This window comes from Bacteroides caecigallinarum (genome assembly GCF_016902295.1).
GTDB lineage: Bacteria > Bacteroidota > Bacteroidia > Bacteroidales > Bacteroidaceae > Phocaeicola > Phocaeicola caecigallinarum_A.
On the sequence record NZ_JACJLQ010000005.1, the window covers coordinates 57,672 to 114,891 of the forward strand.

Consider the following 57,220-nt stretch of genomic DNA (forward strand, 5'->3'; position numbering starts at 1 on the left):
TAAGTTCTTCAGTTTTTAAGTTAGTTGATAACAGTCCAACAATTAACAACTCATAAACTCAAAAACTCATAAACTCATAAACTTAAAATACATATGGGAAAACGACTTACGGAAAACCTTTCATCACTATATATCGGTGCGGCAAACAATCTGAAGCCCAAACATGCAAAGAGGAAGATTGTGGCATACGTGGAGAGCTATGACGACATATCGTTCTGGCGTGCCCTGCTCTCAGAGTATGAAAACGACAAGGTTTATTTCGAAGTCATGCTTCCATCACAAAGTTCGCTTGCCAAAGGAAAGAAAACCGTCCTTATGAACCAGCTTGGAAAACAGTTGGGCGAAAACATGATAGCCTGTGTGGACAGCGACTATGACTACCTCCTGCAAGGCCGAACAAACACCTCGCGCTACATGATAGAATGTCCGTACGTACTGCAGACGTATGCCTACGCCATAGAGAACTACCACTGCTATGCCGAAGGTCTGCACGATGTATGCGTTACAGCCACACTTAACGACCATAAGCTGATAGACTTCCCTGCTTTCATGAAGGCATACTCCAATATAGCCTGGCCGCTTTTTATATGGTCAGTATGGTTCTACAGAAGACACATCCTCGCAGAATTCTCGCTACTTGATTTCTGTTCGTATGTCAAGCTGGACCAGGTAAGCACACGTTATCCCGAACGAAGCCTTGAGCACATGGCAAAGAAAGTGGAGAAAAAGCTTCATGACCTCGAGCGCAGACATCCCGAAGCCAAGCGCGAGATTGAGGAACTGAAAAGAGAACTCCCCACACTCGGAGTAACTTCCGACAATACATATATGTTCATACAAGGGCATCACATAATGGACAATGTGGTTCTCCGTCTGCTCATACCGGTATGTACCGTTCTCCGCCGAGAAAGAGAACAGCAGATTCATGACCTCGCCCTCCACAGCCTTCAGCTCCATAACGAACTGACCAACTACCAGCGTTCTCAGATTGGTGTGGAAGTGGTGATACACAAAAATCTCAATTACAAGAATTCACCGCTCTATGCCAAGATTCGCGCTGATGTGGAAAAGCTTTTGAAAAGAATTTGAAAAATCAGTCAGTGAACGGACAAGTCTTTTAAATAGGGGAAATGTGAAATTTAAGGCTTAAAACACAACGGAAAATGTGAAATTTTCCACCTAAAACAATCAGTATAATGTGAAAACAGTTATATTTACAGATAATGTGCGACAAGAAGTTTGTACGAAAAAAATACAATAAATCTTTAATTGTATCAGCTCACCCCAAAATACTGCGTCCGCAACCAATAAGCATATATCGGATCTTGGAATGAATACTTGCCGCCCTGATTATCCAATATATCATTTCTTACGAGAGCTACCTTTGAGCGGGCAATAGAAGTAGGAGAAGATATCCTGTAGCGATGCATCACCTCCGTAGAACTGATATTGGTTTCACCGGCAAGCAAAGCATTCAGATAATTAAGTTGCTGGACTGTAAGGGTTTCCGTAATTGTCACAAACAGAAGACTTAGCTGCTCAACCAAAGCTGAATGTGACTCCTGCACTATACCAACGGTGCATATATCCTTTGTCCTCAACCAAGACAATTGGGCTAACTGCTGTGCATAATACGGATGATTGTCTGTCAGCTCGGCTATCAGATGACTTGCTTCATCGGTTATACTCTTTCCGGTGTCTGTGAAACGGGTTTTGAAAAAGTCCACAAGATATGGAGTGGCTATCTTGTTCAGAAAAATAAGATTACCAAACTTGTAGAATGGTTTGGAAGAGTCAGTAAAGACTTCCAACATCATGTGGCGCTTGCTTCCATAAAGACAATATGCTACATGCTGGTGCAACTGCCAGTGGGATCGTAATTTCTTCTGAAAATAATCAGAATCAGTAAAATCGGCTATGTTCTGAAATTCATCAATACAGATAACTATCTTCAACCCCTTCGCCACAGCAATCTTCTCTGCCAGGTCAAGCACTTCGTCTGGAGTACGTTTAACCTGTTCCCAATCAAAATCAATAGTTACTTCACTCATCGGGTCTGAAGCTATCGAGATTTTGGGAACCAACCGTGAAAAGAATTTCCTGGCATCTGATATTGCTTCCTCCCATCTGCCAGAAGTGGCTGAAATAACTTTCTGAGCCAATAATGAATAAAAGTGTTCCTCGCTGCGTACATTAAAGAGGTCGATATGACAAACACGTAAATTATGTTCACGCTCCATAGCCCGTTCGGCCGCTTTATTCACAAGAGAACTTTTACCCCAACGGCGTGGAGATATTATGATTGTATTTATCAACGACGTAAAGTTATCCACAAGATATGCGGTTTCTTGTTCCCGGTCTGTAAAATTCTTTTCTGTGGCAATTTTTCCAAAGACAAACGGAGTTTCCATATTATGAGTTTTTATTGTTTATCACCTACAAAGATATTACAAAAAATGTAATAACAAAAAGAGTTATACAAAAACTGTAATAACACTTTCTGTAACATACACCAAAATTCCTATTAATATTTAATGAAGCGGACGTCAATAAATTCTGAAATTTGCGTACAAAGTTGCCGTTACACGTACGTGTAACGGGCGGAACACGAACGTGTAACGAGCGGAACACGTAGGTGTTACGCGCGTGACACGAACGTGTTACGGTTTATATATCTAAGAATTTCTACAATTATCCTTTTATCCGAGATAATATCTTTGGAAACTGCCATGCAAATAAAGCTGTACAGCACACAGCAGCTGTGGCATCCGAAATTGCTTCGGCAGCAAATATCCCTTCCACTCCCCAAAAATGAGGCAATATCAGTGCCAGAGGAATAAGCAGAATAACCTTTCTCAACAAGGCTATGAAGATTGAAATCTTAGCCTGTCCCAAAGCTACAAACATGTTCTGACATGCACGCTGGAGTCCAAATATAGACATTCCGGCAAGGAACAGAGGCATGACTTGCGAAACAGTCTCTATCAAAGCATCATCATCTGTAAATACGGAAGCAACAACATGAGGGAATAATACTATCAGAAGTATCAACAGAAAATTGAAACTGAACATGAATGTAACCACTATCTTGAAACATTGCTTCACACGTTCCTTATAGGCGTGACCATAATTGTAGCTCACCACTGGAACAAATCCCTGGGCAAAACCTACAAGCGGCACACTGACAAACTGCATTGCACTCTGCATAATGGCAAGCGCACTGACATATATATCTCCAAAATGCTTCAGGCTTCCATTAAGAACGAAACCGACAAGACTCTCCGTACTTGCCATGATAAATGGTGATACTCCGAGAGCAACGACAGAGAGGACTATCTTTTTCTGAAGCCGCATATACTTCCTTTCAAGCGGAAGCGATGCAGAACTTGAAGTAAGGAAACGCAGCACCCAAATGGCACTCACTGCTTGCGACAGGACAGTAGCTATGGCAGCTCCCTTTACTCCCATATCGAAAGTGAAAATGAATATAGGATCGAGAATGATATTCAGCAATGCACCTATCACTACCGACCACATGGCTATGGCAGGTCTTCCCTGAGAGTTTATGAATGTATTAAGTCCTGTGGATATTTCAACGAACAGTGTACCAAGCAGATAGACAGAGAGATAATCTTCTGCAAACGGCAGTGTCCTTTCGGATGCTCCGGTAAGCAGTAGAATAGGTTCCATGAAGATGTATGCTATCAGTGAGGTAATGATAGTGAAAAGTATCAGCATCACAAAACCGTTTCCCAATATACGTCCTGCTCTTTCCCTGTCACCCTGCCCCAAAGCCATGGCAGCAAGAGGAGCACCGCCGGCTCCAACTATCGACGAAAACGATGATATGAGTATTACTATCGAGGTAGTGACACCAACCCCGGCAAGAGCCTCTGTTCCTATACCGGGGATGTGTCCTATATAAATTCTGTCAACTATATTATAAAGCAGATTGACAAACTGGGCAGCCACGGCAGGCAGCGCCATACGGAACACCAAAGGCAGCATTCTGTCCGTACCCAGCCTTTCTTCATAACGATTGTTCATTACATCAAACTTTCCAGATTCAGTTCTGTCTTTTTCCTGTAACCGGAACTTGTGAATACGGCAACCGGGCAACCTTCCTCATCGCTGATACGAACCTCGATGAAAGGTATCTTGGCATGATTGAATGTCTCCACAGCCTCGGCATACACATATCCGCTGCTTACCGCGCGCAGGAATGTAATATTGGCATTAAGAGAAAGAGTAAGTTGATTCCGGCTGTTTGCCACAGCGGCAAAAGCCAAATCTGCAAGTGTGAACAAGGCTCCACCCTGACACACTCCTCCCCCGTTAAGATGTTTCTCCGTAACGAGCATACGCGCTTTGGCATATCCCTCGCGTACTTCGAGAAGTTCAACTCCCGCCTCAGCTGCGAAACGGTCGTGTGAAAGCATTTCTTTTAGAGTTTTCATGAGTTTGAGTTTTATTTTATTATCACCATTGTTGCTCCATATCCATATTCGCGGAACGAGGCATCCTGGCTCAAGCATGTCCTGTACTTACGCTTAAGTTCGTCAAGCAATGCCTTGCGCAAAACACCATCGCCCTTACCATGAATGAACACGATCTTCTGTCCGGTATTTCTCTTGTATTCCTCCATAGTCTTGCGGAATACGTCAAGCTGATAGTTCAGCATTTCCGCATTTCCCATACCTGTAGTATCATCTAGAAGAGCGTCTATATGAAGGTCTATTTCGATAATTCCGTTCTTGATTTTCTTTTCTTCCTTGCGCAACACTTTCTTTGGGACATCATTTTCTTCACCCTTCGATAACAACGCTTTCTTAATATCATCGGCATTGACATACACCTGTTTGGCTTCTTCATCATCTTTCACCACATCATAAATCAATGCAGGTTCGTTGAAGAATTCATTTTCTTCGAACGTATGAAGTTTATAGAACTTAACTGTGTCAATTCTGATTTCAGTAGAAACAGCCGGCTTGATAAGGAAAGTACGGTCATCCTTATAAGCGATAATCTGTACTGCCACATGCTCCAAATCATTCAAATCTTTCTTCTCGAATTCCTCAAGCGCCTGTTTCATGTTCGGCTTGACAGTACCGCGGCTTCTCAGAGTCCAGCTCTTTCCTTCGGCAGAGAGATAGATATAATCAATAAAATAATTGCTGTCGTTCACTAAATATGCATCAAATCCTGTAGTGCTGATAGCCTTAATATCATGCGGAACAAATGCCAGGAAGACATTAAGCACATCGTTTCCTCTGATTTCAGGCGCACGATATGTTATCGGTCTGTCATCCTCTTCCTCTTCTTCCTCCTCAACAGGTGCCTGCTGTGGTTTTGAAACAGACTTCATCGGGATATTATAATCATCGGTCTGAATAACCACACATTCCTTTATAAGCATAGGTATCTCGAAACCGTCCTCTCCTTCTACCAAGGCTATATCCTTGCCTTGAAAACCTCGTACTATACCGCCTCCCACTTCGCTGAGGAAACGTACTTTATCTCCTATTTTCATATTCTTTCAGTATTATAGTTCAAGCAAAAGTAGTTACTTTTAAGCAGATACGAAAGTTTTTTATACTTTTGCAGAAAATATTGAACAAACTACACAGATGGAAGAAACGAAACACATAAAGATAAGCGACTATAACTATCCACTTCCGGACGAAAGAATAGCAAAATTCCCGCTGAAAGAGCGCGACAGTTCCAAACTACTGGTTTACAATCACGGCGAAATAGAAGAAAGAGTCTTCACTTCACTGCCGGAATATATCGAACCGGGATCTCTGATGATTTTCAACAATACAAAGGTTATTCAGGCAAGACTGCATTTCAGAAAAGAAACTGGTGCGCTGATAGAAATTTTCTGTCTTGAACCTATAAAGCCTAACGATTACGTGCTGAACTTCCAGCAGACAGAACACTCGGCATGGCTCTGCATGGTGGGCAATCTGAAGAAATGGAAAGAAGGTCCGCTTCACAGGGAAATGACCGTTAAAGGCAAACCGCTGACACTGACTGCCACACGAGGCGAATGTCACGGCACAAGCCACTGGATAGACTTCAGCTGGGACAACAGCGAAGTGACTTTTGCTGATATCCTTGAAGTGTTCGGCGAACTTCCTATCCCTCCATATCTGAACCGCGAGACACAGGAAAGCGACAAGGAGACTTACCAGACAGTGTATTCTAAGATAAAAGGTTCTGTGGCTGCACCAACAGCTGGATTGCATTTCACAGAGAGAGTGCTTGACACACTGAGAAACAAGGGTGTTGACCTGGAAGAAGTGACTCTGCATGTGGGAGCCGGTACTTTCCGCCCTGTAAAGAGTGAGGAAATAGCAGGACACGATATGCACACGGAATATATCTCCGTAAACAGACAGACCATCGAGAAACTTCTGAAACATGGCGGAGAAACCACTGCCGTGGGAACGACATCAGTAAGAACGATAGAAAGTCTGTACTATATCGGAGTAATCTTAGAGTCAAGACCTGAAGCGTCGCAGGAGGAACTGCACGTTAAGCAATGGATGCCATACGAGAACGAGACAAACCTCACTCCTATTCAGGCTCTGCAGAATATCCTCGATTACATGGACAGAAATCATTTGGACGCGCTGAATACAAGCACTCAGATTATCATCGCTCCGGGATATGAATACAAGATAGTGAAACGCATAGTAACCAACTTCCATCAGCCGCAAAGCACTCTGCTGCTCCTGGTTTCGGCATTCGTGAAAGGCGACTGGAGAAAGATTTACGACTATGCACTGTCACACGATTTCCGCTTCCTGAGCTACGGCGATTCGTCGCTGCTGATTCCGTAAGAAAGGCAACAAGGCTTCAGTTTCGTCAACTCGTCAACTAACTAATAAACTTAAAAACTAAAAAACTCAAATGGATAATAGCGAAGAAATGTTCCCTGTAGTAGATGAGGACGGAAATATCTTGTCTGCAGCTACAAGAGGTGAGTGTCACAGCGGCAGCAAGCTGCTGCATCCGGTAGTGCATCTGCATGTTTTCAACAGTCGTGGAGAGCTCTACCTACAGAAACGTCCGGAATGGAAAGACATACAGCCGGGAAAATGGGATACTGCAGTAGGAGGTCACATCGACTTGGGAGAAAGTGTGGAAATGGCCCTAAAACGCGAAGTCAGAGAGGAGCTCGGAATAGAAGATTTCACTCCTGAACTTCTTACACACTACGTGTTCGAATCCGCACGCGAGAAAGAACTTGTTTTTGCCCACAAGACTGTTTATGACGGTGAGATACATCCGTCAGAAGAACTGGATGGAGGCAGATTCTGGAGTATAGAGGAAATTAAGGCAAACATGGGGAAAGGAGTTTTCACTCCAAATTTTGAGAGTGAGTTCAAGAGGCTTGGATTTTAAACCAATATCCATATAACATTAAATGGCGTTTAAACAGCTTTTAAATACTGTTTAAACGCCATTTGAGGCTATAATAATTTGCAATGTCTATCATCCGAACATCTTGCTCACCCTCTCAATACCGGCAATCAGAGCATCGATTTCTTCTTTAGTGTTGTACATACCGAATGAAGCTCGCACTGTTCCCTCTATTCCCAAACGGTGCATAAGAGGTTCGGCGCAGTGATGTCCGGTGCGGACTGCTATTCCGAGACGGTCAAGCAATGTTCCCATATCGAAATGGTGGATATCACCAACAAGGAATGAAATAACTCCTCCCTTATGTTCCGCCTCACCAAAGATACGCATACCCGGGATTTCTTTCATACGCTGCATAGCATACATGATAAGTTCATGTTCATGGGCAGCTATATTATCCATACCTATGGCAGAAACATAGTCCAATGCTTTTGCCATTGCAGTAGAACCTACATAATCAGGCGTTCCGGCTTCGAACTTGAAAGGCAGTTCGTTGAATGTCGTTCCTTCGAAACTTACATTCTTTATCATCTCTCCACCACCTTGATAAGGAGGCATCTTGTCAAGAAGATCTTCCTTGCCATAAAGTACTCCTATACCGGTAGGACCATAAATCTTATGTGCACTGAACACATAGAAATCGGCATCAATATCCTGTACATCCACCTTCGTATGTGGAATACCCTGTGCTCCGTCTATCAGCACCGGAACATTGTGGGCATGAGCTATTGACGCAATCTGCTTCACAGGATTTATTGTTCCGAGAACATTTGAAACATGGGCTACGGAAACAAGCTTTGTGCGCGGAGTGAACAGTTTTTCGTACTCATCAATCAGCAATTCGCCACGGTCATTCATAGGAATAACTTTCAGAACTATTCCTTTACGGAGTGCCTGAATCTGCCATGAGACGATGTTGCTGTGATGCTCCATTACCGAAACCATCACTTCATCTCCTTCCTTCATGAAGGCATCAGTGAAAGATGAAGCTACGAGATTTATACTCTCAGTTGTTCCTCGAGTAAAGATTATCTCTGACGTACTGCGCGCATTTATAAACTTACGCACAGTTTCGCGCGATGCCTCATGCAAATTTGTTGCCTGCTGTGAAAGGAAATGAACACCGCGGTGTACATTGGCATTTACAGAATAATACTCATCGACAATTGCATCTACCACACACTTTGGTTTCTGTGTGGTAGCTCCATTGTCCAAGTATATCAACGGCTTGCCATATACTGTTCTTGACAGTATCGGAAAGTCTTCTCTTATTTTCTGAATATCGTACATAATGTTTTTTTATTTTCCGCATATCGCACATCCCTGACACTTGTTCAGTTCGCCACGGAATCGTTTTTCTACAAGAAGATGAAGACGGTCTTTGAGAGCATCCATACGTATCTTGTCGATAACTTCATTGACGAATGCAAACATCAATAACAGACGTGCTTCCTTCAGACTGATACCACGCTGCTGCATGTAGAACAATGCGTTTTCGTCAAGCTGTCCTACGGTAGCTCCGTGAGAGCATTTCACATCGTCGGCATAAATCTCAAGCTGTGGCTGGGTAAACATGCGGGCTTCACGGGTTACACAGATATTGCTGTTTGTCTGCTGTGAGTTTGTGCGCTGGGCACCTTCACGTACAAGGACTTTACCGGCAAATGCACCTACAGCCTGATCATCAAGAACGTACTTAAAGAGTTCGGTACTTGTACAGTCAGATGCCTTATGGTCAATGAACGTGTTATTGTCCACCTGCTCGTTCTTATCAGCGATAGCCATTCCGCAGAGTGTGATTTCAGCGCCCTTGCCGGCAAGGGTTACTTCCGAAGTGTTGCGCGTAGTACCGTTATGGAGTGTCATGCCGTTAAGCAGGACATTGCTGTTTGCCTCCTGACGTACATACAGGTTGCTGAATCGTACTGTGGAATTATGTGTTTCCTCAAGTTCGTACAAATCGAAACAGGCATTCTCGCCTACAAAGATTTCCACTACCTGAGTAGAAAGGAAATTCACATCGTCCATAGCATGGTCGCATACCAGTAATTTGGCCTGTGCACCGTCTTCAAGGACTATAACCACACGGCGGTTCACCATGAAGTTTACATCGGCACGGAGAATATTGACCAACTGAATAGGTTTCTCCAATACTACATTCTTAGGTACATACATGAACACACCATCCTGTGCAAACATTGTATTGAATGCAGTTACACTGTCTTTTGATGTATCAGCCAACCGTGAATAGTATTTCTTCACAAGTACAGGATTTTCCTTTGCCACATCTTTCAGGCTTCCGAAGATAACTCCGGCTGGAAGCTGTGCGGCAGGATTGTCGTGTGTATCGAATGTATCGTTCACCACGAAATAAAGCGAGGTGCTCATGTTAGGGACATCGCACTTGAACACTTCATACGGATTTACCGGTATCTCCAGACGGTTCAGGTTCAATCCGTAGTCCGGCGCGAAGAACTTTGCGACATCCGTATATTTGTACTTCTCAACCTTCTGTGAAGGGAATCCATGAGCCTCGAAATCGGCAAATGCCTTGGCACGCGGAGCGTTGAGCACGTCTGCGCTGTGACGGCATATCATGGCTTCACACTGGGTGAAAAGGTCTATATATTGTTGTTCTGCTTTCATGTTATTTTTCTCTTTACTCTCCCAATTCTTTCTTAATCCAGTCATAACCCTTCTCTTCGAGCTCGAGTGCAAGTTCAGGACCTGCAGTCTTCACGATACGTCCTTTGTAAAGCACGTGTACGATGTCTGGTTTGATATAGTCCAACAGACGCTGGTAGTGAGTAATAACGATACAGCTTGTTTCAGGAGTCTTAAGTTTGTTTACACCTTCGGCAACGATACGCAAAGCGTCGATGTCAAGTCCTGAGTCTGTTTCGTCAAGGATGCTCAACTTCGGTTCGAGCATCGCCATCTGGAAAATCTCGTTACGCTTCTTCTCGCCGCCGGAGAAACCTTCGTTTACAGAGCGGTTGGCAAGCTTGCTGTCCAATTCCACAATTTCGCGTTTCTGTCTCATCAGCTTAAGGAATTCACTGGCAGAAAGTGCAGGCAGGCCCTTATATTTACGCTGCTCATTAACCGCGGCACGCATGAAATTAACCATGCTTACACCCGGAATTTCTACCGGATACTGGAATGAAAGGAACAATCCTTCGTGGCTGCGGTCTTCAGGTTTAAGACTAAGCAGGTCTTTACCTAAGAATGTAACAGAACCTTTTGTAACCTCGTATGCGGGATGTCCTACAAGCACATTGCTCAATGTACTTTTACCGGAACCGTTGGGACCCATGATGGCATGAACTTCACCCGGCTTTACAGTCAGGTTAATACCTTTCAATATCTCTTTGCCATTGATATTGGCATGCAAGTCTTTTATCTCTAACATATTTTTGTAAGTTTGTTAGTTTTTAAGTTTGTTAGTTTGTTAGTTAGTGAGTTTTGTTAGTTAGTGAGTTCATCTACGTTATCATAAACAAACTTAAGAACTAAAGGACTCAAAAACTCAAAAATTATCCCACACTTCCTTCGAGTGACACTGACAGAAGTTTCTGAGCTTCTACAGCAAACTCCATAGGAAGTTTGTTTATAACTTCTTTAGCGTATCCGTTCACAATAAGTCCTATGGCATCCTCGGTGTTAATGCCTCGCTGGTTGCAATAGAACAACTGGTCTTCAGAAATCTTGGATGTAGTGGCTTCATGCTCTACCACTGCTGTTTCGTTGTGGATATCCATATATGGGAATGTATGGGCACCACAATTGCTACCTAACAACAATGAGTCACACTGGCTATAGTTACGCGCATTGTCCGCCCTTTCCGCCACACGTACAAGACCGCGGTATGAATTCTGGCTCTTACCGGCGCTTATGCCCTTGCTCACGATGGTCGAGCGTGTGTTCTTGCCGAGGTGTATCATTTTGGTACCTGTATCCGCCTGCTGGTAATTGTTCGTAACGGCCACGGAGTAGAACTCAGCCGTAGAGTTGTCGCCGGCAAGGATACAGCTCGGATATTTCCATGTAATGGCAGAGCCGGTTTCCACCTGAGTCCACGAGAGCTTGCTGTCGTTACCCTTACAGATGCCGCGCTTGGTCACGAAGTTATAGACTCCACCCTTTCCTTCGGCATCACCCGGATACCAGTTCTGCACTGTAGAGTACTTCACCTCGGCACGTTCCAGAACCACAATCTCGACAATGGCGGCGTGCAACTGATTCTCGTCACGCATAGGAGCCGTACAGCCTTCGAGGTAGGAGACATAGCTGTCATCGTCGGCAACAATCAGTGTTCTTTCGAACTGGCCGGTATTTGCCGCATTGATACGGAAATATGTCGATAGCTCCATAGGGCAGCGCACACCCTTAGGTATATACACGAAAGAGCCGTCGCTGAACACTGCGGAATTAAGCGCCGCAAAGAAATTGTCACAATAGCCCACCACAGAGCCAAGGTACTTCCTTACCAAATCAGGATGCTCCCTCACAGCCTCGCTCATGGAGCAGAAGATGATACCCTTCTCCATAAGTGTTTCCTTGAACGTGGTCTTGACAGACACGGAGTCCATCACGGCATCCACCGCCATGCCGCTAAGCGCCATCTGTTCTTCCAGCGGAATGCCGAGCTTATTGAATGTTTTCAGGAGTTCAGGATCGACTTCATCCATAGATTTCGGCCCTTCTTTCTTTTTCGTAGGGTCGGCATAATACGATATTGCCTGATAATCTATCTCAGGGATGTTAAGATGAGCCCATGTCGGCATATCAAGCGTCAGCCAGTGACGATAAGCCTTGAGACGAAATTCAAGAAGCCATTCAGGCTCGCCTTTCTTTTCAGAAATCAACCTGACGACATCCTCATTAAGTCCCTTTTCTATTATATCTGTATGAACATCAGTAGTGAAACCGTATTTATATTTCTCCTGCGTCAGTTCCTTCACATACTTATTAGGTTCTTCTTGCATAGGTTATTATATTATATCCGTTTCTATAATCTCATTTGTCACATTTTTTATGGCCGGAATAAAGAGCCCGGAAAGCTCCCTCACCGGATAATATAACAAAGAAGACTGCTTAACGGTTCGATTTATCAATTCATCTTTACTGTCGATATATTCCAGAAGACTTATCGCAAGACTTACGATTAAAGCGTATTTCAACGCTCCGAGCAAAGCCCCGAGCAGCCTGTTGACTATACCAAGATGCACAATCTCCAACGCTTTGGTCAGCATGGAAGCCAGCAGTAAAAAAACTATCGGAACGAGTATCCATATCATGAAAAAAGCTATGACCTGAGCCACAGAAACGGAAGTACCGAGTCCTACGGCAAGCTTTTCTCCCAACTGCGAGAACAATGCGCGCGCCAGCAACAGTCCTGCCACCAATCCTACGATGGCGGCAGCCTGTTTTATAGCACCTTTCATGAACCCCAATACAACTCCGATGGCTATAATGGCAATAATAATCCAATCCAAAACGCTCAATTGCAAAGATAAAGCCTCAAGAATCATAAATATATTTAATTGACAAGTTGACAAGGTTTCATCCGGATGGAGAGCCTTGTCAACTTGTAACTAAAGCCTTATCATCTGAAAAGAAGCCTTATCAACTGTAATTATAGTGTCTGTTTTACTTCTACTTCCTCGTAAGTCTCGATAACGTCGCCCACTTTAATGTCATTACAGTTTGTGAGGCTGATACCGCACTCGAAGTTAGTACCAACTTCCTTCACGTCGTCCTTGAAGCGTTTCAAGGCATTGATGGCACCGGTAAATACTACGATACCGTCGCGGATAAGGCGAGCCTTGTCTGTACGCTTAACCTTACCGGTCTTAACCATAGCTCCGGCAACCTGTCCGACCTTGCTGATATTGAACACTTCGCGAACCTCGATAGTAGCAGTTACCTGTTCTTTCAATGTAGGAGCAAGCATACCTTCCATTGCGGCCTTGACTTCTTCAATGGCATCGTAAATGATAGAATACTTACGAATATCCACACCTTCCTGTTCCGCAAGTTTTGCGGCACTGCTTGAAGGACGTACCTGGAAACCGACAATGATAGCATCGGAAGCGGCAGCCAACGATACGTCTGATTCTGATATCTGACCTACACCCTTATGTATGACATTGACCTGAATCTGTTCAGTTGAAAGCTTGATAAGCGAATCGCTCAATGCTTCTACAGAACCGTCCACGTCACCCTTGACGATGATGTTAAGTTCGTGGAAGTCACCCAACGCAAGACGGCGTCCAACCTCGTCAAGAGTAAGCATCTTCTGAGTACGCAATCCCTGTTCGCGGGCAAGCTGTTCACGCTTGTTGGCTATCTCGCGAGCTTCCTGGTCTGTATCGAACACATGGAACGTATCGCCTGCTGCAGGAGCACCGTTAAGACCGAGTATCAAAACAGGTTCTGCAGGACCTGCTTCTTTCATACGCTGGTTACGTTCGTTGAACATGGCTTTAACCTTACCGTACGAAGTACCTGCCAATACGATATCACCAACATGCAATGTACCGTTTGAGACAAGTACAGTAGCCACATATCCGCGTCCCTTGTCCAAAGACGATTCAATGATTGAACCTGTTGCTTTACGATTTGGATTTGCCTTAAGGTCAAGCATTTCTGCTTCAAGCAATACTTTTTCCAACAGGTCGTTAACACCAAGTCCTGTCTTGGCAGAAATATCCTGTGACTGGTACTTACCACCCCACTCTTCTACAAGGAAGTTCATGGCAGCAAGTTCTTCTTTAATCTTGTCAGGATTAGCATTAGGCTTATCAACCTTATTGATTGCGAATACGATAGGTACTCCGGCAGCCATAGCATGGTTGATAGCTTCCTTAGTCTGAGGCATCACGTTATCATCGGCAGCTACAATGATGATTACCACGTCAGTGACCTTAGCTCCACGGGCACGCATCGCTGTAAACGCCTCATGACCCGGAGTATCGAGGAATGTGATACGACGACCGTCGTCCAATTTCACATTGTATGCACCGATGTGCTGAGTGATACCACCGGCCTCACCGGCAATAACGTTTGCTTTACGTATATAGTCAAGCAATGAAGTCTTACCGTGGTCAACGTGTCCCATCACAGTAACAATCGGAGCACGTGGTTCAAGATCTTCTTCCGCATCGGCTTCTTCTTCAATAGCCTGTGCGACTTCCGCGCTGACGTATTCAGTCTTGTAGCCGAACTCTTCCGCCACAAGGTTAATGGTCTCCGCGTCAAGGCGCTGGTTAATGGACACCATTATGCCGACACTCATACATGTAGAAATAACCTGAGTGACAGAAATATCCATCATGTTTGCCAGCTCATTGGCAGTAACGAATTCCGTGAGCTTTAGCACCTTGCTTTCTTCCATTTCCAGTTCTTCCTGCTCCAGCTGGCGGTTCTGTATGTTCTCACGTTTCTCCTTACGGTATTTGGCAGCCTTGTTCTTTCCCTTGTTGGTCAGACGAGCGAGAGTTTCCTTAATCTGTTTTGCCACATCCTCGTCGCTCACCTCCTGCTTCACCACAGGCTTCTTGAATTTTTCCTTGCCGGCATTCTTTCCGCCTCCCTGGTTCTTGCCCGGCTTCTCGTTTTTCGCGCCTCCGGCATGAGTCTGTGCGGGCTGCGGATTATAAATATCCACCCGCTCTTTATTTATCCTGTTACGTTTTTTCTTCTTTGACACGTCATCCTGTCCGCCCTTGTCAGCCTTATCATCGCTCTTGCGTATTTCCTTGATGATGGCGTCTTTCATCAGCTTGCGCTGTTCCTGGCGCATCTTGTCCTTTTCTTCCCTTTCCTTACGCTTTTCTTCCTTCGATTTTTTCTTTGGGCGTGTCGATTGGTTGAGCGCTGCCAGGTCAATCTGGCCAACGACATTGATTTTCGATTTGAACTCTGTCGGACGGATTTTAAAGACACCGTCGTCATTCACTTTGTTTTCAGCTTCTTCTTTTTTTTCTTCCATCGGCTCATTTATAACTTCGTCTGCTTTTGCATCCGTATGTTTGGTTTCTCTATCTTCAATTATTACAGGCTCCTGTTCCCGTGGCAACTCTTCGTTTGGCACTTCGGTAGCAGGTTCAGCCTTGACATCTTCTGTCAACTTAGTTTCAGCCTCCACACGCGCGTCATTTTCTTTCTTATATTCAGCTGTCGAAGGCTTGCTCTTCTTTCTGTTCAGGCTGTCCAAATCAATCTTGCCGACAGGCTTGAATTTCTGGCGCGCCTCTTCCGGGGCCGCGGTCTCCTTCTTCACGACATCTCCCGCAATGTCGTCTATAGAAACCGAAGCCTTGTTCTTTTCCTTATTCTGGCGTTCTTGAATAATCTTTTCCGATTTTATCTTCAGGTCCTTGTCTTTATTGAATTCCTTAACCAGTTCCGCATATTGTTCCTCTGTTATTTTAGTATTAGGATTGGCTTCCACGCTGTATCCTTTTTTCTGCAAGAAGTCAACAGCGGTCGCTATCCCCACATTCAGGTCTCTTGCTACTTTATTAAGTCTTATCGTCATAATATCCAATTAACAATTAAAAATCAACAATTAAAAAATAGGGCAGAACCGGCATTCAATAAAATAAAGAATGAACAGCCGGCACCCTGCACATTCTTTATTCATACTATAAACGATTATTCAAATTCCGCCTTCAGGATACGCAACACGTCGTCCACTGTATTTTCCTCAAGGTCGGCCTTTTCTATAAGCATTTCCCTTGGAGCGTTGAGCACACCTCTCGCGGTGTCTATGCCTATGCCCTTTATGGCATTGATCACCCACTCGTCAATCTCGTCCTTGAACTCGTCAAGGTAGATGTCATCCTCCACGGCGTTTTCGTCAAGCTCGCGATATACGTCTATCGTATATTCTGTAAGCATACTGGCAAGCTTTATGTTCATACCTCCCTTACCAATGGCAAGCGACACCTCTTCAGGTTTCAGATACACCTCCGCCCTCTTCTCCTGCTCGTGCATTACTATGGACGATATTTTGGCGGGGCTCAATGCCCTCTGGATGAAGAGCTGTATGTTCGATGTATAGTTTATCACGTCAATATTCTCGTTACGCAACTCGCGTACTATGCCGTGAATTCTCGAGCCTTTCACTCCCACGCATGCTCCCACAGGATCAATTCTGTCGTCGTACGACTCTACGGCAATCTTCGCTCTCTCGCCCGGAATGCGCGCAATCTTCTTTATGGTGATTATTCCGTCGGCTATCTCCGGAACCTCCTGTTCGAACAGTCTCTGCAGGAATACCGGCGATGTGCGGCTCAGTATAATCTTCGGATTGTTGTTTCTATTGTCAACCCTTGCCACTACAGCACGCGCTGTCTCGCCTTTACGATAGAAGTCGCCCGGAATCTGTTCGGTTTTAGGCAACAAAAGCTCATTGCCTTCATCGTCAAGCATCAGAATTTCCTTCTTCCATATCTGATAAACTTCAGCACTGACAACTTTCCCCACCTGTTCGATGTATTTGTTATACAAGCTGTCTTTCTCCAATTCAAGAATTTTCGAAGCCAAGGTCTGTCTCAAGTTCAAGATAGCCCTTCGTCCGAACTTTTCAAAGATAACCTCATCCGTCACCTCCTCGCCCACTTCGTATGAAGCGTCAATTTTTCTTGCCTCGGTAAGTGAAATTTGCCTGTTAGGGTTATTGAAATCCTCGTCGGCCACCACCTCACGGTTACGCCATATTTCAAAATCTCCCTTATCAGGGTTAACTATAACATCGTAATTCTCATCCGAGCCGAACATCTTGGCAATAACACTGCGGAATGATTCTTCCAAAACTCCCACCATAGTGGTGCGGTCAATGTTCTTCAGCTCCTTGAACTCCGAAAAGGTGTCAATCAAGCTTACAGTTTCGTCTTTTTTGGCCATAATTATTTGAAGCTAATTAAATATTTTGTGTATTTTATTTCATCATAAGTAAATGTAAGCAACTGTTCCACTAATTTAGGACGTTTGCTGCCTTCCGGTTTAATCTTAGTCTGCACAGTAAGTGTAAATTGCTTATCATCGACATCTGTCAGTACACCTCTGTATTTTTTACCGTCATTAGCCAACACCTCAACTTCTTTTCCTATGTGTATAACATATTGCTGCAACACTTTGAAAGGCTGACCTATACCGGCAGAACCCACTTCCAGCTCATAGTCTTCATCGTCTCTACTGAGTTGGGACTCGATGTATTTGCTTAGTTCTACACAATCGTCAATCCATACACCTTCCGCATGGTCAATTTCCACTACAATCTTGTCGTCAGGGCTAACTGTTACATCCACCAGAAAATAATCCTTATCTTCCAGCCACTTCGATACAATACCGGTTACTACGTTTTTATCTATCATTGGTAAAATTTTAAGAACAAAAAAGAGGAGCTTGATTGCCCCTCCACTTCTCATCCATATCGAACGCAAAGATACAAATATTATATTGTACTACAAAATATTAATACTTTTTTTATTCATTTATGAGGTCTTTACCACTTATATTCACTAAAAAAACAGACTACAAATATTCTTCAAAAGCGCTTCGGAATATGCATGATTTTACTCCAAATGAAAAAAAACGTCCAAAACGAACATTTTTTCGAGAAAAAGTTTGCAGATATAAATAAAATGCATACCTTTGCAACCGCAAACGAGAAACAATGGTGCCATAGCTCAGTTGGTAGAGCAAAGGACTGAAAATCCTTGTGTCCCCGGTTCGATTCCTGGTGGCACCACTTTTACAAAACGAAAAATCATGAAAACCGCTGAAATACAGTTATTTCAGCGGTTTTTTCTTTATGTGCTGTCCGCAAAAATATGCAAGGAATCATGGGATTAATGTAATCATTACCCGACACGAATAACAAACCGCAACTTTTGCGGTTAATTACCCGAATCAGGCAATGACTGATTATAAAAAAATTCCTACGATTGCATTTGATTATGCAACTCAGCATATTTGCTTGGCGAAACGCCATACAGCTCTTTAAACGCATTGGAAAAATAAGTAGCGTTACTGAAACCTACTGCCATTGCTATTTCGGAGACATTGTAATTTTTCTCAGAAGTAAGCATAGTTGCAGCCTGTTTTAGACGTATGTTACGTATAAAATCACGTGTTGACTGATTGGTCAATTCCTTCAACTTACGATACAGATGCACTCTGCTTATTCCTACTTGAGAAGCAATCATCTCTACATTTAGTTCCGGATTGCTTATGTTGTCAGTAATGGCCTTCATCACTTTTTTCATAAGCTTGTCATCAGCAGACTCAGGCATCGGGCAAACTACATTTGAAGCCTGTTCCTGATTGCCACTATAATTGTTTCTCAGGACTTCACGGTTTTTTAGAAGATTCTCTATTGTAATCTTCACAATATCAATATTAAAAGGTTTTGTCAAATAGGCATCAGCTCCAAATGACAGTCCCTCTATATTATCAGTCTCAGTATTTTTTGCTGTCAGCAACACAACCGGAATATGATTAGTGTTGATATTTTGCTTTATTTTTCTCAACAGACTCATGCCATCCATTTCGGGCATCATTATATCCGACAGAACAATATCAGCCGAAGCGGACATTATGATATCCAAAGCCTGCTTACCGTTAGAACATGCAATGGTTTTGTACATACCACCGAGTTCGGCCAACAAATAGTTCCTTACTTCGTCATCATCATCAACAACAAGTACTGTATATTTCTTCCTTACGTTTTTCTTAACCGTTTTTTCTTTTGTCTCTTCAGTTACATATTTTATGTCATCAGAGACTTTATGAGCCTGTACCGCCGCATGAATATATTTTTCTTCCTCTTTCAAATGAGAGTTACCCAATGGAATACGGATTATAAAGTGACATCCTGGCTTACCTACATTGTTAGCCACAGATATAGTGCCATAATGTAGTTTCACCAATGACATTGTCAGATGCAATCCAATGCCAGTTCCGCGCGTATAAGTCTCATCGTCAGTAATCTGATAAAATCTCTCAAAGATATGTTCTATCTCTGATTCTTTTATTCCAGTGCCATTATCCTCAATCTTTATCTCGACATAGTTATTCAACGGATAAGGAATACTGTTGTCTGTTCCCGACTTAACGTATATATTAATCTCACCACATTCAGGAATATGCTTGAACGAATTTGACAACATATTAAATATAATTTTATCAAAGTTGTTAGGATCCAACCATACATAAAGTCTTTCCATTTCGGAAACTACATTCACTTTTACTCCTTTACTGTCGGCCTGATAAGCGAAAAGATCTTTCAAGTCCTTGATAAAACTTATGACTTCCACCTCAGAGAATCTCAATTTCATCTGCTGCTTGTCAATCTTGCGGATATCCATCAGCTGATTGATAAGATTCAATATGCGTTCGGCATTTCTTTCTATCAAAGAATAGTTTTTCTGCCTTTCAGAGTCATTGTCTGTTGATATAAGTTTATGAAGAGGACTTAATATCAACGACATAGGAGTACGTATCTCGTGCGAGATGTTAATAAAGAACTGCAATTTTGCTTCATTGGCTTCTTCCTGCATCTTATGCTTCAACATTTCCTGCCTTGCAAGATACTTAAGTTTTACCTGATACAAGACAAAAGCTATTATAGACAATATTAAAATAATATATATAATCTGAGCCGGTAGTGTCAGATACCAGACAGGATGTATGTTAATATAAAGTGTTCTAACTGAGGAAGAGGCTGAAGCGTTTTTGCACCTGACCATGAATTTATATTTTCCTACAGGAAGATTGCTGAAATAGACTCTTGATACACCTTGCTGCACACTGTTCCATACCCCGTTGTTAATAGAATACTCAAAATCGTGCGAGATACTATAATTATCGGTAGCAAACTCAATGGCAAAATAATTGTCACTATGTGTAAGATTAATTTCTTTAGCCTTAGATATTTCATTATCCAGGACATTATAATGACCGGACATTGTTGATTGGTTCACCGCTTCATTATGCAAATAAAAAGCTGTAATTCTTACATTACAATTCATCGGTTCAAACTTAATCTTGTCCGGATTAAAATACACAATTCCGCTTGTTCCACCAAAATATAAGTTTCCCTGTTCATCCTTATATGATGCTCCCATTGAAAATTCATTATTATAAAATCCGCCTGAAGCACTGAATGATACAAATTTATGAGTTGTTTCATCAAACTTGACAATACCCATGCTTGTACTTACCCAAACATTACCAGAATCATCAAGTATTACAGATGCTATATTATTGCTCGGAAGTCCATCTGCCACATCATATTCATCCAAAAGAGACTCCAATTTATTATTGAATACTTTCAAACCATCCATTGTACCAACCCAGATATTTCCTTTAATATCCTGGTTGATTGAAGTAATTGTACCTCCTTTTGAAATCGGTGTAGTCTTAATATATTTACCAGTACTGACATCCAAACATCTTACATCATCCACAGTACAGATATACAGTACATTGTCATCACGGCTGTAATATAAAGAATTTATCCATTTATTAAGACTTTCATTCAAATTTGTATCATATAAATGTTCGGAAATAATATTCGGAGCGGACAAATCGATATAGAACAATCCACTCCCCATTGTACCAATCCATAATCTTCTTTCATTATCTTCCGTGATGGAATATACCCTATCAACATTATAGAAACCATTTTTCTCAAAAGATACATGATTGAATCGCTGATTATCCTTATCAAGATATGAGAGACCGTTAAGGTATGATCCAATCCAAATCCTGTTGTCAGAGTCTCTATATACACACATCACTGTATTAGGAACGTTAGACGACATCGAGCGTGGAGAGAAATGCCTGATAAGATTAAATTCGTTATCCAACAAGTAAAGCCCGTCATTGTCTGTACCTATCAGATAATCGCCATTTTCATTGCATTCAATTGCTGTTACTGATTTATCACCTATGTTATTTTTCCGAATAGAACGATATCCTATATAATTGAACTCATCAGTCTTGAAAGGTACAAATGCCACCCCTTTCTGATATATTCCTATCCACAAATTCCCATAATTATCTGTAATTATGGAATGTATCTTTGATTCGGCGAGGTTTGTGTCGCTAATTAGAATCTCGGCTTTTGATATTTCTTTTGTCTTAATATTGTAAGATACTATTCCATCTCCATCAGTTCCTATCAGGAGTGCATCTCCTCGCTGTATCATGGATGTTACAGGACTGAACGCTGAATATATTTTATTGAACTTATTATTCTGTTTGTCATAAACATAAGCGCCATCCGTCAGCAATGACACATAAATATTTCCATAATTGTCCTTCACGCAAAGATTAACAGGTGATAACGCAGGATTTGCCTTATCTTTAAAAAAGATGCATTCGTTTCCATCTTTTTTCCTCATAATCAAGCCGTGACTTTCGGTAGCTATCCATAAATTACCTTCGTTATCATCAATCATACTATTGACGTTAAAGCCATTATAATCATTATCCAACGTTTCTATAATGGCATTACCGTCCGAATCAAACTTCAGGCTTTTAATTCCATATCCGCTTGTACCTATAAGTAACGATTTATCATAACCACCAAATATACATTTATTATTATATCTGCTATCGGATAAGGCTAAGGTCTTGAATTTGTCTGTAGCATAGTCATAAGTCTGTAAGCCTTTATTGGATAATACAAATATATGTCCAACAGAGTCTTCATATACAGAAGATACATTATTACTCAACAATGTAGTGGAATCATTCTTAAGAGGTTTATATTTTACCACTTTTGCGCCGTCATATCTATTAAGGCCATCTCTGGTAGATATCCAGATATATCCTCTGGAATCCTGATAAATATTATTGATCAGACTACTTGACAGACCGTCACCAATAGTAAAAAGTCTGCTATACTGGGCATGACATGGCATTAGGAAAGTGCCAATAAAAAACAAAATATATAATATGTACTTCATTTTATAGACTCAAGCAAGATTATTCAATATAATTCTCGACACAAAGATACAATTAATATTTTACTGTCAGCATCTATAACAATAAATCTCATATTATCAGATATAATAATCCCCACACATAATTTTCATAAACAAACGAATATTACATGTGGGGAAACAAGGAATTAATCACTTGCGTGTGAACTCCCAACTGTCTATCATAAATAAATTGTTCTGCTGTTTTTTGCAACCGCGGAATACCAAATACAAATCGTGAACTCCAGATACAGCCTTAACATTTGTCGTGAAAGTCTTCAACTGTGTTTTTGTATTTATTATATCTACACTGCCAATACATTCTCCATCAGGAGCATCAAGACGTATTTCAACTTTACCTCCATAAAGATGACAAGATGCCGAAATAGAGAATGAAGAAGCACCATTTGCGAAATCAACACCGCGAACCATAATGTATTCGCCGTTGTCAATATCTGTTACAAGCTGGTTCCAGCGATCGGCTGCCCATTCGTTTTTAGGTGTGGTTTTAAGTCCGTATCCCCATGCTATTGTTTCAGCCTCAACATGACGGTAAGGATCGAATGTTCCTATCTGGTTAAGTGTACAATCATGGAAATAAGGAAGTTCCTGAATTGTTCCATCAGCGTTGTAAGTCATTTCGGCCGCTGAGACTGAACGTCGTTCTGCATGACGGCTGGTCTGCAAACGGAATATATCATAGTTCAATCCGAAGCAGTATGATTTGCCTTTATAATCAATAATTCCCGGATGATTACCTCGTGTGCGTACTGTATGATCCATGATATGGCCTTTATGTTCCCATGGTCCTGTAGGGCTGTCGCTCATGGCATATCCTATACCTTCAGGACAGCAGGTAGAAGCGAATGCAAGATAATAGTGCGAGCCTCGTTTGTAGAACCAAGGTCCTTCCTGATAATCTTCAATATGAGGCATTTCTACGATTCCACCAGAATATGATATCATGTCTTCATTCAGTTTTACCATATAGATTTTAGGATTTCCCCAATACATATATGCCTGACCATCGTCGTCGATAAATACAGAAGGATCGATGTCGTACCAGTGTTCTTTCTGCCATACCAATGGCTTGCCTATAGGATCTTTGAAAGGTCCGTATGGAGAATCTGCGACCAATACGCCTATGCCATGTCCATGTATAGGACAATACATATACCACTTGCCGTTTCTTGTAACTACACACTCTGCCCACGCTCCATTATCACCCTTGTACCATTCAAAGTCTTTAAGCGATGCCACAGCACCACGGTCCTGCCAGTTTACCATATCTGTAGATGTATAGAGAAGCCAGTCTTTCATCTTGAAACCTTCGGCATCGTCTTCATCGTGTGTCGTATAAAGAAATACAGTGTCATTATGAACCATAGGAGCAGGATCTGCTGTGTACTTGGTCTGAATTATAGGCATGTTGAGTTTAACATCGTCAGCTGTCTGTGCGGACAAACCTGAAGATGCCAAAACACATAATAAAGGAATAATTGTTTTTGTTTTCATGATAGTAACTTTTAATGGTTAATAATTATTTTATTTTACTTGATACATGCTTCAAAGCCCTTATTAAAGAAGGACGCCAGTAATCCCAGTCATGGCCTCCGCCATATACCCTTAACTGATAATTAATACCTTTGTCACGAAATGCCTGCACCATGTCAATATTGGCTTCGTATGTGAAGTCCTTATCTCCGCAATCAATAAACCAGTCAATATTTTTCCATGAAGCTATATCTTTATCCACTGATTCGGACACCCTGCGGATAGGATTATGGTCTTCTACAAGTTGCTGCCTCCATTCTGCTGACGGATCATTCTTAAGAAACTCCATATACTGACGGCGCAGGTATCCGCTCATGGAATAAACAGCCGCAAACATATCGGGATGAGACAGACCATAAACGATGGAAGCGCCGCCTCCCATGGAATATCCGGCAATGAATCTGTTATCTCTGTCCCCCAATATTCTGTATTCTGATTCTATGTAAGGAACAAACTCATTAAAGAAGAAATCCTCGTACTTCCAGTGTGGAGCATTGAACCATATCATATTATTTTTGTTGCCCTCTGGACATACAAATATCATCTCCTTCATTTCTCCGCATTGAATAAGACTATCAGCCACAATACGTAAACGGCCGAACGTATCCCAATCGGTACATGCACAGTTTCCACCATGCAACAAATAGCAGACAGGATATTTCCTGTTCTCGTCTTTATCATACGATTCCGGAAGATATATAGAATATTCACGTTCGGTTATGCCGTCAAGCAAGCGGCATGGCATTGTAGTGTTTATAACCCTTCCCTGCGAAAACATATTTCCGGCAAATAGCAGAACCAGGGATGCTATCATAATAATTCTTGAGATATTCATAAAGGCCCTATTTTATAGATTAAAATTTACTACAGTTTTCTTACCATCGTAATGTAGATTACGTTCTACAACACCGTCGGATGAAATCATCACAGCCTTGATATTCCGACTATTGCACATTCCTTCGAAACTGCCGCGACGGTTTTCCAGAATAAGTTCTTTTGCAGAATCGTCCCATTTCATATTTATCTCTCCATACTTATCGTTTTCGTAATTATAGTTGTCACCTTCGTCTTCATACAGACGGAATTCACCGTCAGCGCCCTTGTATATACGTATCTCAAGATTGGAAGAAGCTAATGATGAGGTATTTTCAAGACCGGGAGTAAGAGGTATTATGCTACCTGCACGGACATATACAGGTATTTCCTCTATTGTTACAGCGGCATTATGCCATCCGCCATCACTCACATACCTGCCACTGTTAAAGTCGTACCATCCACCTTTGCTGTGCGGTAAATATACTTTCATAGACTTAATATCCGGTTCCACAACCGGTGCAACCATTAAAGAGTGTCCGAACATATACTGATATTTCAGCGACAAAGCTGTCTGATCTTCGGGAAAATCCATTACCAACGGACGCATTATAGTGCTTCCATTGAATGACACATCGGCTGCAGATGAATAGATGTATGGCATCAATGAATATCGCAGTGAAAGCGACTTACGTGAAAGACGTACAACTTCGTCGCCATAGTTCCAGAACTCAGTATCGGTCATATATCCATGTACACGCATAAGCGGAAGGAATACCGATGTCTGGAGCCAGCGGACGAAACGTTGGCGATACGAATCGTCAGTATATTGTTGCTGTGGACGGAAAAAGCCTCCTGCATCGTATGTCCACCAGGGCAATCCGGCTACAGATATTCCTAAACCTGCAACAATCTGGCGTCTGAAAGTTTCCCAGTCATTACCGACATCGCCTGACCATGTCGCGACACCATATCTCTGCATTCCGGGAAAGGCACAACGTGTAAAAAGCATCGCTCGTTTGTTTCCTGAATCACGCCTAATTCCTTCGTAAACAGTTTTGTTTACCACAAGCGGATAAGCATTTCTGAATACCTCTCCAGGATACCTGCCACCACATACTCTGCGGTCGCGAAGGTCATCATTTTCAGGCTCAGTGGCATCGAGCCATAAAGCATCAATATCATAGCGGTTCACCAAGCTGTCACGCATATTATTCCAATAGAAGGCAGCTGCTTCAGGATTGAAAAAATCAACCCATTGTGTATTATCAATATAATAGCCTTTTTCACCAAACTTCTTTCCAAGTGCTGATGCTGGATCAATCTTAGACCATATAGAAAGCATGAATTTCATATCCATAGCATGAAGGCTGTCAGTCAAAGCTGCAGGATCAGGATAATACTCCTCATCAAAGCGCATTGCATTCCATCCGTATTTTCCCCAATATTGCCAGTCCTGGACTATCATATCAACAGGAAGAGAATCATTTCTGAAACGGTTTGCTACATCAAGTATTTCCTGCTGTGAATGAAAGCGTTCACGGCAATGAATATAACCCAAAGCCCATACAGGCATCATTGGGCTTCCACCGGTTAAAACTCTATATGATGAAATAACATCATCTGGAGTTCCTGCAAAGAATGTATAATCAATACCATTTGATACAGGCGAGCTGAACACTGTTGTATTGTCTACTTTTCTGTAATATACTTTTGGAGAATCTTCCTTTGTCAGTTCTGATTTAAGTACATGTCTCCCCTTCTCAAGATGAACAATAACCGAGGATGTTGGAGGAAGCCACAGATTATTCATATCTATCACAACACTGTCATCGACTGACAGATTATGCCTACGCGCCATACTGCTGCCCACATCAAGCATCAAAGCATAACGTCCGGATTCTTTGATATCCAGTTCTGCCGTAAAAATGTTACTATGACGAATCTCTGTTACACCACCAGTTGTAGAAGTTACATTTACAGTAGTTGCACGTCCTTCGCCTTCAAGACGTTTCAATGCGATAAATTCAGAAGCCGGATTAAAATCTGTCAATCCATAATTGTTCCAAAGCAATCCATATCCTTTATTGGACATGAGAAAAGGAATTGAAATCTGAGTATTGACCTGTGTAAGTCTTCTGGTAAGTCCACGCACATCAAGATTATTGTCCTGGAACTGGCCAAGTCCGTAAAAATGCTCATCAGAAGGAGAATGAAAGCTTTGCGTAGAAATATAAGTCTTTTCATTCTGTACCTGCGAAGTCTTAATCATAGATTCACTTTCAGACAATAACAATTTTCCATCGGATGATAAGAATCTGATTTTTCCGTCCACAATCTCTATCATCATGTCATCCAATGTTATAACGTCTTTATCTGAAGTTTTTTTCACCTTATATTTCGGCAATTTACCTTCAACGTACACCATTTCCGGAATATTATGAACCTTTCCTGAACTTTTAATAATCCTAACCACATTATCAGCCAAAGGTACTACATAAATTGTATCTTTATTTCCACCATATGAAAAGGCCAGATTTTTATAATTTTTACATTCTGCAAAGACTGTACAATTATAGAAGAGCAAAATAAACGTAACTACAAGAATCTTCATAAATCAATTGCTATTTTATTTTTTTCTTTTTTCACTTAAACCGAACACTACAAATATCCTTTGAAATATCTGAAACGACCTTAAGCTCAGCTTTACCAGGATTACGCGGAGAACGTACAACTATCATAGCTCTTCCTTTCCATGTTTTATGACTCAAATCATAATAAGGATCGCAATCCTGAAGATTTGCATTACCTATTGCAACTATGTTTGCTGTATTGTTCTTTGGAGTATTAGTAATCGAGCAAGAAAAAGCGATTTCAGCATTTGGGCATAAACGTCCTTCCTTATCAATGGCTTCAACTGTGATGAACGATAAGTCCTGACCATCTGAATTTATTATAGAGCGGTCGGCTGTAAGACGTAATGCACAAGGTTCACCGGCTGTTGAAAGAACTACCTCGCCAACTTCTTTTCCTTCCACCACACCAACAGCACGCAAATCACCTTCTTCATAAGGAACCGAAAAAGTTGTAAGGAATTCATTGTTCTTTACAAAGTCCGATACAGACTTTCCATTTAAATAAAGTCTTACCTCAGGATATTTAGAATAGATTTCAACTTCTACATTCTTTCCTTCCCATCCTGGCCAGTTCCAGGAATTCCATGTTGGCCATACACTCCATTGTGTCATATAAATTTTACCGTAATATCCGTCAGGCTCCTTCACAGCCATATAAATATCACTTGCAGATTGAGGAGAGAAGACCAGCTGTCTATAATAGCTTACAGGTTTACGCCATCCTGTAAGGTCTATATCACCACAATAGGCTCCATGCCACGGATAGCGAGGTTTCCAATAATGTTCTCCCGGGTCTTCACCTTCATAGTACCAACGCCCTATACTTGATTCTCCTATATAATCTATAGAAGTCCATACAAAATCACCAATAATATATGGATTTTCAGATACCAGTTTATAATTCTTATACACATCACGAGGATATGACTCTGTCTGCCAGATAATTCTCTCCGGTACACGTTTATGATCTTCCGGAGCCCAATCCAACAAATAGTTATAACCTACGATATCATGTTCTGCAGCTAAAGCATCTTGTCCTATCCATTTGTCATTCCAGCACGCAAGAGCCTGTGTCACTGGGCGTGTAGAATCAAGTTCATGGCACAAAGAAACGAATTTACGGGCAGTTGTTACAGCCTCAGGTGAATCACGTTCCATTATTTCATTACCAATACTCCATGCTATTATAGAAGGATGATTACGATCGCGAAGTATCATTGATGAAAGGTCTTCATACCAATGCTTATCTATCAATTCGTGATAACCATGTGCTGTTTTGGGAGCATACCATCCGTCAAAAGCCTCATCAATAACCAACACGCCAAGTCTGTCACAAGCATCAAGTAATGCTTTTGAAACCGGGTTATGAGATGTACGCAAAGCATTAAATCCTGCAGCTTTCATCATTTCCACTTTACGTTCCTCCGCGCGGTCAAAAGCAGCAGCTCCAAGAATACCATTATCATGATGGAGGCAACCACCAAAAATCTTCATACTCTGTCCGTTAAGTTTAAAGCCTTCTTCAGCAGAATATTCAATAGTGCGAATTCCAAATGTTTCTGTAACAGTATCTATAACATTTCTTTTTTCAGAAAGCACAGAAATCTTTGCTTCGTATAGGTAAGGTTTGTCATCTTGTTTAGTCCACACATTCCATAAATGAGGCTTTATGACTTCCAGTTCCAATTCTACTTCTTTCTCTGATTGAGCAGGCAACAAAACAGTTTGTTCCACAAAACATTCATCATCAATATCTGCACGTACCATAACAGTTTCTTCCTTATCTGTTTCGTTCTGAACCACAGTCTTTATCAGAACAGTTGACTTTTCCTCTGACACGACAGGGGTTGTAATATAGTTACCCCAATACTTTAAATGAATCTTATCAGTAGTAATGAGCCATACATGACGATAAATACCACTGCCTGAATACCATCTGCAGTTTTCCTGTTTAGAATTATCAACAGTAACTTCCAGTGTATTTTCTTCATTTATTTTTATATAATCTGTAATGTCAAAAATAAACGAAGTATAGCCATAATCATGCGTTCCTACTTTTTTACCGTTAACTGTCACGGTAGTAGTCATATAAGAACCTTCAAAATAAAGAGCAACCTTTTTACCCTCGTATTGCTTTCCTAATGTAAATGACTTACGATAAGTTCCAACACCATCTGGCAAATACCCACCGGCATTACCCATCTTGTTTTCCGGGTTAAAATCACCTTCTATACTCCAATCATGAGGCAAATCTAAATTTCTCCAATCTTTTCCATTTAAAGAGAACTGCCAATCATTATCAAACAATTGTTTACGTTCAGACTTATCAATAGAGCATCCAACCATAAAAAATGTAGAAATCAGTACAAAAAAACAAACAAATCTATACATATTATATATTATTTAACTATAACATCAAACTCAGAACAACCAAAGTCGCCCCACCCTTTAGAGTTACGAACTGCACGAAAACGTATGTATCTTGCATCTACAGGAGTGTCGAATATTACATTTTGCCACAATGGGTTATGATCAATATTAGAAAATTCACCTTTACTTACCTCCCTCCAAACATTACCATCAAGAGAAACTGATAATTCATAATGAGTAATTATACCTCGAAGGAAATAATCACCTTGATCCGGAAGATAACGGAAACCTTTTAAAGTATGCTGTTCTGTCATATCAATTACTAAATCAAGAGGCATTCCTTGATCAATCCAAAACATTGTTTTTTTATTCCCATCAAACATAAAAGACGCGTCCTTTGTTTCCGGTGAAATAAGGCGCCATTCAGAACGGTCAACATCATAATGCTCAATATCTATCGGTTCCGGTATTTCATCTACATCATATAATGAGACTTGAAAATCGAGTAACTGTTCGTCATTTTCCGTATCACATACTACACGAATAGCATCTGTAACAACTGGAGGAAGTCTCATTTTGAGAACTTCCACCAGTCAAGATTAAATAACTTGCATCCTTTACGTCCGCGAAACACAAAATACACATCATGCACTCCGTTTACCGCAGATTTTATTTCACTTCCGAATGTTTTCCATTCTTCCCAACCACCAGTAGTAGGAATAGCGACTTCACACAAAATATTGCCACTAATACTGTCAGTACGGACTTCAACCGTACCTCCACGTAAAGCGCTTGCGGCAGCAATACTGAATGAATCAGGTCCATCAGCACCAAAATCGACCTCCCTAACCTTTATATAGTCACCGTTATGAATTTCTGATATATATATGCCTGTCTTTGCATTAGGTTCAGACTTTATTCCCTCTGAAAAAGCCATAGTCTCAGCTTCAACTCTTCTGTAAGGATTAAAGGTTGCAACAGGTCTTACACCTTCTGTTGTAGCATTGATAACAGGGAAAGTGCCATCAGGATTATACTTGAATTCCTCTACTGCGACAGAACGTCCGAATCCGCCTCCACCAGGCAATTTTCCTGTATGGTAAAAGAAGTATGAATTACCTTTATAATCAATAACGCCGCAATGATTTGTAAATGAACCTGTATCCTGCAAAGGCATTATTTCGCCAATGTATTTCCACGGTCCTCCCGGATTGTCACTCATGGAGTATGCTATATGTTCAGGTACTCCGCCTGCCGCATACAAAAGATAATATTTCCCGTTACGTTTATAGAACCACGGTCCTTCTGTATATACGTCTTTATATTTTTGTCCCTTTACACGTTTTTCCGGATTAGGCGCTCCGAAACTCTCCACTGTCTGTTCAAGTTTCTTTACTTCCCCTTTGAGCGAAACCATATCCTCATTAAGTTCTGCAAAATATACATTAGGATTTCCCCAATACAGATAAGCTCTGCCATCGTCATCAATAAACACTGTCGGGTCTATATAATCCCAACTTCCGTCATACAATGGTTTTCCTATGGCATCCTTGAACGGTCCTGTTGGAGAATCGCCTACAGCCACACCTATAGCCATAGCGTTACTGATTTTTGAATGAAGGCACACATACCAATAGAACTTGCCGTTACGCTCTATGCACTGTGCGGCCCATGCCCTATCGTCGGCCCAGCTGAACGATTCGATAGCCAAAGGCGAGCCATGGTCTGTCCAGTTCACCATGTCAGTTGTAGAATAAGCCCTCCATTCCTGCATCCAAAAGAAATCGGCTTTATCTTCATCATGACCTGTATAGACGTACAACGTATCATTATGCACCATAGGTGCAGGATCGGTTGTAAACCATGTCTGTACTATTGGATTCTGTGCCAACAGCAATGATGATGCCATACACATCACCGTTGTTGATAAACATTTCATTATATCCATAATATCTTTTTATTATTCAGTTATCACAAGTCCGCCATTCTTAGGAATAGTTACAGACAACTGTTGTTTTCCATTAACTTTCATTTGTTTCAAACTGCCTTCCAGCTTGTTATTGTCCTGATAACATGAAATCATATCACCAGCCCTAAAAAATCCTGATAAATCAAGTTTAAGTTTCAGAGTATCATCCTGAGCGTTGATACCAACAAGATACCACTTTCCCGCATGCTTACGTGCCATTACAATATATTTACCCGGATATCCGTCAATAAACTTCACGTCTTCCCAGGTTGTAGGTACATTCTTCATAAAGTCAACAGCCCAAACAGGCGCGTCCGCAAGATTATTAGGAGCCATTGCAAAATGCTGAACAGGACTTTGGAACAGTACCGCTGTAGCCAATGCAAATACATCCGAAGTCACTCTATGGCTTCCTCTCGGTTCGTTTGCGGCATTATAATATTTGTTCAGAGTGCTACCTCCAAAATCCATGCTTCCTATAGTATTGCGGACGAAAGGATGTATGCAGGCATTGAAAGCCTCAGCATCGCAACTGCCCTGAGAGAAATTCATATTCTCGCTTGCAAGAACAGCTTCGCTTGCTGCATAGTTAGGATACATACGTTCCCATCCTCGAGGAATAGTACAACCGTGGAAAATCACAAGAATACCATATTCATTCGCATCAGCAAGGATATCTTCATAAAGCTTCATAGCCATCTGCTTGTCACTACCAACAAAGTCCACCTTTATACCCTTAATACCAATCTTCTGCATCCATTGCATTTCTTTTCTACGCTTGATGGTATTGTCCATTTTTCCGCGAGGTCCCTGTGGAGCATCATTCCAATAGCCGTTTGAATTATACCACAAATAAAGTCCAACATTTTTTGAACGTGCATATTCCGCAAGCTCTTCTATCTTGTCATACCCCACCTGTGTGTTCCAAAGAGCATCCACCAGTACTGTACGGTATCCCATGTCGGCACAGAAATCAATATAACGTTTCTGGTCATTATAAGTCATACTACCGTCACCGGCAATAATCCAGCTCCATGTTCCACATCCATATTCAGACGCATAATCTTTTGAAGCCTCATACAAAGGTTCAACCACATCAAAAGGCACAGTCGTTTCAACAATCGGAGCAAGTGTACGTCCCACTGTAACAGTCCTCCATGGAGTTTTTCCAGGCAAGGCCATGCCAGGTTCTGATGTACCATTTCCATTGAATTCCCCCTTGTTTGGGAAACCAATCTTATATACATTTCCGTTTCCACCCATCAGGTGTGATGCACAATAGTAGCTGTCAACTCCTGTTTCAGAAACCAGAATCCATCCTTTATCTGAATTACGGAACAGACAAGGGAAAGTATATCCTTCTCCCCATCCGTTTGCTCCGGTTGCGGCATCCAGTGTATATGGGGTCTCATAACTTGGAGATGTTCTTGCAAAACCACCCATAGGTCCACTCTGAGGACAAAGGAAAGTAGTAGTACCTTCAGGCATATTGAAACCTGTAACCTCATCCTCAACTACACAGCAAAGAGTATTTCCTTCGGGATAAACGGTATAACGAAAAGCTACATCGTTGGCTGCTACACTGAACTCAACGTCGAACACCTTCTTTCCGTCTTTCAAGAAAGGTACAACAGCACGGTTTGCGCTGTATTTAACATTATTCTTCTTTATATTAGGAAGACTGTAATCACTTTCAACAAAAGATGTCTTGAATTCTTCACCGATAGTCAATCCGGAAGTCAGGTCAGCCATATTTGTTTTCATACCCAAAGGAGAAGCGTCAAGAAACATTTCGCCATCGTATGTCACACTATAAGTAGCCTTACCGTCATTATCCGACACTACTACAACCAGACGTCCGTCAGGACTTGATATTTTCTTTTCCGCGGCACTCATGCATAGCCCCATACACATGAGCCAGCAGAACAATAGATGTTTTCTCATACTCTTTAAAATTTTAAGTTTATAATAAATAAATCAGATTTTCTATATTTATTCTCTTATACGCCTATAATCAAAGAAATCTACATCAACATATCCTCCCTGAGTCTTTGTAGCATAATTGAATATAGCATATTTGGTACCCATAAAGAAACGTCTGTAGTCGAATACCATTTTGAAATCGGAACCGATTTTTTCCCAGTTCTTATTATCGTAACTATAATAGAATGTAGCGATATCCTTATGAAGTCTGAAATCACCGTCGATACGAAGATATATATGGTCAGACTCAAGTTTCACCTTTTCAATGGTACTACTTTTTACATCGGTAACCTCCTTCTTGTCATTACTCAGGCTTACAACCTCTGATTTCATGGCGAGATACTTATCCTTACCTTCGCATGACAAAGCTAAAATACCGGCATCGCCATTGAAGGCACTGAAGCCAGCCACATCGCCATCTTTCATAGCTGAAACATCAAAAGATACTGTAGCACTACAACGCGGACCTTCCATACGCTGTGTAAGAGTATTCGGAGCGAGGAAAATATTGTCAACCACGCGGGCTGTTTTCAATCTGATATATCCCGGTCTTTCATTAAGACTCCAACATGAATCCACCGGATTATGATTCCATTGCCAGTTAAGTTTCAGATTATCTTCATCAAAATTATCGCTCACCACCAATCCTTCAGATTTATATCCCTGTACAGGCTTGTTCATGATTTCAGGCACATGTCCGTTCTCATCTCCAAGCATAGGCCATCCATCTACCCATCGGCAAGGCATTACAGTGAGCACTCGTCCTACTCCTCCACGATCCTGGAATATCACCCCATACCAATTGCCTTTGCCATCATCCACTATTGTTCCCTGAGCCACATAAGGGAAACCTGCAAAAGCATCTTCAAGTATCACACGTTTTTCATAAGGTCCTGCTATATTGTCAGCTCTATAGCAAACCTGACGACGTTTTCCACCAACAGGCCATGAAATCATAATAAGATAATACTTTCCATCGTGCTTTATGACTCTGCTTCCTTCAAGCAATCCGTTTTCTTCACTGTCGCGCTCAAAAATCTTTTTGTCGAGACCACCTTCAAGTACACCAGTAAGATCCGGTTTAAGTTCTCTCAACTGACCTGTTCCATAAAATACATACGTCCTTCCATCTTCATCGAAAAACAATGAAGCATCATGAAAATGAGGAATTCTTGCGAGCAAAGTCCATTCTCCAGCCGGATCTTCAGTAGTATAGACATAACCTCTGAAAGGGGTATCATTAGGTGAGAAATAGGCATAAAACTTACCGTCACGATATCTGAGAGATGTAGCCCACTGTCCTCTTCCATAAACTGTACCATCAATCATGTCATACGATTTCTTGTCATCAAGCTTATCGTACAGATAGTTTATGATTTCCCAGTTCACAAGATCCCTGGAATGCATGACAGGAGCACCTGGCATTAAATGCATAGTAGTGCTGACCATATAATAGTCGTCGCCAACCCGAATCACATCAGGATCTGGCACATCAGCCCATAATACCGGATTAGTAAAGGTTCCGTCACCATTATCACTCGATTGAGCAAACATTCCACTGGAACAACTCAAAGACAATCCTATAAATAAAGAATAAAACAAACGTGCTTTCATGTTACTGATTAAATGTTATTATTTGAAACTTCCTGATACGAAAGGCAGACATATATACAGCGCTGAATGCCAGTACTCCCAATCGTGACCGCCATCACGTACCCTAAACTGCAAAGGTACACCAGCATTTCGCATAGCATGGAAAAATTCTATATTGCGGTCCAACAGGAAATCATCGTCTCCACAATCAACAAACCAATTTAATGTGCGAAGCTTCTCAACTGTTCCTTTATCTGCATTTTCAACAAAACGTATGCAGCTGCGTTCCTGTACCGCACGGGTGAGAATAGCTACCTTATCATCATCCTTTGTCGGACGCGCGGCTCCCACTTCAGGAATATCCATCAATGCGCTCATGGCATATACCGCAGCGAATGTGTCCGGATGCCAGAGTCCATAAGCAGTTGCACCGCCACCACCCATTGACAAACCAGCGACGGCACGCTGAGTTTTTTCTGAAGCTATGTCATATTTCTTTTCAAGATATGGCAAAAGCTCTTCAAAGAAAAATTTCTCATAATTCCACCCCGGCATATCAAAATAGCCATTCCATACTCCGGCATAAATATCTCCACCGGCATCAGGCATCACAATAACCATCTCCCGAGCTTCACCAGAATATATCAGTCTGTCAGCGACTTCCTGAACATGACCACGCCAAACCCAGTCCTTATCAGTCTGCGACATGCCATGCAACAAATACAACACAGGATAATGTTTGTCTTTATCTCCATTGCCATAAGAAGGCGGCAAATATACAGAACAATGTCTTTCAGCATTAAGATTAGTACTGAAAATTGTATCGGACACTACTCTACTACGAGAGAAAACATAGAACGGTAAAAGGAACAAAACTAAAAAGAGAATGTGTTTATTCATAAAAAAAATATTTTTTAATAATGCAAAAATATAATTACCAATAGTGAATATCAAATTTAAATGTTACAATAACATTACCGTATGTTACATCATACTTTTATCTATATTTCAACAGAGTACATATATATAATACCCACATTACACACAGCGTCATATACCACAAATTTTCAATATATTACAGACAGATACCATCATACCATATCCCTTGGGGAAATAGTAACATAGAATAAAGTATATGAAACATTAATGACAAGTTTTCACAAAACATTATAATATATTTGCAATTGAAAAGATTACACACTTTAAATCACTGTTTTACACAAGTAAAAAAACTTCAATTAATTTTTTAATCATGAAAAATCAAATCAGACTATTAGCTTTAGGCGCTTTGGGTATTATGATGTCCTCATGTGCCGAACAAGGCTTTAAGCCAACACCTGGAACCGCTGTCTTCAGAGATTTCACTTATACAGGTCAGGACGCAGTGTATGAAAACAATCCTCTATCAGATGGCGAATTCTACAGTCCTATTCTTCAAGGATGCTACCCGGACCCAAGTATTTGCCGCAAAGGCAACGACTATTATCTGGTATGTTCTTCATTTGCAATCAACCCTGGTGTTCCTATTTTCCACTCTACAGACCTTGTAAACTGGAAACAGATAGGACATGTACTTGACCGCGCATCACAACTAAAAGTAGAAGATACAGGTATCAGTGCAGGTATTTATGCACCTACCATAAGATATAATCCGAACAATGATACATTCTATATGATTACTACACAGTTTGCAGGCGGAATAGGCAACATGGTAGTAAAGACAAAAGACCCTATGAAAGGCTGGAGCGACCCAATAAAGCTCAACTTTGAAGGAATTGACCCTGATATATTCTTCGATGACAACGGTAAAGCATATATAGCTCACAACGATGCTCCTGAAAAAGCACTTTACGAAGGTCACAGAGTAATCAAAGTATGGGAATATGATACTGAAAAAGATCAGATTATCCCTGGTACAGACAAGGTTGTGGTAAACGGCGGTGTAGATTTGTCAAAGAAACCTATCTGGATTGAAGCTCCGCACCTTTACAAGAAAGACGGAAAATATTACCTGATGTGTGCTGAAGGCGGTACAGGCGGATGGCACAGCGAAGTAATATTCATGGCAGACAGCCCTAAAGGTCCATTCAAACCGGCACCTGAAAATCCAATTCTGTCTCAGAGACATCTTCAGGCAGACCGTCCTAACAAGGTTGACTGGGCAGGACACGCAGACTTGGTTGAAGGTCCTGACGGCAAATATTACGGTGTATTCCTCGCTATTCGTCCAAATGAGACAAACAGAGTCAATACAGGTAGAGAAACATTCATCCTTCCTGTAGATTGGACAGGTACATACCCTGTATTCGAAGGTGGTCTTGAACCACTTCAGCCTAAGCTGAACGTTCCTCAGGGTGTAACAAACCTACATGGCGAAAACGGATATTTTCCAACAGGTAACTTCACATTCGAAGAAACATTCACTTCTTCACCACTTGATTACCGTTGGGTAGGAGTACGTGGCGCAAGAGAAGGTTTCACTTCTATTTCTGAAAACGGACTTGTTATTGCTCCTTACGAAACAAACATCAAGGCTAAAGTACCTACATCAACACTGTTTTACCGCCAGCAGCATATCAACTTTACTGCAACAACAACCCTCTCATACATTCCACGTTCTGAGAAAGACCTTGCAGGTATCACATGCTACCAGAGTGAAGCTTTCAACTACGTATTTGGTATAACTAAACAGGCCAACGATGACTATCTGGTTCTGCAACGTACAGAAAAAGGCAACTCAACAACTTTAGCAAGCGTAAAAGTTGATTCAACAACACCTATAAAACTACAGGTTAAGGCTGAAGGTAACAACTATACATTCAGTTATGCTACAAACGATGCCACATACACAACGGTTGGCGAAACAGTATCAGGCGATATTCTTTCTACTAACGTAGCAGGAGGATTTACAGGAGCCATGATAGGACTGTACGCTACAAGCGGTAACGATGCTACCATACAATAATAAATATCTGAATAACAGTCAACAAGTAAAAGAAGAGTATGAGGTATAACTTTGTACTCTTCTTTTCATTTTTATTTTACCTGCCATACTATGAACATATCTAAAATAATCATTACCGCGATGATTGCTGTTTCGGCAACCACAAATGCAGAAAATGTAATATCATCACCAAACAAAAAAATTACAGTCGAAATAAAAAATGACATTGAAGCGAACCATTCAGGACTGAGAATATGTTATGAAAACAAAGTAATACAGACATACGTAAAAATAGGAATCGCCACAGGCAAGAACGTATTTTTTGATAACCTGGATATCATTCCTGCCGGGAAACCTGAACTGATAAAAGATGAGTATGAAATGATTACCGGCAAGCGCAGATTATGCAGTAATTACGCTACGGAACAGACATTTAAAATCAAGAACAGTAATAACCAGGATATGGATATTACACTAAGAGTGTACAATGACGGAATAGCATTCAGATACGGCATAAACGAATCATCAAATGACTCATCTATAGAAAAAGAATATACAACATACTGTATAACAGAAGGACAGACAAGATGGATGCAGACTTATGCTCCAGACAGCTATGAACGCTTCTATACGAAGTCAAAGACAGGCTACAACGCGGATTCACATAAATGGGGATATCCAGCACTGGTCGAAACAACCGATTCAGTATTCATACTAATCTCAGAATCTGACATAACCAAAGGGAACTGCGCATCATATCTTGACAACGAAAACAAACCTGAAGAATTTAGCGTCACATATCCAGACAACAGGCTGGATTATAATAAAAGATGGTTTTCACCTTGGAGAGTAATGATTATAGGCAAACTGGCAGACATTGTAGAATCGACACTTATTACAGACGTAGCAAGCCCAAGTACTATAGCCGAAACGCAATGGATAACCCCAGGAGTCGCTTCATGGATATACTGGGCCTATAACCATGGGACAAAGGATTATCAGCTTCTAAAAAAATATGTTGACCTGGCAAACGACATGCAATGGAAATACACCCTAATAGACTGGGAATGGGATACTATGGGAAATGGAGGCAATATCGAAGACATTGTCAGATACGCCTCAAGTAAAGGAATCGAGCCATTGATGTGGTACAATTCAAGTACCAACTGGATTGGAGAATCGGCACCAACGCCACTATACAGACTGAACACAAAAGAAAACCGCGAAAAGGAATTCACATGGCTAAACAGCATTGGAGTGAAAGGTGTAAAAATAGATTTCTTTCCTGGCGATATGGCTCCCATTATGGATTTATGTATAAATATACTGAAGGATGCCGCAAAACATCATCTCATGGTAAACTTCCATGGTGCCACAATTCCACGAGGATGGCAAAGAACATATCCTAACCTTATGTCAATAGAAGGCGTTTACGGAGCTGAATGGTATAACAATGGTCCTACAATGACAGATATGGCAGCCATACACAATGCCACCCTTCCATTCACAAGAAACGTTGTGGGTCCGATGGATTATACTCCAGGCACATTCTCAAACTCACAATTTCCTCATATAACTACTTACGCTCACGAACTGGCTCTCACAGCATTATTTGAATCCGGAATCCAACACATGCCTGACAAGCCTGAAACTTACTATACTCTTCCAAAAGAAGTAAAAAACATCCTTATGCATCTTCCGGCAGCATGGGATGACACCAAGCTACTTTCAGGATATCCAGGAACTGAGGTTGTTCTGGCACGCAGGAAAGGAAACAAGTGGTATATTGCAGGAATAAACGGGACAAAAGAGAAACGTGTCCTGTCATTCGATACTGAACGCATGAAGCTTAATTATAAAACCTCATGCACTATAGTAAAAGACGGCAAAGACGATAAAAGTTTTGATATCTCCCAGAAAAGTATAGAAACAAACGAAGTAATTAATATTCCATGCCTTCCAATGGGAGGTTTCCTGATTGTTACTGAATAAAAAATGTGTAGTGTACTAAATAAGTTGTGTCAACTTATTTAGTACACTACAAGGTTGCGAGGATACACCTAAGCTACAAATAAAGAACAGGAATAAGGCTAAGAATTTATTCATAGGCAATATAATGAGAAAAGTAATACAGTTAAATAGTAAGTTCTGCATAAATTCATTTCTTACTGAACAGATTATAATTATAATAATTACAAATAATCAACTTTATAATCGTTATTTATTTAAAGAAATACTCTTGATTACAATTGGTTTTCCTCCCATTGACCAAAATCCTATAATATACAAATGGGAAGGATCAAGTTTATTACCATCACCATTTATCATGTTATGTAAATCTACATTAATCACTGTTGAGCTACCAAAATCATACATTGCCGGAGAAGTCCAATAAGAATTTTGATCAAACAATCTGAATGACGCTTCGCAATCATTAGGCGATGCAAGTTCAACTCTTATTGAAGTATAATCACTTAAATCAAGTCCATTAGCATATTGCCATCCACCAAAGCCATATTGCCCTGTAATCAAAGTTAATGTTTCTTCATCAAACGACCCTTCTTCCCATATTGACGGATTAAAGAATCCTTCTTTCAAGATAAAAGGAGAAAGGACTTTTACAGAAACCAACAATTCTTTTTTTACCTGATTGTCCGTTACATAAGATATTGTAATATTTGCCTGACCTTCAGCACAAGCAACAACTTTTCCAACTCCATCAACCTTAACAACAGATTCATCAGACGATGTAATTGTTACTTCATTGGTAATCATTCGTGTCGAACCATCAGAATAAACAGCTTTTACATTAATGTATTTTGCATCCCCCATTGTCAATTCAAGATTCTCATCCAAGCCAACCAACTCCAGTTTTTCAAGCTCACCATTTATAACTATACCTTCTGCATATTCCTTAAACCAATGATACATAGACCAAGGACAAGCCTCAGGATCATTAAGGAAAGTATAATTACCAGGTTCACCAGGTACATCCTCAAAAGCAGCCAACATCTCAGAGTCTGTAGTAAAGAAAAGCCATGAAACATTACCTGACTTATCGGCTATATACTTAAAGTTTGCCCCGAAACCTTTTCCTCCAGCTTCTCCTGTTATACTCTTTCCCCAAGTAGCATCGTATTTCTTCGGGGCCCAATCAATTTCTGTCACCATTATAGGTGCAAACTCCGCAACCGGACCAACCTGAGCATCCCATCCTCTCTGAAAAGCTTCATATCCCCCACCGGTAGAAGATCCTATTCCTTCAGAGCTGTCTTCTTCAGCATCACTACCATACCAACCAGGATAACAATGAACCGCAAATCCTATATTCTCACCTTCAATACGATGAGTTGCGTAACCAGCATAAGAAGATTGATAAGACAATCCTGGTATCCATAAAATATTATTGCAGCCATTTGAACGTATTTTATCCACAATAGCCTGGAAATATTTCTTCATATTCGCAAAACAAGCGTCACCACTACTTCCAAATTTTCCGTCAGTTCCCTTGATATTTACAGGTTCGTTTGCCAACTCAAACATAAGACCTGTATTATTCTTCAATTTTACATGACTGGATACTATATCCCAAACCTTCAACAAGAAAGTTTGATAAGTATCACCCAATTCTATTCCTTCGTAACCGTCTCCATTTGGACAAACACCTGGTGGACGCATAACAACATACATTCCTTTAGAAATAAAATATTCTGCCATAGGAACGAATAGTTCATCAAGATATTTGCGAAAACGTACTTCAGAAAACCTTTCATGCCCCTCGTAACGTACAGAAGTCATTGAAGGATCATCACTCCAATACGGGTCCAAATGCATACGTACAAAATTAAATTTCCAACCAGCGTCAAGAATTTCGTCAACCATACGTTTATTATAACTTAAACAAGCATCAACATCATAATTTGACCATCTGTTATTATTGAAATAAGGGCTGTATGTTTGGGTAAATCCATGTAAATTAATAATTTCTCCTTCAGCATTTTTCAGATAACGTCCCTCTACATGTAATTCAGGTAAGGTTACTATTGGGGTAGGTTCAGGCTCAGGCTCTGGTTCAGGATTTGGTTCTTCGATTGTAGGCGGTTCTTCAATAATTTCTTTATCACTGCAAGAAAAAAAGAACTGTCCTATAATCAAACATACAAGAAGAAGTTTTATTCTGTATTTCATAAAAATTAGTTTTAAGTATTTATAATGGAGAAAAAAATGGGCAGATAAAATCTACCTGCCCATTTATAAGAAGTTTATAAAAATTTATTCACCTCCTTTTAGTCCATCAGCAAAACCTCCATATGCAGGCTTACGATTGTAATTCAAATCCCAAAGGCCAACAGGCTCACCAGCTCTCCAACCAGAGTCGGCAGGACTATCTGTTACACACCATTGAGTAATACCATACTGCTGGTTTACAGGAATAATCTCGAAATACTTACGGATTATAAATGTATAGAACTCTGCCATTTTCTGCTGCTGTTCCAATGTTACATTTTCTGTCTTTATACCTGTACCGAATGCTTTATCAACAATTCCCATATCCAACTCAGAAATCTTGACGAGCTTGCCTGATTCTGCCAGAATTTTGAACATATTAACAATGGCATCTTCTTGTGCCTTTTGATCTGCTTCGTTCAAAATGTAGCTGACGTGCATTTGTGTTCCGATACCATCAATCTTAGTAACGCCATCAGCTTCCCATCTCTTTATCCATTCTACCAAACTCTTAGCCTTCTTGTTTCCATCCCACCATGATTCCAGATTGAAGTCATTAATAAACAATTTCAAATCAGAAGGGTTTCCACCGTATTCAGCAAAATACTTGCGAGCTTTAGACTCTAATATACGAACATAATCTATATCTCCAAGATAATCTTGCCAATAGAAGTTTGCAGAAGGATTATCACTGTTTTCAGCTGATTGCAATTCATAGATACCATTATCGTCACCTCCACCGGAAACTGTCTCATTTGCCAACTCCCAAGCAGTTACATAACCTCCTGTAGCCTCCATCATACCTTTAATCCAATTATCCAAAGCCCATGTAAGAGTATCCTTCTTTTCTTCCGGTGTCAACGGTATAGCATTGGCCGATTTCTCATAATATAAACATACATCATCGAAGTACAAAGTTCCTACGTATGCACCAATATTAAACAATAAACGTGTTGCTCCCTCTCCAGTACAAGCTGTAGAAATAGTAACCTCTTTCCAATCAGTAGTTACCTGTAAAGCAGGGAAATCACCACAACCAATATATCCATTAGGATTTTGGAAGCCAACTCCTATGCTACTTTCTTTAGTTCCTTTTATTTTAAGGCGTAAGAAATAAACTGTTCCATTTGTGAAAGGAGTAGTTACCTCATAGCACAACTGCTTTTCCCACGATTGGGATTCTGAAGGATTTTCAACGACGCAAACACCATCGACTACAGAAGATGTATGACCACCCCATCCGCCTATAGGCGTACCACTGGAATAATCATCCTCTATTACAGAGACAGGAATTGCAACCTCACCGGCATTACTTTCGTAATAAATAGCCAAATCATCAATATAAATTGATCCAGCGTATGCTCCATAATTGAAAAGGAAACGGTCCGCACCGTCTTGAGCTGTAGTTGAAACCAATACTTCAGTCCAGTCTGTAGTAATATTCATAGAAGGGAAATCTCCACGACCACCATAATCTGCGCTATGCTGGAAAGACGCCCCCATACTTCCTTCAACACTACCTTTAACTTTAAAACTCAAATAATAAACTTGACCTCCTTCAAAAGGCAAATCAATAGCAGCTTGAGCTTCCCATGGATTTACAACACTTGGGTTAGTCATTTTTAAACACTTAGAGCCATCAGGTCCTTCATTGACTACTTCAAGAGTTGAATTGTTTCCCCATCCACCAATTGGATTACCATCTTCAAAGTCTGACTGATAAGCATATTTATTCGTAACACTTCCGTCACCTACAACTTCTTTATCAGCTATCAATGAATTCAAATATTTAATATTCTGCTGTGAATGCCATCCTAATGTATGACCATATATTGTCATGCCAGCAGCTTTGGCTTCATTCACAAAATTTGTAACATTATAAAAATTCATAGTGCCATCATCAGAAACGCAGGAAGCATATTTCATTTCATTACCAGCTGTCATTTCATCAAAATTAGATATTGCCAAGCTATGAACTTGTCCACCTGCGACAAAATCATTGGCTCCCAATGCAATACCCAACTTAAAGTTGGGATTTGCAGTACGGTCAACATATGTTTTTAATGCATCATAAGCATTCAAATATTCATATTGTTCGATAATTGCTGGTTTCTCTATTTTAAATTCAGCAATCTGTTCGTCAGCACATGCTGCCATGAGAAGCAACATTGACAATGAACTTATATATAAAGATTTATTCTTCATAACCAGTACATATTTTTATTTAAAGATATTTATTTCTCATTATATGTAGGAGTGAAGGTAACTAATTTGTTTGTGCCACGAGTCTGTGCAACCAATGTATCCTTAGTAGCAACTTGCTTGAAACCATAATCTATACTATAGTCCAGATATATGACATCGCGATCTTTATTACCCCATGAATTTTTCTCTCCGTCTTCCACAAACTTTCCGCTTCCAGAAGCTTCAATACCATCACTACCAGAGGTAATGGTACAGTTATCACCATCAAATGTAAGCAGCAAGTCACAAGTAACGGCCGTACCATTTTCATCATTAATAGATACTGGGAAAATTGCGGTATTAAGTGAACGAGAAGTCATTTCGCAAACCTCGTCCTTCTCTACAGATTCCTCGTGACGGACATTTGTGGTTATTGTACCATCAGCGGTTGTTATTTGGTCTATTCCACGACGCAAGTAAAAGCCATGCCATGGATTCATGTATTTCACACAATATAGCACATAGTCCTTGGGCTGTATGTTCCAATAAGCCGAATTAGTGCGTGCTGGCTGGTCTCCTTCTATCGATGGAGTACCAGTAATAATACGGTCAGCACCTTTCTGTCCTGTCATTACTACAGGAATTACATAATTATTACTTAGAGCTTTCTCATCTTCAAAAAAGGCATCCTTTAGTTTCACTTCTACGTAGCCCCACATATCACCTCCAAACTTAATCTGATTACCAAGCATCTCGTAATAATTCTCTGGTAAAGGTAGAACCGGTGAACCGTCCTCAAAAGTCAGATTATCACACAGAGAGTTATCTACATCAATATCAATAGTAATATCTCTACCATTATATGCTCCTCCCATAGTGGCATAAATAGCACATTTATGCTGCTGATCACGAGAATTGTCAACTACTTCATCATTTCCCAAAACTAATGTACGCACAGGATACTGGTAAGCAAAATATACAGATGTTCCTCCTTCATAATCTGGGAATGTTCTATCTGCATTCTTACAGGAAGAAAAAGCAAATGTCAAAATACCAGACATCATCAATGATATAACTTTTTTCATTTTCATTTTTACATTATAAATTTTAATTAAACATATTACCAGCCTTTATTCTGTTGTAAATTTCTCCATTTTAGAGTTTCAGAATAAGGTATAGGTCCATGATACATATAATCTTGATAGTTACGTATTTCTACATCAATTTCCGTATATTTCAAAGAGTTGCCTGTAGCTTGTTCTATACGTATACCTCTAGCTGTCTCGTTAAGCGGTAAATTCCAACGGCGAATATCCCAAAAACGTTTATTTTCAAAACATAACTCTATACGTCGTTCGTTCCTAATAAGATCCGTCATCTTTGCCACATCATTCTTGATACTTTCAAGATAAGCGTCCCCATTATCAGTTCCTACTCCACCACGGGAACGTAAAGCCTTAACGACATCATAAGCGCTATAAGCATTTCCACCAGTACCGGTAGGTCCCCAAGCGTCGTTAGCTGCTTCAGCATAAGCTAAGAAAATCTCAGTATAACGAATACGTACCGGGAAATGATATTTAGGATTGAGAGCACTCGGATTTGGATTACAATCCTCACGTAAAAGCTTGCGCAGATAATATCCAGTACGAGTAGATGTACCTATTTTATTCAGTCCATCATCTGTCTTATTCTCGCTGTCGGCATATAGTCCAGTGATGATTGTCTTTCCCTTATATGTACTACCATTATATAATACATAATCAGTTAAACGAGGGTCACGGTTTACATAAGGATTAGAAGCATCATAACCACTATTAACCGCATCACTTATAGGATAACCGTTAGCCATAGGAAAAGCGTCAACCAGATTCTGAGTCGGATTAATTCTACCACTTCCATAAAGAGTAGGTGGAAAATTGTTTTTCTCTTGAGTTATACCCATATCCCAATCAGCATCACCATTAGTACGATTACCTCTCCATATAATTTCAGCAGTTACAGATCCTGACCCCATATTATCCAACTCATCAGTATTCATATACCAAGTATTTCCTCTCGGGTCTATACCATTAACACCACCTATTCTATTGAGTACTATAGCTGCATAATTAGCTGCGGTTTCAGATGTTACACCTGAAGCTTCACGATAAGCTGGACTTGCTGCCAACAATGCTACTTGAGCCTTAATAGCTTCTGCAATACGCCCGGATATACGTCCACGCTGATAAGTTCCAAATACCAAATTGTATCCACCCATTTCTGCCCCAATTTGTTGATATTTACTTGGTAGCTCCGCATTACTACTGATATTCGAAAAATCAAGTGGCAATAAATCAATAGCCCTATCCAAATCCTCAAAAATAAATTTTACACATTCACTAAATTCATTACGAGGTAAATTGAAATCAGAGTTCATATCTTCAGGTTCGAATACCATAGGTACCCCCAACAATTGTCCATCTTCTGTCCAACCAGCATGAGCCTGCAAAAGATAAAAATAATTTAAGGCACGCAAAGCATAAGCTTCACCACTCAATTTATCAATAAACATTTTATTTGTAGTTTCAGTACTTGACCAACTAACTCGATCAACAATACTTAGAAATGTGTTAATATACTGAATAGTAGCCTTACGAGCTTGCCACTGTTCCATTGGGTTATTACTTGAAGACCAAGAACCAAGCGCCATTTGTGAATAGGTACTAGTCAAATCATTAGTTACTGCATCATCAGTAGCGACATCACTGACACTGGAGTTATCATATGGTAACATTGCATAGCCATATCCCAACAAACCTGATGCATAGTTAGGATCGGAAAACATCTGCTCTACATCACGAATATTCTCTTGAGCAGGCTCAAACATATCTTCACATGCAGATAAAGATGTCAAAAGTACCGTAGATATCAAAATATATTTTAGTTTCATTTTAATTGTTTTTTTAGTTAAAATACTGCTTTTAAACCAATATTGTAGTATCTGCTCTGAGGCGCACTACCTACGTTAAGCTCCATGTGTTCACGTTCTTTTGAAATAGTAAGCAAATTAGCACCACCTACAAAAGCCGATAATTCCTTTACAAACGAGCGACGTAATACTTGTTTAGGCAAGTCGTAAGTAATTTGTATTTTTGCTAAATCGAAACGATTAGCTTTGTACATCCAAAAATCAGACGTACAGAAATTTTGACTTGCATTTAAAGTTGACAAACGTGGATAAGTAGCTGTAGAAGCGGTTTCTTTAGTCCAGCGATTGCGAACCACAGCTGAATATTTGTCTTCTTGATCTATCCAATAGTAAGAACTGTTCTTTAAGCCATAACTTCCTACTCCACCTGTTCCAAGCACAAAGATAGTGAATCCTTTCCATTTAGCAGTAATGTTTATACCCATTGTAAATGGCGAACCATACCATCCACCTTTGCCCAAGAATACTTCATCTTTTTCATCAATTATATTGTCCCCATTTTGATCAATATATTTAATATCACCTGGACGTATTTGTCCTAACTTAGATTGATCATACCAGTTATCAATATCTTCTTGATTTTGAAATAATCCTGCGCTTTGGTATCCCCAAATGCCATCAATAGGTTTTCCTTCACGATAACGATATTCATCATCATAGATTTCATCACGTTTGGTCGCCTTAGTATCATAGTATGTACCAGATACGCCTAATGATAAATCTACTTCTCCTATACGTTTGTTAACATTCACACTGAAATCAAACCCAATTCGACGATTATTATTATAATTTAATACAGGCAAGAATGATGCAGCAGGATAATATGTACTTAAATATGACGGATAAAATGTTGGACTACTAATCAGATAACCTTCATTGGAATTAATAAAGAATGATGCATCTGCAGTTATAAGTTTGTTCCACATAGATGTACGGAGATTTACAGATAATTCCTTACGTTTAATAAAGTCCAAATCATGATTTTGACCTTTTGTAGAGTATGTATATTTACCAGCAGAGCCGTCATACCAACTGTAGCCGTCAGCTTGAGTCCAAACTCCTTCATAAAGGTAGTATTCATTATCATTCATTATTAAATCTATATCTTGATTCAATATACTACCAGACACACTAAATATCATTTCATCAATAACTTGAGAATCTTTAAGGAAATCCTCTTCGCTTAAACGCCATCCCAATGTCAAAGAAGGTGACAAGGCATTTCTATGCCCTGGAGCTAACTTCGCAGAATGAATCAACGCAGCACCAAAATCAGCATAATAACGCTGTTTATAATTATACCCTGCCTGCAAAGCCAAATTTGCATTGCATATACGGTGGTATAATGCAGATTTAGTTTGCTGATAACCATTAACAATCAACATAGCCGACAGATTATGATCTTTATCAAATGTATTCTGATAGTTAAATTGTCCTGTAAAAGCAATAGTCTGGTTATCGGTACTTCCGCCAACATTTTGAATGCCTGGACGTTCATCTACACCTTCTTTTGTCAAACTCACAATAACATCCTTACCATTATAATTTGACCAAGTAGGAACAAATATCGCATAATTGTTGTCAAACGAAGTATTATAAGAAGTTGCATAATCAACAGCAAACATAGCTTTGAAAGAAAGACCTTTCAACAATTTATTTAGATTAATATCTACACCAGTATCAAACTGAAACTGACGGCTTGTATATTTACTGCTTCCAGCTGCATAAACATCTGCAAATGCATTAGTAGGATTAGCCTGAGAACCACCCAAGAAGTATTTCCCGTCAATTATATTCCCAGATGTACTCAATAATTCCCAAGCAGCACTGGCATTAGGATCAATCATATCCAACGGTATCAGCGGAGCTGCATTTTGAGGGAAATTTGGTCGAGCTGTAGTAGCAACATTCCAATAATCACCTTTAGCAGTCTTTGAATTGTAAAAAGTTGCATTTGCATTGATATATGCATTGATAAAATCATTTATTTTAACATCAACATTAGTACGTACATTAAAACGATCTACCATATTATTTTCAGCCTCGCCAAAATTCAGATAATCTCCATTACGGTAATAACTAATATTACTATAAAAATGAGCTCTTGAACCACCACCCTCAATTTCAGCTGTAACTTCGGAACGATTATACATCTTCTTAACATAATCCGATGAATAATAATTTATGTCCGGATAACGATATGGATTAAGTCCTGAAGCATGATTGTAAATCTGAGTGTCAGAATATAAAGGATCCAATCCATCATTTACACGAGCCTCATTATAAAGAGTCATGTACTCGGCAGAACCCAAATACTCAGGAAAACTCTTAGCGACATTGAAACCTGTATTGGCACTTACACTAACACTAAGTCCTTCAGAAGTACTTCTTTTAGTAGTTATAAGAATAGCTCCTTTTGCTGCTTTACTTCCATAAAGGACAACAGCCTGAGCTCCCTTTAAGAAAGAGATCTGAGCAATTTCAGTCGGCATTACATTGTTTGCATCACGTGGTACACCATCTATAAGTACCAAATAACCAGCATTATCACCATCCATTCCCCAAAGAGAATTACCATTCCAACCACCAATATAGCCTTGCATATTATCCAAACTATAAGTATTATAGTTTTTCTTTGTGAGTTCCTCTATATTAACTACAGAAACACCACCAAGAAGATCTTTTTGGGCAACTTTCCTAAATGCTACCTGAACTACAGGATCATTTTCGGTTGACAATGTATCGTTTTCATTCTCAATAGCAATCTGTGCATCGGCAAAATAAGGTATAGCCGCAAACATGGCAAAAAGAATGAATTTTGTCTGTTTATCTTTCATTGTTTAATTATTTATTATTATACATTAGTGTTTTTCAATTGCATTATTTATTCCCAACCTGGATTCTGTGGAAATTCCGGATAAAGGTAAACGTCATCATCAGGAAGTGGGAACCAATAATGCTTGGTACCGAATACACGTTTTACTAATAACTCATGACGATAATTAGCCACTTGAGCCTCTTTAGGATCATTGTTTTTATAAAAATCATCATTTTCTAAACGATCAAACTCTACTGCATATTTTTCAGTATAAGGCGATTCAGTAAGTAATAACCAACGCTGAAGGTCATTAAAACGAAAGCCCTCCATAGAAAGCTCTACAGCACGCTCACGACGTATTTCGTCCATAAACTTATTTCTGTCAGCAGCGTATGAATCAGCTACTTCACCAGCACCGCAACGATTACGGATTGTATTAATTGCATCTAAAGCTGTTTTAGTAAAATTAGAACTTTTTCCTGATGCTCCACCAACAGCAGCACAAGCTTCCGCATACATAAGATAAATGTCAGCCAAACGCATATACGGCAAATATGTATGAAGAGCACTACCCCAGTCATATTCTTTATCACCTACGTTACAAGTATGAGGAACTAATTTCTGGAAAAAATAACCAGTGCGACTTCCCATATCATCTGAACGCATTTCCTCACCACTACTTGAAAGATTAAGATATGCATAAGGTTTTTGTGCATCATTAAGCTTATCTTCAGCTAAAACATAATGAAAGCCATCAAATACTATATCGTGATAGAAACGTGGATCACGATTCTTGAATGGATGAGTTGGATCGAAACCTGAATTAGGATCATCTATAGGCAAGCCATTAGCCATTCCATACATTTCAACCAGATTTGCTGTAGGAAGATGAATAATAACATCATGTTCAACCAAACTTGCTACCTTTGGTCCCCACAATTTTGACATATTCCAGTTTGAATTATTACCATCAGTACCACCAGAACTACCTGAAGGTCCTCTAAATATAGCTTCTACTGAACCAGGCATCTGCCAGTTTTGGCGACGAGTATAAAAAATGTCGGAATAACAAGTAGTTGCACTCGCAGCTTTCTCATGGTCGTAAATATTTGAATAACTAAATTCAGCCAAAGCATATTGTGTTTGGTTATTTTCCACAAGTGTAAGCAATTCTCCAAAGGCTTCAGCAGCTTTCTGACAATATGTCTCATCATAATTATAAGTTTGAGAGCCACCTAATTGAGCGCCATTCTTCATTAATGGACTTCCGGCCCACAGATAATTCTTTCCTAAATACCCTAAAGCCATAATTTTATTAATGCGTAACTGATTCCTACCGACAGTTGCTTGACCCGCACTTGAATCATCCCAATTTATAGGCAATAAATCAGCCGCACGCCTGAAATCTTCCGCAGCCTTGTCTGCACATTCCTGATAAGAAAGACGAGGTAATGTTAAATCCTGTGTAGCATCAAGCTCTTGGTCAATATAAGGAAGTCCTCCCCAATATGTCATCATCTCAAAATGCCACCAGGCACGGAAAAAATAAAGCTGACCAGCTATCAGATTTTTCTCATCTTCTGTTCCAATCATTTTATCCAAATTAGCTAGGCCTATATTACATTTGCGAATACAATACCAAGCATGTCCCCACAATGAATGGTGAAAACTATCGGTAGATGTAGGGTTATTTGTACCTGTCATCAACCAAGTCTGTCCATTACTATACCAATTACGAAAATTACCCAAATCAACCTGGTTAGTCATGTGGGCATTTCCTAAAGAGTTAAAAAGTTCATCGTCACCCCAATTCCAAGAAGTACAATAATTACATTTCTCCTTATCAGGAATACAATTATAAATTTCTTCTACAAATCCCTGAAAGTTACGAAAATCTTTAAATGCATCTTCTTTATTTACTGTAGCTTCTGGGCTCTTGTCCAGGTAGTCTTCACACGAAGTCATACCGCAACCTATTGCCAATGACAAAAGCGCTATATATATATTTTTTTTTCTCATACTATTCATTATATTATAATGTGAATTTTATACCTAAATTATAACGTTTCACAGTAGGATAAGCTCCTAAATAGCCAGCACCAGAAAGATTTGCCTCACGGTCATCAGGCATACGTGTCCATAACCATAGATTATTACCGTTAAGATAAATCTTAAGATTACTGATACCCAACTTTTGTACCCATCCCTTTGTCCATGTATAAGCTATTTCAACATTTTTCAAACGGATATATGAACCATCATACATATATTGCGTACCGTCATAATAAGTAGGCTTCGAATTCCAGCGAGGAACAACAATATCTGCATTTGGTTCATCTTTTGACCACCATGTTCCTGCATCGTAAACAGTATTTAAGTTATTTTCCAAACTTTTTAAAGCAACATCACGTGTAACATTATTAACGCCATAGAACTGTGCAAAGGCACTAAAGCCTTTCCATTCAAATCCAATCGTAGCATTGTATGTATTTTCAGGCGAACTCGTATATCCATAAGGAACAGAGTCTTTACTGTCTATAACACCATCACCATTATAATCAACAATATAATAGTCTCCAACCAATTTTTGAGAGTCACTTGAATCATGAGCTGGACTACCAAACATCTGATCATAATTTTGGATAAAACCATTGTCAATATAAGAATAATATTGACCAACACCGTGTCCCGCAGCCTTCTGATATGCAGGTCGCAAAGCTTGATCATCCTTCACAAGTACAACATTACGAGCATGAGTCATATTAAAATTACCCCAAAGACGCAATCCATTCGCTAAAACTTTATTTAAACGTAATTCTAATTCATAACCTGTTGTACGGATTTTTCCTTTATTTATTGAAGGAGGTGTTCCGCCAAAATAAGAAGGTATTGAACGATCACTACCAAATACAAATATATTCGAACGAGTATCACGGAAAAATTCAACACTACCTGCCATTAATCCTTCAAAGAAAGAGTAATCTATACCTAAATTCATTTTTTCCACGACTTCCCACTGTATGTCTTCATTGCCAATAGCAGATTCATACCACCAAGTATAAATACTTTCAGCATGGTTCAAATCCAAACGAGTGTGACCCGCATATTTCCATGAATCCATGTACAACCAACGACGTGATTCATCAAATGGATCTCCAAGTTGGTCGGAGCCAATCTCACCATACGATGCACGAATCTTCATCATATCAAGAATTTTTTTCTCACGAAGATAACGCATAAAAGGTTCTTCACTGACCATCCATCCTATAGCACCAGAATTAAAGAAAGCAAAACGATTCTCAGGGCTAAACTTTTCTGAACCGTTATACGCACCATTATATTCTACAAAATATCTATTAGCAAAATCATAAGTAACACGAAAAGCCCAGTCTTCACGATAAGTAGGCATCACACTACCTCTTGCATTCTCCTGACGGCTAAATAATCCCATAGCAGTCATATTATGTTTACCAAAAGAACGCGCCCAACTTAACTGTGCCTGATAATACAAATTTCTTATTGTTCTACTGTTATCTACAGATCCAGACTGTGTACTCCAATTTATACCCTGCGACCAATCAAATCCTTGATTGGTATCATATGATTGTCCCCAAACCACCTGACCGGTTTCCGGATCGATCCACTTAGTTTGCGCATTATTATATAAATCATTAATTCCACGATTATTCTCAACAAACTCATTATCCCATGATATTGTAGCTCTTGCGACAAGACCTTTTGTTATAAAAGATAAATCCTGTTCCAAAGTAAAGTCTGTATTAATGCGTGTTGTCGTTGTCTGCATTGTTCCACTAATTGCAATATTCTGTACTGAATTTGTTGTATTTGAAACTTTAGGATAAAAACCCCAACTACCATCAGAATATTGAGGCAAAAACACATCAGACGGAATATTATATACACCAGACCATTGCTGACCTATCTGCCATTCAGAATTTCCCGAATTACTCCATGGTGATTTTCTAATACCATTTGAACCAGCCAAATTTACTTTCAACACAGTACTTTTTGTAATATTAAAATCAATATTACTACGTACATTTACACGGTCATATCCATAACCAGAATTATAGCCACGTCCATTATCATAAACTCGGAAAAGGTCTCCTTCATGTACATAATCTGCTGAAGCAAAATATTTTACAAACTTTGTACCACCACTAATATTAATATTAGCATTATAAGACATTGTATTATCTTTAAACAGTGCCTTCTGCCAATCAACATTAGGATAACGCTCCATTTGTTCAATAGTAGTCTGATTGCGATAGTTATTAATAAATTCTTGAGAACGAATGTCAGCCCATGATTGTGGAGCCAATGCCAATTCATGTTCAATCGCAATATTACGAAACATTAAAGCATCATAAGAATCATATTTATTAGGTAATTTAGACGGTGATTTCAAAGTAGCGTTAAAACCAACATCAATTTTAGCACTTCCCTCCATACCACGTTTAGTAGTTATCAATATAACACCATTTGCACCTTTGACACCGTACACAGCTGTAGCAGATGCATCTTTCAAAACTGAAATAGATTGAACTGATGTTATATCTACCGAACTCATAGGACGTTCAATTCCATCAACCAAAACCAACGGTTCTTCATTGTTGTTCCACGAACTTGCTCCACGAATAGTAATTTTCGGGTCTTCTTCACCTGGCATACCAGTACCTGCAGTTGTTACAACACCTGGTAAATTACCTGTTAACGCTGCACCGATATCAGAAACACCTGCAGCACGTTCCAAAACCTTACCCGTTGTTTGTGTAATAGCACCTACAACTGAAGCCTTTTTCTGTTGTCCATAACCTACTACAACAACTTCTTCAAGCATTTCTGAATCCTCACGCAATACAACTACAATCATGTTGCGTCCGTTCACTTTGACTTCCTGAGGAGTCATACCTAAATAAGAGACTGTCAATACAGCGTTTTTATCTGGAACCTCCAAAGTAAAGTTTCCATCAAAATCCGCTACGGTTCCCACAGTACTTTGACTTTTCAATACAATAGCCGCACCAATCAACGGCTCATCATTTGAATCAAGCACTTTTCCGTTTACTACAAATCCCTGAGCCATCAAAGAAGCACTACCAGAGATAAACAATAAAAGAAAAACTGCGATTTGTGCGAGATAATGTTTCTTCCTATCATAAGAAAACATCTCAATAAACTTTTGTCTTATGTTTTTCATTTATACAAATAATTAAAAAATAAAAATTAAATAGTAACTAAGGAAGCTAATTAATTTCATCTAACTACCATTTGTCATACACATACGCATTTTCATTTAAGATTACACAATATTATACACTTTTTACACAAAGCAAAATTAATTCATAATATTCATATATATATAATTACATGTTACAATATATATATTATACATTACACATTGTGGTACATTTGTTACATTTATTTTCATGAATGTTACATTTACCCATTCCAGAAGGCTTTGAAAGCCATTTTATATCAAAAAAACATATATAAAAAGGAGGTATATAATAAGCATAAAATAGGATACATATTTCTTAAGTAATAGTTGTTCCTCAATATAAAATCACAATATTACATCAGCTATAAGCATTAATTTACAACAGAGTAATATTTTTCAGGACATAAAAGAAACACTTAAAAACGAATTAATACTTTATTTTGTTATGTAAAAATATTATATGAAATAGCCTATGAATATATCATTTATGATTGCTTCACTACAGGTGGAAAAGTATAATGCCGAATCAAATAAAACTATACCCATATCTACAAAAACGAGGTGTGTCAAATTGACACCCTCTACTTCACTACATCATCAACCGTTCACATGCTGGTCTACATTCACTAATACTCTTTGGTTCAGTCCTATTTCTTTAAGGGTTGCACAAATCTTCAGTTTTTTGCATTTGTTCCAACTTACGGTAGTTCTCAATTCTGCCGTTTAATTAAAGTTCGGTCCTTCACATTCTGCGTTTGCGCGCTACTATGACCACTACTGACTTCTCACGGAAAGCTCTACTCCGCAGATTTCGATTGTTTTTTACTATTCTCGTGCGTCCGTGAGTCCTTATCGGATTAGAGTATTAACTTTCCATCTTACGTCTGCTCCATATTTTCGCAAGCTTAAGGAAACTATATTAACCGTTCCGAATAATTATATGACTTTGACTTGATTTGCAGTCTTATCTACAGACGTATGCCTCATATGAAGTTTCTGCCCGTCAAACCAAATGTTTGCCGCCTGCTTCTTTCAGAAGCTACATCACGATGAACACCCTTGCTTTTGGCTGTATGATTTCCGCTTTTAGGACTCATTAGGAACTTGCACCCGTTAGCTAATACTCATGCCAAGCATAATCGAGTAGGAGTTAAACATTAATCATAGGTGTTTATCTCCTATTTTCATGTTCACCGACCTCTCACACCACCGTACTTGCCGTTCGGCATACGGCGGTTCCTATTTTGGATGCCATTCGAGATACGAGCCCATTAAGGTAGGATATCCTGCCTTTCGCAGGCTATCATTATTTATCGCCACTTTCAATATAGGACTATCAGCGATACGCCAATAACCTTTGCGAGTGTTACCCCATTCCCGTGCATTGTATTTTTCTATACCACATTTAATGAGGTTTGCCACCTTGGTCTTGGGTTTCTTCCAAGCTTTCCATATACACATACGTATTCTCCGTCTTAACCACTCA

34 protein-coding genes, 1 tRNA gene and 1 pseudogene are annotated in these 57,220 nt (G+C 39.9%); 6 read left to right on the forward strand and 30 right to left on the reverse strand.

Annotated elements, in window-relative coordinates:
• Window positions 1-93 precede the first annotated feature (93 nt).
• Window positions 94-1,089 carry a DUF4435 domain-containing protein gene (locus H6A27_RS02645; protein ID WP_204401569.1) on the forward strand — a complete coding sequence of 332 codons (996 nt, stop codon included), beginning with the start codon at window positions 94-96 and terminating at the stop codon, window positions 1,087-1,089.
• A gap of 185 nt (window positions 1,090-1,274) precedes the next feature.
• Here the strand turns inward: H6A27_RS02645 and H6A27_RS02650 are convergent, their stop codons facing one another.
• The 4 genes from H6A27_RS02650 to H6A27_RS02665 form a co-directional block, all read right to left on the reverse strand.
• A complete protein-coding gene (locus H6A27_RS02650) occupies window positions 1,275-2,411 on the reverse strand; it encodes an AAA family ATPase (protein ID WP_204401571.1) in 1,137 nt (378 codons plus the stop codon).
• 280 nt (window positions 2,412-2,691) lie between these two features.
• Window positions 2,692-4,047: an MATE family efflux transporter gene (locus H6A27_RS02655; RefSeq protein ID WP_204507564.1), complete on the reverse strand. Its 1,356-nt coding sequence runs from the start codon at window positions 4,045-4,047 to the stop codon at window positions 2,692-2,694.
• On the reverse strand, window positions 4,047-4,457 hold the full coding sequence (locus H6A27_RS02660; RefSeq protein ID WP_204507565.1) for a PaaI family thioesterase: 411 nt from the start codon (window positions 4,455-4,457) through the stop codon (window positions 4,047-4,049). The genes H6A27_RS02655 and H6A27_RS02660 overlap by 1 nt, the downstream gene beginning before the upstream one ends.
• A gap of 11 nt (window positions 4,458-4,468) precedes the next feature.
• Window positions 4,469-5,530, reverse strand: coding sequence for a DUF2027 domain-containing protein (locus tag H6A27_RS02665; protein ID WP_204507566.1), 1,062 nt, complete (start codon window positions 5,528-5,530; stop codon window positions 4,469-4,471).
• Window positions 5,531-5,627: 97 nt separating this feature from the next.
• On the opposite strand from H6A27_RS02665, the gene H6A27_RS02670 reads away from it, so the two are divergent.
• Both H6A27_RS02670 and H6A27_RS02675 read left to right on the forward strand, forming a co-directional pair.
• Complete coding sequence (locus tag H6A27_RS02670) at window positions 5,628-6,845, forward strand: S-adenosylmethionine:tRNA ribosyltransferase-isomerase (protein ID WP_204507567.1); 1,218 nt, start codon at window positions 5,628-5,630, stop codon at window positions 6,843-6,845.
• Window positions 6,846-6,915: 70 nt separating this feature from the next.
• Window positions 6,916-7,410: an NUDIX hydrolase gene (locus H6A27_RS02675; protein ID WP_204507568.1), complete on the forward strand. Its 495-nt coding sequence runs from the start codon at window positions 6,916-6,918 to the stop codon at window positions 7,408-7,410.
• Between the two features lie 90 nt (window positions 7,411-7,500).
• Here the strand turns inward: H6A27_RS02675 and H6A27_RS02680 are convergent, their stop codons facing one another.
• The 8 genes from H6A27_RS02680 to rimP form a co-directional block, all read right to left on the reverse strand.
• Window positions 7,501-8,718: an aminotransferase class V-fold PLP-dependent enzyme gene (locus tag H6A27_RS02680; RefSeq protein ID WP_204507569.1), complete on the reverse strand. Its 1,218-nt coding sequence runs from the start codon at window positions 8,716-8,718 to the stop codon at window positions 7,501-7,503.
• A gap of 9 nt (window positions 8,719-8,727) precedes the next feature.
• Complete coding sequence (sufD, locus tag H6A27_RS02685; RefSeq protein WP_204507570.1) at window positions 8,728-10,074, reverse strand: Fe-S cluster assembly protein SufD; 1,347 nt, start codon at window positions 10,072-10,074, stop codon at window positions 8,728-8,730.
• A 13-nt stretch (window positions 10,075-10,087) separates the two neighbouring features.
• Entirely contained in the window at window positions 10,088-10,840 is a 753-nt protein-coding gene (gene sufC, locus H6A27_RS02690) for a Fe-S cluster assembly ATPase SufC (RefSeq protein ID WP_204401586.1), read from the reverse strand.
• 124 nt (window positions 10,841-10,964) lie between these two features.
• Window positions 10,965-12,416, reverse strand: a complete 1,452-nt coding sequence (gene sufB / locus H6A27_RS02695) for a Fe-S cluster assembly protein SufB (protein WP_204507571.1) — start codon at window positions 12,414-12,416, stop codon at window positions 10,965-10,967.
• 6 nt (window positions 12,417-12,422) lie between these two features.
• Entirely contained in the window at window positions 12,423-12,935 is a 513-nt protein-coding gene (locus H6A27_RS02700; RefSeq protein ID WP_204507589.1) for a CvpA family protein, read from the reverse strand.
• A gap of 131 nt (window positions 12,936-13,066) precedes the next feature.
• The gene (gene infB / locus H6A27_RS02705; RefSeq protein WP_204507572.1) at window positions 13,067-15,973 is read right to left on the reverse strand and encodes a translation initiation factor IF-2; all 2,907 of its coding nucleotides are present in this window, start codon (window positions 15,971-15,973) and stop codon (window positions 13,067-13,069) included.
• 116 nt (window positions 15,974-16,089) lie between these two features.
• Complete coding sequence (gene nusA, locus H6A27_RS02710) at window positions 16,090-17,343, reverse strand: transcription termination factor NusA (RefSeq protein WP_204401592.1); 1,254 nt, start codon at window positions 17,341-17,343, stop codon at window positions 16,090-16,092.
• A 2-nt stretch (window positions 17,344-17,345) separates the two neighbouring features.
• Window positions 17,346-17,813, reverse strand: a complete 468-nt coding sequence (gene rimP, locus H6A27_RS02715) for a ribosome assembly cofactor RimP (protein ID WP_204401594.1) — start codon at window positions 17,811-17,813, stop codon at window positions 17,346-17,348.
• 304 nt (window positions 17,814-18,117) lie between these two features.
• Here rimP and H6A27_RS02720 point away from each other — a divergent pair.
• Window positions 18,118-18,190, forward strand: a tRNA-Phe gene (locus tag H6A27_RS02720).
• A gap of 190 nt (window positions 18,191-18,380) precedes the next feature.
• On the opposite strand, the gene H6A27_RS02725 is transcribed toward H6A27_RS02720, so the two are convergent.
• From H6A27_RS02725 to H6A27_RS02770, 10 genes are all read right to left on the reverse strand, one after another.
• A complete protein-coding gene (locus H6A27_RS02725; RefSeq protein ID WP_204507573.1) occupies window positions 18,381-22,415 on the reverse strand; it encodes a hybrid sensor histidine kinase/response regulator transcription factor in 4,035 nt (1,344 codons plus the stop codon).
• A 168-nt stretch (window positions 22,416-22,583) separates the two neighbouring features.
• Window positions 22,584-23,945: a glycoside hydrolase family 43 protein gene (locus H6A27_RS02730; protein ID WP_239469541.1), complete on the reverse strand. Its 1,362-nt coding sequence runs from the start codon at window positions 23,943-23,945 to the stop codon at window positions 22,584-22,586.
• 25 nt (window positions 23,946-23,970) lie between these two features.
• Entirely contained in the window at window positions 23,971-24,819 is an 849-nt protein-coding gene (locus tag H6A27_RS02735) for an alpha/beta hydrolase (RefSeq protein ID WP_239469542.1), read from the reverse strand.
• Between the two features lie 12 nt (window positions 24,820-24,831).
• Window positions 24,832-27,411 (reverse strand): glycoside hydrolase family 31 protein, encoded by a 2,580-nt coding sequence (locus H6A27_RS02740; RefSeq protein WP_204507574.1) that lies wholly within the window; start codon window positions 27,409-27,411, stop codon window positions 24,832-24,834.
• 31 nt (window positions 27,412-27,442) lie between these two features.
• Complete coding sequence (locus H6A27_RS02745; protein WP_204507575.1) at window positions 27,443-29,824, reverse strand: glycoside hydrolase family 2 TIM barrel-domain containing protein; 2,382 nt, start codon at window positions 29,822-29,824, stop codon at window positions 27,443-27,445.
• Between the two features lie 8 nt (window positions 29,825-29,832).
• Complete coding sequence (locus H6A27_RS02750; protein ID WP_204507576.1) at window positions 29,833-30,378, reverse strand: discoidin domain-containing protein; 546 nt, start codon at window positions 30,376-30,378, stop codon at window positions 29,833-29,835.
• The gene (locus H6A27_RS02755; RefSeq protein ID WP_477005002.1) at window positions 30,375-31,712 is read right to left on the reverse strand and encodes a glycoside hydrolase family 43 protein; all 1,338 of its coding nucleotides are present in this window, start codon (window positions 31,710-31,712) and stop codon (window positions 30,375-30,377) included. The genes H6A27_RS02750 and H6A27_RS02755 overlap by 4 nt, the downstream gene beginning before the upstream one ends.
• Window positions 31,713-31,763: 51 nt before the next feature.
• Window positions 31,764-33,716, reverse strand: coding sequence for a glycoside hydrolase family 97 protein (locus H6A27_RS02760; RefSeq protein ID WP_204507578.1), 1,953 nt, complete (start codon window positions 33,714-33,716; stop codon window positions 31,764-31,766).
• Between the two features lie 48 nt (window positions 33,717-33,764).
• Window positions 33,765-35,369: a glycoside hydrolase family 43 protein gene (locus H6A27_RS02765; RefSeq protein WP_204507579.1), complete on the reverse strand. Its 1,605-nt coding sequence runs from the start codon at window positions 35,367-35,369 to the stop codon at window positions 33,765-33,767.
• Window positions 35,370-35,387: 18 nt separating this feature from the next.
• Window positions 35,388-36,248: an alpha/beta hydrolase gene (locus H6A27_RS02770; protein ID WP_204507580.1), complete on the reverse strand. Its 861-nt coding sequence runs from the start codon at window positions 36,246-36,248 to the stop codon at window positions 35,388-35,390.
• Between the two features lie 397 nt (window positions 36,249-36,645).
• On the opposite strand from H6A27_RS02770, the gene H6A27_RS02775 reads away from it, so the two are divergent.
• Both H6A27_RS02775 and H6A27_RS02780 read left to right on the forward strand, forming a co-directional pair.
• Window positions 36,646-38,313 carry a glycoside hydrolase family 43 protein gene (locus H6A27_RS02775; RefSeq protein ID WP_394800047.1) on the forward strand — a complete coding sequence of 556 codons (1,668 nt, stop codon included), beginning with the start codon at window positions 36,646-36,648 and terminating at the stop codon, window positions 38,311-38,313.
• Window positions 38,314-38,403: 90 nt separating this feature from the next.
• Window positions 38,404-40,284, forward strand: a complete 1,881-nt coding sequence (locus H6A27_RS02780) for a glycoside hydrolase family 97 protein (RefSeq protein WP_239469543.1) — start codon at window positions 38,404-38,406, stop codon at window positions 40,282-40,284.
• A 225-nt stretch (window positions 40,285-40,509) separates the two neighbouring features.
• On the opposite strand, the gene H6A27_RS02785 is transcribed toward H6A27_RS02780, so the two are convergent.
• From H6A27_RS02785 to H6A27_RS02820, 8 genes and pseudogenes are all read right to left on the reverse strand, one after another.
• A complete protein-coding gene (locus tag H6A27_RS02785) occupies window positions 40,510-42,480 on the reverse strand; it encodes a glycoside hydrolase family 5 protein (protein WP_204507582.1) in 1,971 nt (656 codons plus the stop codon).
• A gap of 84 nt (window positions 42,481-42,564) precedes the next feature.
• Window positions 42,565-44,724 carry an endo-1,4-beta-xylanase gene (locus H6A27_RS02790; RefSeq protein ID WP_204507583.1) on the reverse strand — a complete coding sequence of 720 codons (2,160 nt, stop codon included), beginning with the start codon at window positions 44,722-44,724 and terminating at the stop codon, window positions 42,565-42,567.
• Between the two features lie 29 nt (window positions 44,725-44,753).
• Window positions 44,754-45,794, reverse strand: coding sequence for a DUF5627 domain-containing protein (locus tag H6A27_RS02795; RefSeq protein ID WP_204507584.1), 1,041 nt, complete (start codon window positions 45,792-45,794; stop codon window positions 44,754-44,756).
• A gap of 29 nt (window positions 45,795-45,823) precedes the next feature.
• Window positions 45,824-47,635 (reverse strand): RagB/SusD family nutrient uptake outer membrane protein, encoded by a 1,812-nt coding sequence (locus H6A27_RS02800; protein WP_204507585.1) that lies wholly within the window; start codon window positions 47,633-47,635, stop codon window positions 45,824-45,826.
• A 17-nt stretch (window positions 47,636-47,652) separates the two neighbouring features.
• Entirely contained in the window at window positions 47,653-50,511 is a 2,859-nt protein-coding gene (locus H6A27_RS02805; RefSeq protein ID WP_204507586.1) for a SusC/RagA family TonB-linked outer membrane protein, read from the reverse strand.
• A 47-nt stretch (window positions 50,512-50,558) separates the two neighbouring features.
• Window positions 50,559-52,511 carry a RagB/SusD family nutrient uptake outer membrane protein gene (locus tag H6A27_RS02810; protein WP_204507587.1) on the reverse strand — a complete coding sequence of 651 codons (1,953 nt, stop codon included), beginning with the start codon at window positions 52,509-52,511 and terminating at the stop codon, window positions 50,559-50,561.
• A gap of 13 nt (window positions 52,512-52,524) precedes the next feature.
• The gene (locus H6A27_RS02815) at window positions 52,525-55,683 is read right to left on the reverse strand and encodes a SusC/RagA family TonB-linked outer membrane protein (protein WP_420867838.1); all 3,159 of its coding nucleotides are present in this window, start codon (window positions 55,681-55,683) and stop codon (window positions 52,525-52,527) included.
• A 1,290-nt stretch (window positions 55,684-56,973) separates the two neighbouring features.
• Window positions 56,974-57,220 (reverse strand): annotated as a pseudogene (locus tag H6A27_RS02820) (group II intron reverse transcriptase/maturase); the annotation flags it as partial.

Excerpts from the sequence above, each read along its gene's own strand:
- H6A27_RS02655 (WP_204507564.1), bottom strand. The coding sequence starts at position 4,047 with ATGAACAATCGTTATGAAGAAAGGCTGGGTACGGACAGAATGCTGCCT.
- H6A27_RS02675 (WP_204507568.1), top strand. The coding sequence starts at position 6,916 with ATGGATAATAGCGAAGAAATGTTCCCTGTAGTAGATGAGGACGGAAAT.
- H6A27_RS02730 (WP_239469541.1), bottom strand. The coding sequence starts at position 23,945 with ATGAAAACAAAAACAATTATTCCTTTATTATGTGTTTTGGCATCTTCA.
- H6A27_RS02645 (WP_204401569.1), top strand. The coding sequence starts at position 94 with ATGGGAAAACGACTTACGGAAAACCTTTCATCACTATATATCGGTGCG.
- H6A27_RS02800 (WP_204507585.1), bottom strand. The coding sequence starts at position 47,635 with ATGAAACTAAAATATATTTTGATATCTACGGTACTTTTGACATCTTTA.
- H6A27_RS02755 (WP_477005002.1), bottom strand. The coding sequence starts at position 31,712 with ATGGCATCATCATTGCTGTTGGCACAGAATCCAATAGTACAGACATGG.
- H6A27_RS02770 (WP_204507580.1), bottom strand. The coding sequence starts at position 36,248 with ATGAATAAACACATTCTCTTTTTAGTTTTGTTCCTTTTACCGTTCTAT.
- H6A27_RS02760 (WP_204507578.1), bottom strand. The coding sequence starts at position 33,716 with ATGAGAAAACATCTATTGTTCTGCTGGCTCATGTGTATGGGGCTATGC.
- H6A27_RS02795 (WP_204507584.1), bottom strand. The coding sequence starts at position 45,794 with ATGAAAATGAAAAAAGTTATATCATTGATGATGTCTGGTATTTTGACA.
- H6A27_RS02725 (WP_204507573.1), bottom strand. The coding sequence starts at position 22,415 with ATGAAGTACATATTATATATTTTGTTTTTTATTGGCACTTTCCTAATG.
- sufC (WP_204401586.1), bottom strand. The coding sequence starts at position 10,840 with ATGTTAGAGATAAAAGACTTGCATGCCAATATCAATGGCAAAGAGATA.
- H6A27_RS02750 (WP_204507576.1), bottom strand. The coding sequence starts at position 30,378 with ATGAGACTTCCTCCAGTTGTTACAGATGCTATTCGTGTAGTATGTGAT.
- H6A27_RS02780 (WP_239469543.1), top strand. The coding sequence starts at position 38,404 with ATGAACATATCTAAAATAATCATTACCGCGATGATTGCTGTTTCGGCA.
- sufD (WP_204507570.1), bottom strand. The coding sequence starts at position 10,074 with ATGAAAGCAGAACAACAATATATAGACCTTTTCACCCAGTGTGAAGCC.
- H6A27_RS02680 (WP_204507569.1), bottom strand. The coding sequence starts at position 8,718 with ATGTACGATATTCAGAAAATAAGAGAAGACTTTCCGATACTGTCAAGA.
- H6A27_RS02650 (WP_204401571.1), bottom strand. The coding sequence starts at position 2,411 with ATGGAAACTCCGTTTGTCTTTGGAAAAATTGCCACAGAAAAGAATTTT.
- H6A27_RS02735 (WP_239469542.1), bottom strand. The coding sequence starts at position 24,819 with ATGAATATCTCAAGAATTATTATGATAGCATCCCTGGTTCTGCTATTT.
- H6A27_RS02775 (WP_394800047.1), top strand. The coding sequence starts at position 36,646 with ATGATGTCCTCATGTGCCGAACAAGGCTTTAAGCCAACACCTGGAACC.
- H6A27_RS02745 (WP_204507575.1), bottom strand. The coding sequence starts at position 29,824 with ATGTATAGATTTGTTTGTTTTTTTGTACTGATTTCTACATTTTTTATG.
- rimP (WP_204401594.1), bottom strand. The coding sequence starts at position 17,813 with ATGATAGATAAAAACGTAGTAACCGGTATTGTATCGAAGTGGCTGGAA.
- H6A27_RS02665 (WP_204507566.1), bottom strand. The coding sequence starts at position 5,530 with ATGAAAATAGGAGATAAAGTACGTTTCCTCAGCGAAGTGGGAGGCGGT.
- H6A27_RS02790 (WP_204507583.1), bottom strand. The coding sequence starts at position 44,724 with ATGAAGAATAAATCTTTATATATAAGTTCATTGTCAATGTTGCTTCTC.
- nusA (WP_204401592.1), bottom strand. The coding sequence starts at position 17,343 with ATGGCCAAAAAAGACGAAACTGTAAGCTTGATTGACACCTTTTCGGAG.
- H6A27_RS02670 (WP_204507567.1), top strand. The coding sequence starts at position 5,628 with ATGGAAGAAACGAAACACATAAAGATAAGCGACTATAACTATCCACTT.
- H6A27_RS02785 (WP_204507582.1), bottom strand. The coding sequence starts at position 42,480 with ATGAAATACAGAATAAAACTTCTTCTTGTATGTTTGATTATAGGACAG.
- infB (WP_204507572.1), bottom strand. The coding sequence starts at position 15,973 with ATGACGATAAGACTTAATAAAGTAGCAAGAGACCTGAATGTGGGGATA.
- H6A27_RS02765 (WP_204507579.1), bottom strand. The coding sequence starts at position 35,369 with ATGAAAGCACGTTTGTTTTATTCTTTATTTATAGGATTGTCTTTGAGT.
- H6A27_RS02740 (WP_204507574.1), bottom strand. The coding sequence starts at position 27,411 with ATGAAGATTCTTGTAGTTACGTTTATTTTGCTCTTCTATAATTGTACA.
- sufB (WP_204507571.1), bottom strand. The coding sequence starts at position 12,416 with ATGCAAGAAGAACCTAATAAGTATGTGAAGGAACTGACGCAGGAGAAA.
- H6A27_RS02810 (WP_204507587.1), bottom strand. The coding sequence starts at position 52,511 with ATGAGAAAAAAAAATATATATATAGCGCTTTTGTCATTGGCAATAGGT.
- H6A27_RS02815 (WP_420867838.1), bottom strand. The coding sequence starts at position 55,683 with ATGTTTTCTTATGATAGGAAGAAACATTATCTCGCACAAATCGCAGTT.
- H6A27_RS02660 (WP_204507565.1), bottom strand. The coding sequence starts at position 4,457 with ATGAAAACTCTAAAAGAAATGCTTTCACACGACCGTTTCGCAGCTGAG.
- H6A27_RS02805 (WP_204507586.1), bottom strand. The coding sequence starts at position 50,511 with ATGAAAGATAAACAGACAAAATTCATTCTTTTTGCCATGTTTGCGGCT.